This window comes from Metallumcola ferriviriculae, from assembly GCF_035573695.1.
Lineage (GTDB): Bacteria > Bacillota > JADQBR01 > JADQBR01 > JADQBR01 > Metallumcola > Metallumcola ferriviriculae.
Window position 1 is genome coordinate 3170001 of sequence record NZ_CP121694.1, and the last position, 57671, is coordinate 3227671.

General features: G+C 44.3%; 44 protein-coding genes, 1 tRNA gene, 2 rRNA genes, 1 CRISPR repeat array and 3 other annotated features (1 of these 51 only partly in view). Of the genes, 7 read left to right on the forward strand and 40 right to left on the reverse strand.

All coding sequences use genetic code 11. The annotated features are described in order from the left end of the window. The 5 genes from MFMK1_RS15670 to tyrS form a co-directional block, all read right to left on the reverse strand. Window positions 1-1040, reverse strand: a 23S ribosomal RNA gene (locus tag MFMK1_RS15670) (it extends 2466 nt beyond the left edge of the window). Window positions 1041-1263: 223 nt separating this feature from the next. Beyond that, window positions 1264-2979 (reverse strand): 16S ribosomal RNA (locus tag MFMK1_RS15675). The 16S and 23S rRNA genes sit together here, the layout of an rRNA operon. 185 nt (window positions 2980-3164) lie before the next feature. Then, entirely contained in the window at window positions 3165-3287 is a 123-nt protein-coding gene (locus MFMK1_RS15680; RefSeq protein WP_366922618.1) for a hypothetical protein, read from the reverse strand. A gap of 279 nt (window positions 3288-3566) precedes the next feature. Beyond that, on the reverse strand, window positions 3567-4256 hold the full coding sequence (gene yunB, locus MFMK1_RS15685) for a sporulation protein YunB (protein ID WP_366922619.1): 690 nt from the start codon (window positions 4254-4256) through the stop codon (window positions 3567-3569). Between the two features lie 164 nt (window positions 4257-4420). Beyond that, complete coding sequence (tyrS, locus tag MFMK1_RS15690) at window positions 4421-5641, reverse strand: tyrosine--tRNA ligase (RefSeq protein ID WP_366922620.1); 1221 nt, start codon at window positions 5639-5641, stop codon at window positions 4421-4423. A gap of 66 nt (window positions 5642-5707) precedes the next feature. Next, window positions 5708-5893, reverse strand: a binding site (T-box leader). A gap of 122 nt (window positions 5894-6015) precedes the next feature. Here tyrS and MFMK1_RS15695 point away from each other — a divergent pair. Continuing rightward, window positions 6016-8847 (forward strand): transglycosylase domain-containing protein, encoded by a 2832-nt coding sequence (locus tag MFMK1_RS15695; protein ID WP_366922621.1) that lies wholly within the window; start codon window positions 6016-6018, stop codon window positions 8845-8847. A gap of 138 nt (window positions 8848-8985) precedes the next feature. On the opposite strand, the gene MFMK1_RS15700 is transcribed toward MFMK1_RS15695, so the two are convergent. The 18 genes from MFMK1_RS15700 to ytxC all read right to left on the reverse strand — a co-directional run bounded on the left by MFMK1_RS15700 (window position 8986) and on the right by ytxC (window position 30078). Then, the gene (locus MFMK1_RS15700) at window positions 8986-9924 is read right to left on the reverse strand and encodes an AIR synthase related protein (RefSeq protein WP_366922622.1); all 939 of its coding nucleotides are present in this window, start codon (window positions 9922-9924) and stop codon (window positions 8986-8988) included. Between the two features lie 180 nt (window positions 9925-10104). Then, window positions 10105-12474 (reverse strand): endonuclease MutS2, encoded by a 2370-nt coding sequence (locus MFMK1_RS15705; RefSeq protein ID WP_366922623.1) that lies wholly within the window; start codon window positions 12472-12474, stop codon window positions 10105-10107. A gap of 35 nt (window positions 12475-12509) precedes the next feature. Then, window positions 12510-15014, reverse strand: a complete 2505-nt coding sequence (locus MFMK1_RS15710) for a U32 family peptidase (RefSeq protein ID WP_366922624.1) — start codon at window positions 15012-15014, stop codon at window positions 12510-12512. A 126-nt stretch (window positions 15015-15140) separates the two neighbouring features. Then, complete coding sequence (locus MFMK1_RS15715; RefSeq protein ID WP_366922625.1) at window positions 15141-16094, reverse strand: NGG1p interacting factor NIF3; 954 nt, start codon at window positions 16092-16094, stop codon at window positions 15141-15143. Window position 16095: 1 nt separating this feature from the next. Next, window positions 16096-16995 (reverse strand): alkaline phosphatase family protein, encoded by a 900-nt coding sequence (locus MFMK1_RS15720; protein WP_366922626.1) that lies wholly within the window; start codon window positions 16993-16995, stop codon window positions 16096-16098. A 10-nt stretch (window positions 16996-17005) separates the two neighbouring features. After that, a complete protein-coding gene (locus tag MFMK1_RS15725) occupies window positions 17006-17587 on the reverse strand; it encodes a DNA-3-methyladenine glycosylase (protein WP_366922627.1) in 582 nt (193 codons plus the stop codon). Window positions 17588-17644: 57 nt separating this feature from the next. Then, window positions 17645-19360, reverse strand: coding sequence for a DNA polymerase/3'-5' exonuclease PolX (gene polX, locus MFMK1_RS15730; RefSeq protein ID WP_366922628.1), 1716 nt, complete (start codon window positions 19358-19360; stop codon window positions 17645-17647). A 103-nt stretch (window positions 19361-19463) separates the two neighbouring features. After that, on the reverse strand, window positions 19464-19718 hold the full coding sequence (locus tag MFMK1_RS15735) for a cell division protein ZapA (protein WP_366922629.1): 255 nt from the start codon (window positions 19716-19718) through the stop codon (window positions 19464-19466). A 63-nt stretch (window positions 19719-19781) separates the two neighbouring features. After that, on the reverse strand, window positions 19782-22217 hold the full coding sequence (gene pheT, locus MFMK1_RS15740) for a phenylalanine--tRNA ligase subunit beta (RefSeq protein ID WP_366922630.1): 2436 nt from the start codon (window positions 22215-22217) through the stop codon (window positions 19782-19784). A 13-nt stretch (window positions 22218-22230) separates the two neighbouring features. Continuing rightward, on the reverse strand, window positions 22231-23253 hold the full coding sequence (gene pheS / locus MFMK1_RS15745) for a phenylalanine--tRNA ligase subunit alpha (RefSeq protein WP_366922631.1): 1023 nt from the start codon (window positions 23251-23253) through the stop codon (window positions 22231-22233). A gap of 226 nt (window positions 23254-23479) precedes the next feature. After that, window positions 23480-23731: a binding site (T-box leader), on the reverse strand. 29 nt (window positions 23732-23760) lie between these two features. Next, window positions 23761-23853 (reverse strand): YqzL family protein, encoded by a 93-nt coding sequence (locus MFMK1_RS15750; protein WP_366922632.1) that lies wholly within the window; start codon window positions 23851-23853, stop codon window positions 23761-23763. A 56-nt stretch (window positions 23854-23909) separates the two neighbouring features. Next, a complete protein-coding gene (locus MFMK1_RS15755; protein ID WP_366922633.1) occupies window positions 23910-24707 on the reverse strand; it encodes a TrmH family RNA methyltransferase in 798 nt (265 codons plus the stop codon). A gap of 189 nt (window positions 24708-24896) precedes the next feature. After that, window positions 24897-25256, reverse strand: a complete 360-nt coding sequence (gene rplT / locus MFMK1_RS15760; RefSeq protein WP_366922634.1) for a 50S ribosomal protein L20 — start codon at window positions 25254-25256, stop codon at window positions 24897-24899. A 14-nt stretch (window positions 25257-25270) separates the two neighbouring features. Next, window positions 25271-25465 carry a 50S ribosomal protein L35 gene (gene rpmI, locus MFMK1_RS15765; RefSeq protein ID WP_366922635.1) on the reverse strand — a complete coding sequence of 65 codons (195 nt, stop codon included), beginning with the start codon at window positions 25463-25465 and terminating at the stop codon, window positions 25271-25273. A 14-nt stretch (window positions 25466-25479) separates the two neighbouring features. Beyond that, a complete protein-coding gene (gene infC, locus MFMK1_RS15770; protein ID WP_366924966.1) occupies window positions 25480-26007 on the reverse strand; it encodes a translation initiation factor IF-3 in 528 nt (175 codons plus the stop codon). A gap of 261 nt (window positions 26008-26268) precedes the next feature. Then, window positions 26269-28182, reverse strand: coding sequence for a threonine--tRNA ligase (thrS, locus tag MFMK1_RS15775; RefSeq protein ID WP_366922636.1), 1914 nt, complete (start codon window positions 28180-28182; stop codon window positions 26269-26271). Window positions 28183-28225: 43 nt separating this feature from the next. Beyond that, window positions 28226-28438, reverse strand: a binding site (T-box leader). 50 nt (window positions 28439-28488) lie between these two features. Continuing rightward, window positions 28489-29091: a DUF445 domain-containing protein gene (locus tag MFMK1_RS15780; RefSeq protein ID WP_366922637.1), complete on the reverse strand. Its 603-nt coding sequence runs from the start codon at window positions 29089-29091 to the stop codon at window positions 28489-28491. A 90-nt stretch (window positions 29092-29181) separates the two neighbouring features. Beyond that, entirely contained in the window at window positions 29182-30078 is an 897-nt protein-coding gene (gene ytxC / locus MFMK1_RS15785) for a putative sporulation protein YtxC (RefSeq protein WP_366922638.1), read from the reverse strand. Between the two features lie 184 nt (window positions 30079-30262). On the opposite strand from ytxC, the gene MFMK1_RS15790 reads away from it, so the two are divergent. The 3 genes from MFMK1_RS15790 (at window position 30263) to MFMK1_RS15800 (ending at window position 32047) form a co-directional block, all read left to right on the forward strand. After that, on the forward strand, window positions 30263-30451 hold the full coding sequence (locus MFMK1_RS15790; protein WP_366922639.1) for a ferredoxin: 189 nt from the start codon (window positions 30263-30265) through the stop codon (window positions 30449-30451). A 335-nt stretch (window positions 30452-30786) separates the two neighbouring features. Then, window positions 30787-31830: an ammonia-forming cytochrome c nitrite reductase subunit c552 gene (locus tag MFMK1_RS15795; RefSeq protein ID WP_366922640.1), complete on the forward strand. Its 1044-nt coding sequence runs from the start codon at window positions 30787-30789 to the stop codon at window positions 31828-31830. 64 nt (window positions 31831-31894) lie between these two features. Next, window positions 31895-32047, forward strand: coding sequence for a hypothetical protein (locus tag MFMK1_RS15800; RefSeq protein WP_366922641.1), 153 nt, complete (start codon window positions 31895-31897; stop codon window positions 32045-32047). Window positions 32048-32562: 515 nt separating this feature from the next. On the opposite strand, the gene hepT is transcribed toward MFMK1_RS15800, so the two are convergent. The 17 genes from hepT to MFMK1_RS15885 all read right to left on the reverse strand — a co-directional run bounded on the left by hepT (window position 32563) and on the right by MFMK1_RS15885 (window position 54833). Further along, entirely contained in the window at window positions 32563-32973 is a 411-nt protein-coding gene (gene hepT, locus MFMK1_RS15805) for a type VII toxin-antitoxin system HepT family RNase toxin (RefSeq protein WP_366922642.1), read from the reverse strand. Further along, window positions 32930-33379 (reverse strand): type VII toxin-antitoxin system MntA family adenylyltransferase antitoxin, encoded by a 450-nt coding sequence (gene mntA, locus MFMK1_RS15810; RefSeq protein WP_366922643.1) that lies wholly within the window; start codon window positions 33377-33379, stop codon window positions 32930-32932. The genes hepT and mntA overlap by 44 nt, the downstream gene beginning before the upstream one ends. A 515-nt stretch (window positions 33380-33894) precedes the next feature. Next, window positions 33895-38721: a CRISPR direct-repeat array (repeat unit 32 nt; unit sequence ATTTCAATCCACGCACCCATATAGGGTGCGAC). 158 nt (window positions 38722-38879) lie between these two features. Continuing rightward, window positions 38880-39170, reverse strand: a complete 291-nt coding sequence (gene cas2, locus MFMK1_RS15815; protein WP_366924967.1) for a CRISPR-associated endonuclease Cas2 — start codon at window positions 39168-39170, stop codon at window positions 38880-38882. A 10-nt stretch (window positions 39171-39180) separates the two neighbouring features. Then, complete coding sequence (cas1c, locus tag MFMK1_RS15820) at window positions 39181-40212, reverse strand: type I-C CRISPR-associated endonuclease Cas1c (protein WP_366922644.1); 1032 nt, start codon at window positions 40210-40212, stop codon at window positions 39181-39183. Then, window positions 40209-40868 (reverse strand): CRISPR-associated protein Cas4, encoded by a 660-nt coding sequence (gene cas4, locus MFMK1_RS15825; RefSeq protein ID WP_366922645.1) that lies wholly within the window; start codon window positions 40866-40868, stop codon window positions 40209-40211. Before cas4 ends, cas1c begins: the two co-directional genes overlap by 4 nt. Further along, window positions 40855-41694 (reverse strand): type I-C CRISPR-associated protein Cas7/Csd2, encoded by an 840-nt coding sequence (cas7c, locus tag MFMK1_RS15830; protein WP_366922646.1) that lies wholly within the window; start codon window positions 41692-41694, stop codon window positions 40855-40857. The genes cas4 and cas7c overlap by 14 nt, the downstream gene beginning before the upstream one ends. A gap of 2 nt (window positions 41695-41696) precedes the next feature. Then, window positions 41697-43619, reverse strand: a complete 1923-nt coding sequence (gene cas8c / locus MFMK1_RS15835; RefSeq protein WP_366922647.1) for a type I-C CRISPR-associated protein Cas8c/Csd1 — start codon at window positions 43617-43619, stop codon at window positions 41697-41699. Further along, window positions 43620-44339: a type I-C CRISPR-associated protein Cas5c gene (gene cas5c, locus MFMK1_RS15840; protein ID WP_366922648.1), complete on the reverse strand. Its 720-nt coding sequence runs from the start codon at window positions 44337-44339 to the stop codon at window positions 43620-43622. It abuts the gene before it with no gap. Between the two features lie 15 nt (window positions 44340-44354). Beyond that, window positions 44355-46763, reverse strand: a complete 2409-nt coding sequence (gene cas3, locus MFMK1_RS15845) for a CRISPR-associated helicase Cas3' (protein WP_366922649.1) — start codon at window positions 46761-46763, stop codon at window positions 44355-44357. A 470-nt stretch (window positions 46764-47233) separates the two neighbouring features. After that, window positions 47234-47308, reverse strand: a tRNA-Val gene (locus tag MFMK1_RS15850). A 198-nt stretch (window positions 47309-47506) separates the two neighbouring features. Further along, window positions 47507-48241 carry a GltB/FmdC/FwdC-like GXGXG domain-containing protein gene (locus MFMK1_RS15855; RefSeq protein ID WP_366922650.1) on the reverse strand — a complete coding sequence of 245 codons (735 nt, stop codon included), beginning with the start codon at window positions 48239-48241 and terminating at the stop codon, window positions 47507-47509. Further along, a complete protein-coding gene (locus tag MFMK1_RS15860; protein ID WP_366922651.1) occupies window positions 48232-49497 on the reverse strand; it encodes an NAD(P)/FAD-dependent oxidoreductase in 1266 nt (421 codons plus the stop codon). The genes MFMK1_RS15855 and MFMK1_RS15860 overlap by 10 nt, the downstream gene beginning before the upstream one ends. 1 nt (window position 49498) lies before the next feature. Next, entirely contained in the window at window positions 49499-49951 is a 453-nt protein-coding gene (locus MFMK1_RS15865) for a 4Fe-4S dicluster domain-containing protein (RefSeq protein WP_366922652.1), read from the reverse strand. A gap of 12 nt (window positions 49952-49963) precedes the next feature. Further along, window positions 49964-51466 (reverse strand): glutamate synthase-related protein, encoded by a 1503-nt coding sequence (locus tag MFMK1_RS15870; RefSeq protein ID WP_366922653.1) that lies wholly within the window; start codon window positions 51464-51466, stop codon window positions 49964-49966. After that, window positions 51463-52557: a class II glutamine amidotransferase gene (locus MFMK1_RS15875; RefSeq protein WP_366922654.1), complete on the reverse strand. Its 1095-nt coding sequence runs from the start codon at window positions 52555-52557 to the stop codon at window positions 51463-51465. The genes MFMK1_RS15870 and MFMK1_RS15875 overlap by 4 nt, the downstream gene beginning before the upstream one ends. A 119-nt stretch (window positions 52558-52676) precedes the next feature. Beyond that, entirely contained in the window at window positions 52677-54008 is a 1332-nt protein-coding gene (gene glnA / locus MFMK1_RS15880; protein WP_366922655.1) for a type I glutamate--ammonia ligase, read from the reverse strand. 243 nt (window positions 54009-54251) lie between these two features. Beyond that, entirely contained in the window at window positions 54252-54833 is a 582-nt protein-coding gene (locus tag MFMK1_RS15885; RefSeq protein ID WP_366922656.1) for an ANTAR domain-containing response regulator, read from the reverse strand. A gap of 343 nt (window positions 54834-55176) precedes the next feature. Here MFMK1_RS15885 and MFMK1_RS15890 point away from each other — a divergent pair, with 343 nt between their 5' ends. The 3 genes from MFMK1_RS15890 to asnB all read left to right on the forward strand — a co-directional run bounded on the left by MFMK1_RS15890 (window position 55177) and on the right by asnB (window position 57639). After that, on the forward strand, window positions 55177-55404 hold the full coding sequence (locus tag MFMK1_RS15890) for a hypothetical protein (RefSeq protein WP_366922657.1): 228 nt from the start codon (window positions 55177-55179) through the stop codon (window positions 55402-55404). 8 nt (window positions 55405-55412) lie between these two features. Beyond that, entirely contained in the window at window positions 55413-55616 is a 204-nt protein-coding gene (locus MFMK1_RS15895; RefSeq protein WP_366922658.1) for a hypothetical protein, read from the forward strand. 178 nt (window positions 55617-55794) lie between these two features. Beyond that, on the forward strand, window positions 55795-57639 hold the full coding sequence (gene asnB / locus MFMK1_RS15900; protein WP_366922659.1) for an asparagine synthase (glutamine-hydrolyzing): 1845 nt from the start codon (window positions 55795-55797) through the stop codon (window positions 57637-57639). Window positions 57640-57671 lie beyond the last annotated feature (32 nt).

Below are 57671 nucleotides of genomic sequence, written 5' to 3' on the forward strand. Positions count from 1 at the left end.
TTCAGTGCTCTACCTCCACAAATCTAACCAGAGGCTAGCCCTAAAGCTATTTCGGGGAGAACCAGCTATCTCCGGGTTCGATTGGCATTTCACCCCTACCCACAGGTCATCCACCAACTTTTCAACGTTGGTTGGTTCGGGCCTCCACGAAACATTACTTCCGCTTCACCCTGCCCATGGGTAGATCACCCGGTTTCGGGTCTACGTCAATAGACTAATTCGCCCTATTCAGACTCGCTTTCGCTTCGGCTCCGTACCTTATGGTACTTAACCTCGCCTATTAACGTAACTCGCTGGCCCGTTCTACAAAAAGTACGCCATCACACTTTTAACGTGCTCTGACTGCTTGTAAGCATACGGTTTCAGGTTCTATTTCACTCCCCTCCCGGGGTGCTTTTCACCTTTCCCTCACGGTACTCTTCTCTATCGGTCGCTAAGGAGTATTTAGCCTTGGGGGGTGGTCCCCCCGGATTCCCACGAGGTTTCACGTGTCTCGTGGTACTTGGGATGCTCTCTCACATTCAAAAACTTTCGCCTACAGGACTATTACCTCCTATGGTGGGCCTTTCCAGACCTCTTCGGCTAGTTCTTTCCTGCTAAATGAGAGTCCCGCAACCCCCGTTGGGATGTGAGAAGTGGGATGTTGGAGGTGCGATTATTCTGCAGTCCTTTTTGACCCTTTTAGGGCCTTCTCTTTTGGGCCTTTTGACCCCAAAGATCTGCAAAAGCTCTCACTTCTCGCTTCTCACCTCTCACCTCCCAACGGGTTTAGGCTGTTTCCCGTTCGCTCGCCGCTACTAGGAAAATCGAGTTTTCTTTCTCTTCCTCGGGGTACTTAGATGTTTCAGTTCCCCCGGTTCGCCCCGCTATGCCTATATATTCAGCATAGGGTGACAGAGGTTTGCTCTGCCGGGTTTCCCCATTCGGACATCTCCGGATCTACACTCGCTTGCAGCTCCCCGGAGCTTTTCGCAGCTTACCACGTCCTTCTTCGCCTCTTAGCGCCTAGGCATCCACCGTATGCCCTTCGTAGCTTGACCTTCTTACTTTACTTCTTCGCCTTAGGTTTTTGGATCCTAAAACAACTCAATTCTTACTCAATGAATTGTTTCTTTTCCTTTACTGTGCAGTTTTCAAAGAACTTTTCTTCCCTTTGTTAAAAGAAACTTCTTGACTCTTAATTCAAGAAGTCCTTCAAAACTAAACAGCGGATTTTCTCTCTTAAAGCCTAAATCGACCTAGGAGTATTTCTTTTCTCCTTAGAAAGGAGGTGATCCAGCCGCACCTTCCGATACGGCTACCTTGTTACGACTTCACCCCAATCACTAGCCCCACCTTCGGCGGCTCCATCCTTCTCGAAGTTCGAGGTCCGACTTTCGAGGTGCGATTTCTCCTGTCTTCCTTTAGGGTCTCTTGGGTCTTCTCTTGCTTTTTTCTTTTCTTTATCCTTGACCCTCAAGACCAGCTTGAACTCGCACTTCTCACTTCGAACTTCCAACTTCGAGAAGGTTAGGTCACCGACTTCGGGTGTTGCCAGCTTTCGTGGTGTGACGGGCGGTGTGTACAAGGCCCGGGAACGTATTCACCGCAGTATGCTGACCTGCGATTACTAGCGATTCCGACTTCATGCAGGCGAGTTTCAGCCTGCAATCCGAACTAAGAACTGCTTTTTGGGATTGGCTCCACCTCGCGGCTTCGCTACCCTCTGTACAGTCCATTGTAGCACGTGTGTAGCCCAGGACATAAGGGGCATGATGATTTGACGTCATCCCCACCTTCCTCCGGTTTGTCACCGGCAGTCTACTTAGAGTGCCCAACTTAATGATGGCAACTAAGTACAGGGGTTGCGCTCGTTGCGGGACTTAACCCAACATCTCACGACACGAGCTGACGACAACCATGCACCACCTGTCTCTCCGTCCCCGAAGGGAACTCCCTATCTCTAGGGATAGCGGAGGATGTCAAGCCCTGGTAAGGTTCTTCGCGTTGCGTCGAATTAAACCACATGCTCCACCGCTTGTGCGGGCCCCCGTCAATTCCTTTGAGTTTCAGTCTTGCGACCGTACTCCCCAGGCGGGGTACTTAATGCGTTAGCTGCGGCACTGAAGGGGTCGATACCTCCAACACCTAGTACCCATCGTTTACGGCGTGGACTACCAGGGTATCTAATCCTGTTCGCTCCCCACGCTTTCGCGCCTCAGCGTCAGGGTCAGGCCAGCAAGTCGCCTTCGCCACTGGTGTTCCTCCTAATATCTACGCATTTCACCGCTACACTAGGAATTCCACTTGCCTCTCCTGCCCTCAAGCCAACCAGTTTCCAGTGCCAATCCTGGGTTGAGCCCAGGTATTTCACACTAGACTTGATCGGCCGCCTACACGCCCTTTACGCCCAGTAATTCCGGACAACGCTTGCCCCCTACGTGTTACCGCGGCTGCTGGCACGTAGTTAGCCGGGGCTTCCTCCTCGGGTACCGTCACCTTACACGCTATTGACGTGCAAGACTTCTTCCCCAATGACAGAGCTTTACGACCCGAAGGCCTTCGTCGCTCACGCGGCGTTGCTGCGTCAGGGTTTCCCCCATTGCGCAATATTCCCCACTGCTGCCTCCCGTAGGAGTCTGGGCCGTGTCTCAGTCCCAGTGTGGCCGTTCACCCTCTCAGGCCGGCTATCCATCGTCGCCTTGGTAGGCCGTTACCCTGCCAACTAGCTAATGGAACGCGGGCTCATCCTTTAGCGGGAGCACTAAGGCCTCCTTTACTCAAAATATCATGCGATATCTTGAATGTATCCGGTATTAGCAGCTGTTTCCACCTGTTATCCCGGTCTAAAGGGCAGATTGCCCACGCGTTACTCACCCGTCCGCCACTATCCGTCCCCGTAAGTCTACCGAAGTGTCTTTACGGTTAGAACCGTTCGACTTGCATGTGTTAAGCACGCCGCCAGCGTTCGTCCTGAGCCAGGATCAAACTCTCCTGTTAATTATCTTAAGCTCATTTGAGCTTAATTATCTTAACTTGAAGTTCTCTCCGGCTCCTCTTTGCTTTATTTTCTTACAAAAAGGGTCCGCTTAAATCTTTTGCCTCGGTACTTCAAACGCTTATCACGCTTGGTTGCCGCTGCTTTAAAATTTAGGCTTTAAAACTTTCTTTCCGCTGTTCAGTTTTCAAAGACCTCTCTCGCCGCCGCTTTCGGCGACAAATACTATCTTATCATATTTCTTCCCGCGTTTCAACTGATATTTTCTACCTCGTCTCTCCGCTTCTTCCGCCGCCTCTAAAAGCGACAAAATCTATCCTATCATCTCTCGCCTTACTTTACAACTGGTAGTTTTTGGTCAGTTGCTCTGTTGCGAGAAGGTCACTTGTAGAAGCGACGCTTTGAAATATAGCATATTTTATTAGTCGTTGTCAAGTAAAGCCCTGAATTTATTTCAATGATCGTCATAAATACTGTTTCCCTAATTATATATTGCAATTTTAGTAGAAAATATACAAATCCGGGTGAAAATTTCCCCGGATTTATTTAATCACATTTAGTTTATAGATAACTCCCTATTAAAACTTGATTATCTGTCAGAAATACCAAATAACGAACTGTCCTTGCCCAAATCTAACTTTAAGTAAGTCTCCGGCACATCACCAACGATTACAGTATCAGCAACGGGCACCTGTGCATTTACCGTTATTTCAGAGTTTAATAAGGGTATGATCACGCGTATATCACTGCTCACATTTAAATATATTTTATGCCGAGTCTGGTTAATACCGGCGTCTTCAAATTTATCCTGCACCTTGACCTCCACCGTACCAACAGGAAGCAGCCACAGATTTATACTCGGCCCGTAATTTGCTAACAGGTTACTGCCGGTTATCTGCCCTATCGGTATTTGGATTTTTTGGTTGCGTAACTTTTTTAACTCCTCTTGTATTTTTAAAGTAGCCTTGGTGTTGATCTTATTTAACTGCAGCAGGTTTTGCTGCATATATAATATGTTGCCTTTTTCGTCTTTTTCGATATGCACTAGTTTAGCATAGTCCATGTCTTCAACGACAGCAGACAATATTGCTTCATTTATAGCCTCAGTTGCCCGCCAATTAGCCTCTGCTTCGGCAAAGGCTGTTATGGTGGGAGCAAGTAAGAATTCCAATATAAAAAACGCAGCAAGCAAGGATGCTAAAAAAATCACTAACCAACGAGGCTTCCTTGGCCTATGGTTGCGTTTACGCTTGATGCTCACTTTTCTCCGCCCGAGCATGCACAATCACCTCTCAACTGTAATATATGTAGAAAGTGTTGAAAGGTGAATAGTTTCTGTTAGTCAATGCCTTTTTTACAAAAAGTCAACTCATGCGTCACATGGTACTACAGTCGTTGACTTTTTAAATGATTAGTTTTTCTGCCTAATCGTTCAAGCCAATATTAAGCCAGGCGTAATCGGGCGAAGCGGCGCTTACCCACACGCAGCACCATGCCATCTGCAACCTTCAACTGGTAATCCACGTCCTCAATCTTTTCGTCATCCACTTTCACTGCGCCCTGCTTAAGCATCCGGCGAGCTTCACTGGTGCTGGATGTAAGGTCACAATACACTATAAGCTTAGGCAGCAAAATCTCTCCGTCTTCCAAAACTTCTGAAGTTATCTGCACTTCAGGCATATCATCAGGGAGGTCCCCTTTTTGAAACACTTTTTCGAACTCTTCCTGAGCCTGATCTGCTGCCTCTTCACCGTAATACTGTTTGACTAGCTGCCAAGCTAACTGCATTTTATAATTTCTGGGATTGGCTCCCTGCTCCATATCATCTTTAATTCTTTCAATGTCTTCAAGCGACACTGAAGTAACCAATTCAAAGTATCTGACAATCAAATCATCCGTCAAAGACATAGTTTTACCGTAAATTTCTTTGGGAGCTTCATTAATACCTATGTAGTTACCCAAGCTCTTACTCATCTTTTGCACACCATCTAATCCTTCAAGGATAGGCATGGTAAGCGCCACTTGGGGCTCTTGTCCGTATTCTTTCTGTAATGTTCGGCCCATGAGCAGGTTGAATTTCTGGTCGGTCCCCCCTAGCTCTACATCTGCCTCTAAAGCAATAGAATCATACCCCTGCATTAATGGATAAAAAAACTCATGAATGCTGATGGGCCGGTTTGATTTATATCGTTTGGAAAAGTCATCTCGTTCCAGCATCCTGGCTACAGTTATCTTAGCCGATAGCTCGATGATATCCTGAAACTTCAGTGCTGCCAACCATTCGCTGTTAAAAACCACTCTGGTTTTTTCCGGGTCAAGCACCTTGAAAATCTGTTCCTTGTAAGTTTCCGCGTTAGCAAGCACTTCTTGCTCAGTAAGCTGTTTACGAGTATCAGATTTGCCGGTAGGGTCACCAATTCGGCCGGTAAAATCCCCAATAATAATAATCACCTGGTGCCCCAAGTCCTGAAATTGGCGCAGTTTCTGCAATACCACAGTGTGCCCCAAGTGGATATCCGGAGCAGTGGGATCCAAACCCAATTTAACCTTTAAAGGTTTGTTAGCGCTAATTGCCTTTTCCAATTTTTTCGTTAACTCTTCTTCCGGAATGATTTCCTCCACACCGCGTTTTAGCACCGCCAGCTGTGTCTGCGCATCCTTCATGAATTACCAGCTCCTTTACAAATAGTTTCCCATAAACTCATAAAAATACAAAAAACACTTGTCCACTTTAGGGACGAAGTGTTCCGCGGTACCACCCTAATTGCTGCCATAGGCAGCCACTTTCCACCCGTTAAGGGGGGCCACCCTGTAAGCTCCGAGTGTAATTTCACCTAAAACCTTGACCGGTTTGCAGCAACCACCGGCTCTCTGAATTCAAGATTTTTAGGGTATTGTACCCATCTCCTCACTTACTCACGATATTTTATCACGACTAAAGCTGGAAGTTCAAGCAGTTTTTGTCGTTTTACTAGGAAATCCTTTGTGTTATAATGTTTGGGAAGTGATGTGAGAAATTCCTTTCAAGGAGGCCGCTCATGGCTAAAAAGACAAAAAAGCAAAAACGTAAACTTAATATATTTAGAGTCTTCGTGCTGGTGTTTTTGTTGGTTACCTTTATTGTAGGTGGTGCCGGTGTTGGGTTCGTAATGGGAGTTATTCGTAATCTTCCCGATTACAAACCTCAAGAAGGACCCGATTGGAATTTAACCACCTTCGTATTCGATAGTCAGGCTGCTAAAGTTGCCGAACTTCACGGCAGTGAAAATCGTGTCCCCGTCAATTTCGAGCGAATTCCCCAAGATTTAAAGGATGCCTTTGTAGCGATTGAAGATAATGCCTTCTATGACCACTTTGGTGTCAACCCAATGGCCATAGCCAGAGCTTTATGGGTCAATATGCAGAAGGGTTATAAAGCCCAGGGCGGCAGCACCATTACCCAACAATTAGCTAAAAACGCCTTTCTCAAGAACCCGAAAAAAACATACAAAAGGAAAATACAAGAAGCTCTCTTAGCTATCCAACTAGAAAGAACTTATACTAAAGATGAAATTTTTAATTTTTATTTAAATACTATTTATTTTGGTCACGGTGCTAATGGCGTACAAGCTGCCGCCCAAACCTATTTCGGTAAAAACATTGAGGATCTAACTTTGGCTGAAAGTGCACTGTTGGCAGGTGTTGCTAACGTTCCCGGCCGGTATTCTCCCTTTATCAACATGGAGGAAGCAAAAAACCGCCGCGCCATCGTGCTCAACGAAATGGTTGAACTTGATATGATTAGTAACCAGGACTCAGAGCAAGCCAAAAAAGAACCAATTAAGCTGGCTGATTTACAACAAAAAAGAACTTATAAGTATCCTTATTTTATGGACCACGTCATTGCTGAAGCAGAACGTCTGCTTAAAGAGAATGGTGTGGAAGAAATGCAGCTTTATACCGGCGGTTTAAAAATATATACTACTTTAAATACTGATATCCAAGAAAAAATCGAGGAAGTATACAAAAACCGGGATAATTTCCCGCAAGTGAATACCGAAGAGCCGGTACAAAGTGCCATGGCACTTGTCGACCCCCATACCGGCGCTGTTCAAGGCCTAATAGGCGGGCGGGAACATGTAACTAAAAGAGGACTTAATAGAGCAACACAGCTTAAGCGTCAGCCTGGCTCTTCCATTAAACCCGTAGCAGTATATGCACCGGCTTTGGAAAGTGGTCTTTCCCCGGCGACCGTTGTTGACGATGTCCCGGTAAGCTATCCAATTCCCAATCAGGAAAACTACGAACCAGGAAATTATGACGGTCGTTACCGTGGTTTAATAACCATGCGTGAAGCGGTGCGGTGGTCCGTAAACATTCCTGCTGTCAAATTCCTAGATCAAATTGGTGTAACGACCGGCTACGACTTTGCCAAAGATCTTGGCCTACCGCTTTTAAAAACTGACCGAAATCTCAGCTTGGCACTGGGTGGTTTAACTAAAGGCGTATCGCCTTTAGATATGGCCTCTGCCTATGGCGCATTTGCCAACAAAGGAGTATATATAAAGCCTTACGCAATTACAATGATTACTGACAGCGATGGAAATGTCCTGGTGGAAAATAAGCCGCAGAAGCGCATTGCCATGTCTGAGTCAACTGCATACTTAATGAGCAATATCTTAACAACTGTAGTTAAAGATGCCCAAGGCCGGACAGGTACCGGATGGCGAGCTGCTATCCCCGGTTGGCCGGTAGCGGGTAAGACCGGTACCACTCAATTGACCGGCAGTGAATTTAGAAATGTCGCCGGCAACAAAGATGCCTGGTTCGCCGGCTTCACTCCAGAGCTGGCCGCAGTAGTATGGCTGGGTTATGATGTGACCGATAAGGACCATTATCTCAAGCAGGTTTACGGCGGAAAATATCCGGCATTGATTTGGAAAGCTGTAATGGAAGCTGCCTTGAAGGATGTCGAACCCAAACCATTTGAAAAACCGGGAAACATTATTCAGGTTGCGGTAGATAGTAAATCCGGCCTTTTACCCAGCGAATTAACCCCGGACAAATTTATCCGGACAGAACTGTTTGCCAGAGGAACAGAACCGCAGAAAGTATCTGATACTTGGGTGGAAGCGGAAGTCTGTGCCGAATCCGGCAAACTGCCCTCGCCGTTTTGTCCTGATGTTATAACAGGAGTATTCCTCAAACGGCCCATTCCATACACCGGTAATAAGAAAGTAGAGGATGCTGAGTTACAGGTGCCCACTGAAGTGTGCGATGTGCACACTAATTCCACAACGGTTTTACTGAGCACCTGTGATGACCCGCGCCACGAAGGTAAAATGGTATTGGCTAATATTCCTGCTCCGGGGCAGGAAGGGGGTTGCCCTGAAGAACTTATAGTCCAACGAGTATTTTCCCCGGGGACCGCTCCTAACAACTACTGTGATATACCGGAACATCAGTTATCCGGTTCAGCGGTCGGTCGACCTCGCCCGGTACCCGGAAACAACGATACCTATCCCGGTAGGGCGGATGATAATAGCCAAGGTAAGGAAAACGATCAACCGACACAAGTACCACCTGCAGAACCAACACTCTTTGGCAGTAGTGCCAAAAGTGAAGACGCCCCAAACGGAGTAAACGTCTCATTGGAATGGAAGGTGGAATCAGATGAAATTTCTGCCGGCCAAGACGTGGTATATTCCATTGAACGGTGGACCGACTCCAGCAGTAACAAATATAACATCGCTCTTACCACGGAAACTAATTGGATTGATGAAAAAGTGTCTTCGTCAGATGTATATTATTACCGCGTGACTACGATTGATGTAAATACTAGTCTTACTTCAAAATCAAACATCATTAAAATACATGTGCAAAATAACTAGTCTAAAAAACACCCAACATTGTTGGGTGTTTTTTAGACCAAGCAGCCACGTCATTGCCTAGTCAGAAAGTATAAGTTCTGGGAGACATAAGTTCAACTAGGCTTCCGCCTACGTCCCAAAGACTTGCACTTGGGGGATTTAATTATCGGCGTCATTAAGCGTTTCCTGGATAAGAATTCGCCGACCGTTAGCAGTATTCAGCCATACTGGTCCTTTAATCCCGGTATCGGTGATACTACCAATGGCATGAGCCCCAGCACTTGGGGGATATTCTGATAGCAGTTCAATGACATCCGTCGCGCAATCCCCACCAACTACCAGAAGTAATAAATTGTCACACGCTAAATTAAACGGGTCAGTTTGAAACCCCTTTAAACCGGCAAAGTTTTGGCGGCAAACTTCCGCCCGCGGCTCAACCAAGCTGATTTCGGCGGGCACCCGTGCTGCTATTTCGCTTACTGCACCAGCTATCCCCCTTCGTCTCGGCATGCAGATGAGGCGTACCCCGCCTAGTGTTAAAACTTCCTGAATCACATCAGTAAAAACTTCAGGCCCTGAACTATCAACCAATGTACTATCCTCCGCGAACCTGCTGCAGAGAATAAGAATATCACCCCGTTTAACACGATCACTTCCCAAAGTCAACTCCGCTGGCAAAAAACCAATGCCTGCGGTGGAAACAAAAATACCATCCATGTCGTTATTTTTTTCAGTGGTGGCAGTTATCAGCACATTTTCCCGGGCTGCCACTTTTTTAAAAGCTGCCAGCAACTTTTCCAAGAAACCTTGGGAAGTTCCCTTTGATGCTACCACGGACAAATTTAACGCCATAGGGAGAGCGCCGGTAACTGCAATGCTGTTTAAAATTCCACATGCAACCTGATGACCAAAATCCCCCGCAGAAAGATTATCTCCACCGCTCCGCGCCGTTTCTGTCTGAAAAACCAGTTTCCCCCCGGCAACACTAAATAAATCCGGTCTAGTTAGACCATGTATATCCTGCCTGTGAAAAGGGTCAAACAACATATTATTATGTACTGACTCCATCGTACCCGCTTCCTCTTCAAATCCACCCACTTTGGCTGCCTCCCACCAAGATAGTTAATCTTACGCAGTTGTCTTCATGCGCACTATTTAATATCTCCATGCGGCCGCTTATTAATAACAAATCAGATAGAAAACTTCTAAGGCCCGGAGATAAATCCCGGGCCTTAATGCGGCATCTGACACGCAGGGGTTGATTTTAAAGTTCTGCGATTAGCGGTTTAGTTTTACTTCGGTGGCGCCGCTGCCACCTTGACGCGCGTCCGCCAAAAAGAACTCCGCTACTTGAGGATGATTTTTAAGCAGCCCCTTTAATGCACTACGCAAGGCACCGGTACCTTTACCGTGGATCAAACGTACCTGATTGAGACCGGCTAAAACCGCATCATCCAGATATTTATCCACCCTTTCCTTTGCTTCGTCAGCCATCAGGCCTCTTAAGTCCAATTCAGGGGCAATGTGGAAACTTTTATCGGACACCAGCTTAACAACGCCGTCCCTATTTTGCTGACCTTGTTCAGAGGTCTCCAACAGCCGAATTTCTGACTTTTTTACTTTAATCTTCATGATACCTGCCTGAATCTGTACTTCATCCTGATTGTCAGGCCCTTCTATTATAAAGCCATTTTGTGCGAGTTTCGGAATATGCACTTCCATACCAGGTGAAATCTGTTTTGGTGCCTTACCAGGTGTCTTGAATCGGTATTTTTCCTTTTGTTCTTCCAGTTCTCGTTCCCGCTCGGCTAGGCCCTTACGCGCCTTTTGCGCCGCTTCAACATTAGCCTGCTCCATCTGCCTGCTGAATTGTTCCCTAATTTTTTTCAACATATCATCTGCTTCTTTATTTGCTTCCTTAATTATCTGTGCAGCCTCATCGTGGGCATCACGCATAATCCTGGTCTGTTGATTGTCCCATTCCAACTCTTTCTCCTTAAGTTGGGATCGGGCAGCAGCTAAATGTCTGCGAATACTTTCCGCTTCCTGTCTTTCCTTGGCGCTGGCCTTTTGGTTTTCTTCCAACCCTTGAATAAGGTCAGCCACTTTTACCTCTTCACCTGTGAGAAACTGTCTGGCTCGACCAACCAAGTCTTCCGGCAGCCCTAACCGGGATGCAATTTCAAATGCATTGCTACCGCCGGGCACACCAATCATCAAACGATATGTTGGCCTAAGGGTCTTTACGTCAAACTCTACTGAAGCATTCTCTACCCCGTCGGTGCTATAAGCATATGCCTTTAATTCGCTGTAATGGGTGGTAGCCACAGTCTTAACTCCCCGCTGATGGAGATACTCTAAAATTGACATGGCCAAAGCGGACCCTTCGGTAGGATCGGTACCGGCCCCCAATTCATCTAACAATACCAAGCTCCGTCCACCCGCCTGCCCTACTATATCAATGATATTTGTCATATGAGAAGAAAAGGTGCTGAGAGACTGTTCAATACTTTGCTCATCGCCAATGTCCGCAAAAATATTTTGGAAAATTGAAATTTCAGTACCATCCTGGGCAGGCAGGTGTAAACCGCACTGGGCCATTAAGACAAATAATCCCACCGTCTTAAGAGTGACGGTTTTCCCCCCGGTATTTGGTCCGGTTATAACCAAAGTGTCAAAATCAAAGCCAAGGTTTATTGTTACCGGTACAACTTTCCCTTCTATTAAGGGGTGTCGACCCAGAATTATATGCACCTTTCCTTGGTTGTTAAGACCCGGGGCACCTCCATCCATCAGTTCGCTGAGACGCCCTTTAGCAAATATCAAGTCCAAACACGCCGCAGCTTCCTGAGAAACGTTTAATTCGGCAGCAAAGGTAGCTACTCGTTCGGTAAGCCGACGTAGTATGTCCTCTACTTCCTTCTGCTCAGCTGCTTCTGTCTGACGCAGCTGATTATTAATCTCAACCACCGACATGGGCTCCACAAATAAGGTCGCCCCACTGGCAGACTGATCATGTACTAGGCCGGGGAACTGGGGTTTGTATTCTTGTTTTACGGGTACTACATAACGTCCATTTCTAATGGTCACTATGGGGTCCTGCAGTAGTTTTTGCGTACCCGGCGAACGAATTATTTCGTTAAGCTTATCTTTGACACGGGCCTGATATGTTCTCGCTTTCTGGCGTAGACTATACAATCTTTCTGAAGCCCTGTCCGCTACTTCACCTTCATCAGTAATACTTTTTGCAAGAATACTTGCCAGAGTGCTAATAGGCACAATCTGCTGGGCCAGGTCTTTTATTAAAGGTAAATCTTGTTCTAATGCCAAACAAAACTCCCGTAAGCGTTTGGTGCCGCGCAAAAAGTCGCCAACCGCGAGCAGGTCCTCCGCCGGTAACACAGCCCCTTTCTGACAGCGCTGCAGTGCAGTGCGGATATCTTTAATTCCTCCAAACGGTGCAGCACCTTTAAGCCGCAAGATATCTCGAGCCTCACTGGTCTCGGTAATTCGCTTTTTCACCAGAGTCAAATTCTCCGCAGGTTTTACCGCCGCAGCCAATTCTTTACCATAATTGGTGGCACAACATTGGGCCAGTTTTGCCATGATTTTATCCAATTCAAGTTTCTTTATAGTTCGGTCGTTCATAACATTCACTCCAAGTTTTCATATCGCCGGCACAATTATATCACACCGCGGTAGTAATGTCCCTTGGTAAACCCTTGGTCACTTGCCTTCTCCAAGGCATCTTTTAGTTGTTCCCCGTCCGCCTGGTCATCCAATACCTGCCGGTAGGCCTTAACTAACCTAACTACCTCACCTGCTTCTTTTTCCCGAGCAAGAATACGCAGCCATTGAACACCCAGCTGCTGAAAACGATGTAAGTCATCTAAGACACATAGCTCCTTCGGATTATGAATATGCATCCGGCAAAACTGGTCTGTTTCCACAGGGAATATCATTTGCATCCGGTCCTTTAATCCCACTCGCTGGTTCTTACAGGGCTGGCTGCATTTATTCGATCCAGCCTTACCACCCATGAGAGCACCTAATGCACAATGTTCGGAAATCATCAAGGGTATCCTCCCGTGTACCAAACACTCTGCCGGTAGGTCAACCCTCATATTTTCTAATTGCCGAAAAGTTAATTCGGGAGACAAAGTGACCTGCGATAAGCCCCATTCTTTTAACAAGTCAGTACTAAAACTGTTAAAGGCATTAAGGGTATAATCGCCAACCAACGGCAAACTTGTCACAGCTTTCGCCAAAGCTATACTCCCCTTGTTACCCACCAGCAGACCATCGGGGTGCCATTCTTCAACCCGCCGGAGGTAATTGCTGATAGTTTGTTCCTGGCCCTCGAACCACAGACGCGGCAGGGCAATCAAAATATTGCACCCGACTTCTTTGGCCATTTTCACTGCCTCTTCCTGCTGCTTTAAAGTAAAGGCAGGGCGTCCGTGAAAGTGTTCGCCCCCAATAATGATACGATCAGCGCCAGCACTTATTGCTGCCTTAGCAGCGTCCAATGACCCTACCTGTACTGCTAGTTTTGGCATATCAGCAACTTTTCGGGATTTGCTTTGTGCGGATTTTTGGAACTCGTGAACTCTTTTCTCAAATATATTGGCTCGAAGATGGGGATTTGCCATAATCTTTCTTGAGCGCCTTTTCAGTTCTTCCACGGCTCGTTGGCGCAGCTTATTGATTTCACTCAACGGATACATTACTTCCCCTCGGATTTCCGCCTCCAGCTCCGCCAATTTGTACGGCGTATTGCCTAAGCGAGAAAGCTGTTCCCGCAGTACCTTCTCAGTAAGAGGTCTTTTACGCGCTGCTTCGCCGATAAATTCACCGCTCACTTCGATGTCTATCCCCTTTTCATCCTTTATAGTCAATGTCATGGGGCTGCCGACGGCAGCCGTAACTCTAAAATAAAGTTTGTTTACTCTTTCTTCCCTGGGAGATGTATATGAACGTTTTGCTTTTTCCATCAATTGAGCATCATAAGTCTTAAAAACCCGATCACCTGCCCTGCCGGCATTTAACTCTAGCAGGACAGTTTCACCCGCAGCCGTGGAGGTAACCTGAGTCCCGTCCCGCAGCATAATATTCCTAATGGTTGTTCCTTCACGTCCCCTAGGTATCCAAACCTCCACACCATCACCTACCGATAAAGGAAGATCCGAGGTCAGCCGAACCCTTCCCTGACTAATCTCCTCAATCCTGCCCAAAAACAGACCACGGTTATTTGGACGATGGTAGCTCATAATGTCCCGGCCCGGGTTTGTATGATAGTAACCGGTAGTAAAGTCACGATTAAATACTTGGCCCATTTCGCGCTGTTCGCCGGGTGCAAGCTCGAAAGTCTCGGGACTTTCTAAGGAACGGTTAAGTGCCTGCCGGTAATTTCTCACTACCACTGCTACATATTCCGGCCGTTTCATCCTACCTTCTATTTTTAAAGCACTAATGCCGGCCTCCACCAATTGGGGCAGCAAGGCCAGGGTATTTAAATCCCTGGGGCTGAGCAGATGATCCCCTTCAGTTTCAACGTTTAGTGGCGTCCCATCCTGTTCCACCAAAGTATATTTAAGCCGACACGGCTGTGCACAGCGTCCCCTGTTGCCGCTGCGTCCGCCAATCATACTACTCATCAAACACTGTCCCGAGTAGCTGATACATAGCGCCCCATGGATAAAGGTTTCAACTTCCACACCGGTGCGCCGAACAATTTTAGCAGTGTCTTCCAATGAAACCTCCCTGGCCAATACCACCCGGTGGATACCAGCCTGTGACACCATCTCAACACCCCTAGAATTATGAACTGTCATTTGGGTGCTTGCATGAAGTTCAAGTTCCGGAAGCACCGTATTAATCGCAAGAAGCAGCCCCATATCTTGTATAATTACCGCATCCACACCGGCATTATAAAGCCAATAAAGATATTCTACGGCACCCTCCAATTCTTGGTCATCCAATAAAGTATTAACGGCAACATAAATTTTGACATCGCGAGAGTGTGCATACTCAATAGCGGCCTGCATTTCCTCACGGTCAAAATTAGCCGCATACTGCCGAGCACTAAAATCTTTGCCACCCAGGTATACTGCATCAGCGCCGTTTTCCACTGCCGCCTTTAATGCTTCAAATGAACCCGCGGGAGCGAGTAGTTCCGGTTGCATCATTCATCTTCCTTCCTTAGTATAGATATGGTAAAAAGAGACGTGCCGAAAAGACACGTCTTATTGATGTAACTATTTATCTTCATGGTCTTAACCTTTCACGGCAAGAGTTTTCCCACTCAAATGCAATTATCCCCTCGTCACCCGAGTAAGCCCGGAGCAGGTAATTATTTCAATTCCCTTAGCTGCCAACGAATCAAGAAATAAATTCATGCCCAAAGAATCACTGGCTATGTGTCCGGCAATAACTACATTGAGGTGATTTTTCTCCGCTTCCTTTCGATGTTTTTCTCCCATGTGCATCCCCACAATAGTGCCCACCCCTGCTTGGGCGAGTTTTTCGTAGGCATCTTCAGAGCCACCGGTACCTCCAGTCATATCTACAAATATTTTACCTGCACGCCTGTCACTGCTGCCTAAAATGATAGTAGGGCCAGCGTTAATTTCCATTGCCTTCTGATATTCCGGAACTCCTTTGAGACCAGTTACCACATCACCCACAGTTTCTGGTTTTTTATCATTGAACAAATCATCTAGAAATTTGCTTACTAAGTTATCCGCCGGCGTATGTACACACATTAAAGGAATGTCAAAAATCTTCGCCGCATCTACGGTACGATTGTGATTAACCGGCATCAACCCCCGTTTAACCTCTCCTATCCGTCTGCTTAGTATTCCCTCGGCAACATTAATGGGGACACCTAAAATATGTAATATATCTTCCTGTAAATGCATTACCTCATGCAGTGCTGCCAGTGCCTTTCCTTCAGGGTGGTGGGCCATAATAAGGTCTATCGGCGTCCCTTTTTCCCGCAGCCTGTCCGCCATAAGTACTTCAGCAGCCTCAATATCGATTCCGGCCAAAATGGTATTAACCTTCCGGCCACTGTCACCGTAGAGAATCCGGGTGTCATTAAATGGGTTACTGAGGTTTTCCTGGTCAAATGCCGCCTTGTCCTCTTCCTTTAAATCCCGATATTTTTTCTCCTGCCTCGCTAACATTTCTTTAATTCCTTTTTCACCGCGATAATCTGCGGCGATGCCCTCATTAATTGCTAATTGATAAATTTCTCCCAGCTGCATGTCAATCATCCTCCCTAATAATTTTTTCTATCTCGGACGCAATGCCTGATATATCTTTAATGCCTAGCAGCAGTTCATGATTCCGGCCAATACCAATCAGAGGAACCATATTCCTAGTGTGCCCTTTTATAGTAAAATCTTCGATATTCCCATGATCGCTAGTTAATATAACCAGGGTAGAATCTAGATCAATCCCATTCACCACAGCCGCGATAAATTCGTCGAGTGTCTGCCAAATTTCCTGTACCCGGTTCCAGTCATCCTTGTGGCCGGCAATATCAGTCTGGAAATATTCAAACACGGTAAAGTCAAATCCTTGACTGATACGTACCAAATTGCGCCCAGCAGCGGTAGGCGATACTAACGGCTCTACATACCCATAATTGCATAAAAGTTGGTTGGTAATATCCTGATAGACCGCATTACCACATTTAAGGTCATTCATTGTCCGCAGTTTTAGGCCTGCTGCTTGCGCGGCATGGGTGGAAACTGAAATGTGACCACTGCCATGCGTAAAAAAAGCTGGGCGGTAAGCGTTGGCAAAGGTTACCGCTTTACCGTACCCCTGTAATTTTAGATAAATATTATCGCGGCTGATAATCCTCTTTAACTTAGCATTTGGTAAACCGTTTAAATGATAACCCAACTCTGCCGGAGCATTAACCCCGGTCCAAATTGCGGCCTGTCCTGTGGCACTTTGAGGTATGCCCTCGACCCCCAACGCAGCATCTATCCCTTTTATCGTCAGCTGCCCGCCAGAGATGGGCATTACTTCCCGATAAAGCTTATGCCCACCCATTAGATGGTTTAAAAAAGGCGTATTTGCTTCACAATAGGGATTGGCCTCACTACTATTATCACCCAAACCTAGCCCATCAATAAACAATAAGATAACTTTCATCTATTTCTCCTCACCGAACCGATACATGTTGATTACCGGCTAAATAAAATCGCAGCGGCTTTTCCACAGCTTTGCTAATACCTATTCTGGTAGTAACGACGACATCCGCTCTCTTTATAGTAATTCCTTCACTTACAAAAAGCTGCTCAGACTGGAGATTGCAGCCATTAATGCCCAAGTTAAATGCCATGGCCTGGGCCAATTTGCCCGGACCGCTGCAAAGCTGCCTCAGCGCAGGTATACCTCGGCGCCTTTGCATAATATCTACACCCTGACGAGGCTCCAAAGCACGAATTAATACCGCGGTAGGAAACCTTTCGAGGTCAGTGGTTATGTTAAAGCAGTGATGAATTCCATAAATCAAATAAACATAGGCATGACCGGCCGGGCCGAACATGGCAGCGTTGCGCTTAGTCTTTCCCCGGGCAGAATGACTTGCATCATCCCCCGGCCCCAAATAAGCTTCAGCTTCCACTATTAAACCCGAGGTAGTCCCCTGCTCTGTTTCATGAAATAATTCTTTGCCCAATAATTCGCGTGCCACTATATCTGCTGGGCGTTGGTAAAACTCCTTGGGAAGCTTAGCAGACATCAAATAATCACTCCAAATATCCCACTTAGTAATTCAATGTACCACTGCTTAATTCCTTTATTTTCCTCCCTTTAACCAAGCGGACACCTTTTTTCTGTCCCAGGCATTTACCACATCCCCAGCTTCCAACCATCCTCTTCTGGCAGTTATGACACCGTAGGCCATTTCACCCAGCCGTACGATATCATGAGCATCGGTATTAATAACTATCGGTATACCCATATCTTTAGCCAAACGCACATGTTCATCGCGTAAGTCCAACCGGTCAGGAGAAGAATTTATCTCCACACCTTTTCCCTCATCCTTCGCAGCTTCCAAAACCGCATTGATATTTACCGCATATCCCGGTCTTCTGCCCAGCAACCTTCCCGTAGGATGTGCCAGCAGATTTACCCAGGGATTAGATAATGCCTTAATAATACGCTTAGTCATCTGATCTTCTTCCATCCGAAACCTACTGTGTACAGAAGCAATCACTATGTCCATTTCCCGCAGCATTTCGTCAGGATAATCCAGGCTTCCGTCTGTTAGAATGTCCGCCTCCACACCGGCAAAAATCCTAAACGGAGCCAATCTCTGATTTAGTTCGTCGATTTCTCGCCTCTGCTCTCTTAATCGTTCAATACTCAGCCCACCGGCGATTTTTAAGGAACGGGAATGATCTGTAATTGCCATATATTGGTATCCCCGTTGTTTAGCTGCCTGGGCCATTTCTTCGAGAGTATTGACCCCATCGCTCCAGCGGGTATGAAGGTGTAAATCACCCTTAATATCATTTAAAGTCACAAGTTCTGGTAAGCTGCCACTTGCAGCAGCTTCCACCTCGCCCCCATCCTCCCTTAGTTCAGGTGGTATATATTGCAGTCCCAGCCGCTGGTAAATTTCCTTTTCGCTGTCCACAGCAATAAGCTCAGCATCTTCCCATACACCATATTCATTTATTTTCAGGCACATTTCTTTAGCAATATGCCTTAATCTTACATTATGTTCCTTTGAACCGGTAAAATGGTGTTTGGCCGTAACAAATTGTTTATCGGTCACTAACCTGAAATCCACCTGAATGCCCAGCCAAGTACGCACGCTCACTTTAGTCTCACCCAGAGCCAGCACCTCCCTCACTTGAGGGTGCCTAGCGAGAATTTCTCCGACCTTTATGGGCTGGTCAGTGGCGATGATAATGTCCACATCTCCAACCATATCCTTTCCACGACGCACGCTGCCGGCAATTTCCAAGCGATTTATTTCTTTAATCTCTTTCATCCCTTTGACTATTTCTTCCGCCACAGATTTAGCCACACCCAGGGGAGTTTCGCCGCTTCCCCGTCGTAATAAGTCTATGCCCCTAAGGATGCTTAATTCAGTCTTACTGCCCATACCCGATAATTTCCTGATCTTTCTTTCTTGAACCAGCTTTTGCAAATCATCTAAACTATCGGGCGCTAACTCTTTATAAATCAGTTTGGCGGATTTCACGCCCACATTAGGTATGCGTACCATCTCTCTGAGAATTTCCGGTACATTGCGCCGTAATTCTAAGTAATATTCACATTGCCCTGTCTCTAAAAGTTCTTTAATTTTAGCCTCAATATTACTGCCGATTCCCGGTACTTCACGCAGGCGACCTTCCTGGTAAAGCATTGTTAGGTCCTCATTAAGACGTCGAACCACTCTGGCGGCCTTTTGATAAGCCCGTACTTTAAATACATTATCCTGGCCGATTTCCAGCAAACCGGCAATATCATTCAGCACCCAAGCTACTTCCAAATTGGTCATTTCACCCATCCTTTACCAAAACAGTCCTATGGTAGTATTCCCGCAAATAATACCGTCCTATTAAAAGAACAAAAAAGATAAAGCGCCGGTGGGCGCTTTATCTTTAGTTTCTGCCTTCCCTCACCATCTTTAAGAGTTCAGCATGTTTTTGTCTCAGTTTTTCAAGTTCATCCGCCAGGTTTAAGGCAGTTAACACCGCTATCTGCCCAGTTTGCAGTGTACTTTTCTCCCCGATTTGGGTCATCATTCTATCGATCCTTGCCGCCAGAGTTTCAATGTACTCCGCCGTCTCTTCACCCCGCACCACATACTCCTGACCGTGAATTTTTACCGCAACCCTACTTTTATTTTGAGACATTTGCCACTCTCCCGGCTAAGCTTCTATACCAAATATTTCTCTACTTACGACAAATTTCCTTCTTTAGCGCAGCTGAGCGTCAAATTTCTTCCGTAATGTTTCTTGAATGCGCTGATGGTGTTGGGATACCTCTTCGTCCGTAAGGGTCCGATCATCTGCCTGGTATTTCATAGAGTAAGCCAGGCTCTGGTAACCTTCGGCTATTTGTTTGCCGGTGTAGACATCAAAGAGATAAGCTTTTTTTAGCAAGTTACCTCCAGCTTCCATAATTGCCGCATCTACTTCCGCCACTTGATAATTCTCGGGAATTACCACAGCCATATCCCTCACCATAGCCGGGAATTTAGGCAGTGCTTGGTAGGTGGGAACCAAATTGACATAATCGATTAACCCGCTCAAATACAGTTCCACCACCGCAGCCCGCTGCTGCAGACCATAATTATCAAGTACATTAGGATGGACCTCGCCAAGATAGCCAATTATACTGCCGCCGGAATTACCACCGCCAACCATAATTTCGGCGCTGCGTCCCGGGTGGAGTGAAGGATAGCGGTCAGTATTTTGAAACCAATATTCTTTAACTCCCAATTGCTGAAGGATTTCTTCCACGATACCCTTGGCATAAAAGAAATCCATTTGTTCCGGTTTGCTCATCCAACCCCGGGCAGCCTCGCCGCTGACCACAACCCCTATATGCTGTCTCTCATCAGGCAAAGGTGTATCTGCCGCTTGAAAAACACTGCCTATTTCAAACAAGGCCAAGTCCGTCTGCCTGCGTTTAAAGTTCTTTGATGCTGTTTCCAATAATCCCGGCAGCAAGGTGGTACGCATCACACTTTGTTCCTCGCTGAGGGGATTTTGTACGACGACATTCTTCCGCCAATTGTGCTCAGCCGACACCATCAATCGATCCATGGATTTAGGACTGATGAAGCTATAAGTTATAATTTCGTTTAGCCCACAGCCGAGAACCGTCTCTGTGACTTTCTTACGCAGTTTTTGCTCCGGCGTGAAGTCCTCTACTTCGGCTCGTCCACCGGCAGAGTTAGTTTTAATATTGTCATAACCATAAAGTCGGGCTATCTCTTCCACCAAATCGATCTCAGCGGTCAAATCGCCCCGATAAGAAGGCACCCGTATCTCCAATAACGCCCCTTCTAATTGCTTAACTTCCAAAGAAAGTGAGGCCAACATTTCCTGCATACGGCCGCCGGATATATCGGTACCCAACAATTGATTGACACGATCGCAACTCATCTGGATAACCGTTGGGGACCATGGCCGCGGGTAGGCATCAACACTGCCCGGTACCACTTTCCCTCCTGATACTTGCATCAACAGCTGTGCCGCCCGATCCGCAGCCATAGCAGAAGCTTCCTTATCAATTCCTTTTTCAAATCTACTTGATGATTCCGAGCGGAGCCCCAGTTTACGCGAGGTACGTCTGATGGAAATCCCCTCAAAATATGCTGACTCCAATAATATTGTTTGAGTCTTCGCAGTAACCTCAGTTTCCAAACCGCCCATAACCCCAGCAACGGCCACTGGCCGCCGCGCATCGGCAATAACGAGCATGTCAGCGTCCAATTCGTATTGATCTTCGTCCAGTGTGGTAATCTTTTCGCCTTGAACCGCCTTACGCACCACAATTCTATGCTCTTCCAGCTTGTCATAATCAAAAGCATGCATGGGCTGGCCCAGTTCCATCATGATATAGTTAGTGACATCCACTACATTATTAATCGGCCTGACCCCAGCAGCGTTCAGTCGATGCTGCATCCACAAAGGTGAGGGACTGATGGTAACATCGGTAATCACCCTTGCAACATAGCGCTGGCACAAATCTTGAGCATCTATACGCACTTTGGCCCACTCATCGGCCGGTGCTAGTGAAGCTTCATCAACTTGAAAATTAGGAAGCTTTATGGCCCCACCGGTAATTGCGGCCACTTCCCGGGCCACATTAAGCATAGACATGCAGTCAGCCCGATTTGGAGTCAGATCCAACACCAAAATATAGTCGTCCAATCCCAATACACTCTTAATATCCTCACCCACCGGCACATCATCAGGCAGGATGATGATCCCTTCTCTCTGCTCCTCCGGGAAGTTTTTCGGGTCCAAGCCCAGTTCTTTAGCAGAACACATCATACCGGCGGAACTCTCCCCGCGAAGCTTTGCCTTTTTTATCTTCGTTCCGCCGGGCAGCACTGCCCCTACCAAAGCCACCGCTACCTTTGCGTCCTCCTGAACATTGGGCGCACCGGTGACAATCTGCACACTCTCTTTTCCCACATCAACCTGACACACCACAAGTTTATCGGCATTAGGGTGAGAAGTTATCTTTGTTATATGACCCACTACCACATTGTCAATGCCCTCGCCGGAATAATCAACTGCATCCACAGCAATTCCTGCTAATGTCAGCTGGTGCGCTAACTCTTTTGGAGATAAGTTTATATCAACGTATTCCTGTAACCAGTTATATGAAACTTGCATGCCAATATCCTCCTTAGAACTGCTGCAAAAAACGCAGATCGTTATCAAATAGTACCCGCAGGTCATCGATGTCATACTTCAGCATGGCGATACGTTCGACACCTATACCGAAGGCAAAGCCGGTCACTTCCTGGGGGTCATAGCCAGACATTTCCAATACTTTAGGATGTACAAGCCCTGAACCAAGGATTTCCAGCCAGCCGGTATTGCTGCAAGCACGGCAGCCCGACCCGCCGCATACACCGCAGGATATATCCATTTCGGCACTAGGCTCGGTAAAGGGAAAGTAGCTGGGGCGCAGTCTGATACGTCGGTCCTGGCCAAACATTCGTTTAACAAAAGTAAGCAAGGTCCCTTTTAAATCACCAAACGTGACATTCTTATCGATAAGCAGGCCTTCAACCTGGTGGAACATAGGTGAATGAGTAGCATCATCGTCCCGGCGATAGACTTTCCCCGGTGCAATAATTTTAATGGGCAGTTGCGGATGCTTCTTCTCCATGGTCCTTACCTGTACCGGTGAGGTATGAGTACGCAGCAGCACTTCTTCCGTTATGTAAAAAGAATCCTGCATATCCCTGGCCGGGTGGTCTTTGGGGATATTTAATGCTTCAAAATTGTAGTAGTCCAGTTCAATTTCCGACCCCTCAGCAATAGTAAAACCCATATTACGGAAAATATCCTCAATCTCGTCCAAAACTTGGTAGAGCGGGTGCCGTGTACCCGAGTTAAACTTACGCCCAGGCAGGGTGACATCTATTTCTTCGGCCTTAAGCTTTTCCTGCTGGGCGGCTTTCTCCAGGTCCTCGCCCTTGCTGCGCAGTGCCGCTTCTAACTGCTCTTTCACCTGATTAGCCAGCTGTCCAATAACCGGTCTCTCCTCAGGACTAAGCTTGCCCATACCGCGTAAAACCTGGGTAAGTTCACCTTTTTTGCCCAAATACTTTACCCGCAGCTGTTCTAGCTGCTCCAAGTCAGCTATCAATTTGAGCTCATTGACCGCTGCCAACCGCATCTGTTCTAACTGTTCTCGCATACTCTAACCTCCACATTCAAGATATCAAACAAAAGCATTTCATGCCTTTCGGCACTTAAAGGTAATGCTTTTGTTTTTACCCAGGGAACCCCTGGTTCCCTAGGTCGCTTCGCTGTGACCCTCCTGCATTTAACATAAGGGGGCATGCCCCCTTAATAACCCCCATGTATAGGAAATTATCCACAACCCATAATTTCCTATACATAAACAAAAAAAGCTTAAGTCCATCAGGGACGAAAGCTCCTTCTTCCGCGGTACCACCCTAGTTAACCACTAGTGGTTCAATCTCTTTTACGATACGCATGATATCGTCTTCCATATAACGGCGGAAGATCCGACCCGGCCTACTAAGATATATTTTCAACCGGCTACTCCTGGGCGAACTTCGCTTACCTACTCTCAAAGAGGCTTCCAGTCTTTGGCCTCTTATCCCTGGGGAGAAGCTTTGTAAGTTACTTTTCCCAATCATCGCCTTTATTACATATAAAATTAGTGGCAGTTAAAAAATTAATGCACTGCCAGTTTGCGATAAATCATGTAAGCTTTAATCGAGCCAGTCAGCTCAAAAACACGCCAAAAAAACTCTGCAGGTAGCATCATTTACCACCCTTTCTAACGGTTGGCCTTTCTACCTGAGTAGATTATACCATAGGGTTTCAACCATTGGCAAGTGTGACACGGCGCTGTCTGACCCCTTCATAAAGAATAATACTACCGGCCACCGCCGCGTTCAGCGATTCCATTTCACCGGCCATTGGTATCTTTACCACTTTATCTGCCAGTGCCACGGTTCTAGTGTCATTGCCGCGGCTTTCATTGCCAACTGTTAATGCAAAATCCCTGCTAATATCAATTTCGTAGCAGCTATCCCGGGCAGAAACATCGGCTATTATTAAATCCAGCCCCTGCTTCTTTACCCATTCCGCTGTTTCCAGTTCTGTAACACCCTGAATTAACGCAATTCGAAAAATTGCTCCCATAGTGGCGCGAACCACCTTGTCATTAAAAAGATCTACCGTACCCTTGGTGGCAATAACCCCGGCGCATCCGGCAGCAGCAGCAGTCCTAATCAGGGTGCCCATGTTGCCGGGGTCCTGCAACCCTGCCGCAATTAAAACATTTCCGCCCGAATAACGGAAATTAGTCAGGTTAACCTCAGGCTTTTGCACAACCGCCATTACACCTTGAGGCGATTCAGTGGCAGCTAAATCATTAAAAAGTACATCCGGTACCACCAATAAGGAGGTCTCTTCCTGCAGCTTTTCCTGCCACATCTCTCTTTCCGCAAATTTCTCAGAAAGAATTAGATGTTTAACTTTACCATAATTAATCGCCTCTTTGGTTAGGTTGACACCCTCCACTAGAAAAAGACCTTGTTTGTATCGTTCCTTCCGTAAACGCAGCGAACGGATGAGCTTTATTTTACTATTTTGTGTTGATTGTATATGCTGCATCGTAAGCACAGCCCCTTTATTCTTTCCGGCTTAATCTTGTAATAATACCCCTTTAGCTGATAATTCAACCAATAAGAATATCTTCTTCCGGATAATGCTAGCTTGCCCCGGGTTTGCTTTCCCTTAAAATTCCACGGCCATTAAAAAGGACCCCAAAACATATTTAGGGCCCTGACAATTAATGTTCTGTTATGCCTGAAGTCTTTCTTTTGCCACATTAGCCAATTGAGCAAACGCTTCTTGATCATGAATAGCAAGCTCCGCCAGCATTTTACGATTAATTTCTACACCTGCTTGCTTTAGACCGTTGATAAATCTGCTGTAGGACAAACCATTCATCCTGGCAGCTGCATTAATTCTGGCAATCCAAAGCTTACGGAAATCACCTTTACGTTTACGCCGGTCTGCATATGCATTTGCCAGCGCCCGCATTACCGCTTGGTTAGCCGGTCTAAAGATTTTTGATTTCATGCCAAAGTAACCCTTGGCCAATTTAAGAACTTTTTTATGACGTCTTCTGGCTGTTACGCCTCTTTTAACCCGAGCCATGACTAAACCTCCCCTTAATTAGGTAACAATTTTTTCATTCTTTTCTGATCGGCATCACTAAGCACACCGGATTTTCTCAAATTACGTTTTCTTTTAGGACTCTTCTTTTCCAAGATATGGTTTGTGAAAGCCTTGGAACGTTTAATTTTCCCGGTAGCAGTCTTTTTAAACCTTTTAGCTGCACCTCGGTGAGTTTTCATTTTCGGCATGATTATCCTCCTCCCTAGTCAGCTTGTTTCACTTCATTTTTTGGAGCTAATATCATAATCATGTTTCTACCCTCAACTTTGGGATATTTCTCTACATTGGCAATATCCTTTAGTTGTTGAGCCAGTTTTTCACAAATAACCTTACCCAAACGGGCGTGAGAAATCTCCCTGCCTCTAAACATGATAGTAACCTTTACCTTATCACCGTTGTCAAGAAAACGGATAGCATTCCGCGCTTTGACCTGGAAATCGTGTTCCTCAATGTTTAAACGGAATTTTACTTCCTTAACGTTGATAATACGTTGGTTCTTTCGCGCTTCTCTTTCTTTCTTGCTCATTTCGTACCTATATTTGCCGTAATCCATCACTCGGCATACCGGCGGCCTGGCCTGAGGAGCAACCTCCACCAGGTCCAACCCTTTGTCACTGGCCACCCGAAGAGCTTCCTTTGCGGGCATTACCCCCACTTGCTCCCCATCAGCCCCAATAAGACGCACTTCATGGGCCCGAATTCCCTCGTTTATCCTTAAATCCTTGCTAATGTTTTGTCACCTCCATAAATTCTTCCTCCAACACAAAGTCTTCCTCCAAAATTAAAAACGGCGGATGGATTATCCATCCGCCGTAAAAATGCTGAAACAAAATGAACCATTTCAACAATTAGGTCTTGACCTTATCAACTACCGTAAAAGGCGCTATAAGGTGAGAAGCGGATGGCCTCTACTTGTCATTGTCCACATACCTTGATTAGTATAGCATACCATCGGGAAACGGTCAACTCTTGCTAGAAAGCTCCCTTTTTACTAGCTGCGTTTTTCCGCTATTGCCAAAAGCAAATCTTCAATAAATTGATTCACCGGTACTGCTCCCATATCTCCTTTTTCCCTTTGTCGCACGGAAACAGTATGCTCTTGCTCTTCTCTTTCACCGACAATTAACATATACGGAACTTTTGCCATCTGACCCTGTCTAATCTTATAACCGACTTTTTCGTTTCGCTCATCCACTTCCACTCTAATGCCCCGCTCTGCCATCACCTGCTTCAGTCCAAAAGCGTATTCATTAAACCGCTCAGCAATGGGCAGGATCTTTACCTGAACTGGTGCCAACCACGAGGGGAATGCACCGGCATAATGTTCTATTAAAATACCAATGAACCGCTCAATACTGCCAAAAACTACCCGATGTATCATGACAGGACGATGTTTTTGACCGTCTTCCCCGATATAAGTGAGGTCAAATTTTTCCGGCATGAGGGAATCCAACTGGATTGTACCACACTGCCAGGTTCTACCCAAACAATCCTCCAGATGAAAATCAATTTTGGGGCCGTAAAACGCTCCGTCCCCTTCATTGATGACATACTCCATCCCTTTTTCCTTCAAAGCGGTTTCTAAAGATGCTGTGGTTTCCTCCCATATCTCGTCTGAACCCATGGCTTTTTCCGGTTTAGTAGAAAGCTCCACGTGGTACTTAAAACCAAAGACATTATAAAACTTGTCCACAAGATCAATAACATTCTTGATTTCATCGGTAATTTGTTCGGGAAGCATAAAGATATGTGCATCATCCTGGGTAAATGCCCGTACCCGCATCAAGCCATGCAGCACGCCGGATAATTCATGACGATGAACTAATCCCAATTCCGCGGTACGCAAAGGCAAGTCACGATAACTGTGCTGCTGCTGGCGATAGACCAGCATGCCTCCCGGACAATTCATCGGTTTTATTGCAAAGTCCTGCTCATCTATTTGAGTAAAATACATATTTTCTTGATAGTGTTCCCAGTGGCCAGAGTTCTCCCAAAGACTACGGTTAAGAATTATCGGCGTTTTTATCTCCAAATAACCCGCCTTAGTATGTTCCCTGCGCCAAAAATCTTCCAGCTGATTTCTAAGAACCATCCCTTTTGGCAAGAAAATAGGGAATCCTGGTCCTTCTTCAACAATAGTGAATAGCTCTAACTGAGTGCCTAATTTACGGTGGTCCCGTTTCTTGGCCTCTTCCCGCCTATGCAAGTATTCCTCGAGTTGAGATTTTTTTTGGAAACTGGTTCCATAGATACGCTGCAGCTGAGGATTATTCTCGTCCCCCCGCCAGTAGGCACCAGCTACGCTTAACAACTTGAAGGCCTTTAAATAGCCGGTATCCGGCACATGAGGTCCGGCACAAAGGTCCGTAAAATCTCCTTGGCTATAAAAACTAATGGCTTCCTCATCAGGTAAATCTTTGATTAATTCCACCTTAAATTTTTCTTCTTTTTCGTTGAAGTACCCAAGTGCCTCCTCACGGGGCATTTCCCTACGCACGAAGGCCTGCTTCTCCTTTACCAGCCTTTGCATCTCCTTTTCTATTTTTTCTAAATCGTCAGGGGTAAACTTATGTTCACTATCGAAATCATAGTAAAATCCTTCCGCGATTGCCGGCCCAATACCGAGTACAGTATGCGGGAACAAATTCTTCACCGCTTCAGCCATTAAGTGTGCAGAACTATGACGAAAAACTCGCTTACCTTCTTCATCATTAAACGTAAATATTTTGACTGAACTATCATCAGTTACATTATAATCAATATCCACTACACGTCCGTTCACCTCGGCAGCTAAAGCCTCTTTCGCCAATCGCCCGCTAATAGATTTAGCAACATCCCTGACGGGGACCCCGCTGGCAAACTCCTTGACTGAACCGTCGGGGAAAGTTATTTTTACATCGGACATTACTATTCCTCCCTCTATAAATTAAAATAAGCCCTCTCATCCGTACAGGGACGAAAGGACCGCGGTTCCACCCTAATTGAGAGCTGTGCTCTCCTCCTCGAACACCGTTAACGGCGGTAACCGGTCTGCCTTAGTAAGGTTGGGGCAGACACTCAGAGATGGTTTTCAGTAATACATCGGTTTAAAGGGCTTCCAGCCAGCGGCCCTCATTCTCTGTAAACATGAGTTACCTACTTTTTCTCTTCATCATTTTCGCTACTTTACATTTCCTCTAAATTATAAGACTAAAGCCTCTTGCTGTCAAACTCACTTAATAAATTGGAATATTCCCACCTGAGCCAGACCAATAAAGAACCCCAGTATGGCACCCAAAACTTCAATATGCTTTAGTTCGGTTGAAGCAATACCTAGCACCAAGTTCTCTAACTGTTTTAAATCGAATTGCTTCAGTTTCTCTTCTACCAAGTGCTCTACTTTAATCTCATTCATTAATTCCGCAGAAATATTGCCCGTTAATCCTTCCAAGACATGGGCTGCTTCTTTTCTAATGACGTCATCTAACATACCGTTAATAATTCCCTTTACTGACTGAGGTAAGATTCCAGGTAGTCTCCGCTGTACCCGTTGTTGTACCGCGACAGCGATCCAGTCTACCACTTGATCACGTCGTGATTCGTTATTAACCTCCTGGAGAATTTCTTCCATGGAAATTAGCTCATTTTCCACTACCTTACCTATATTAACCGCTATTTCATTCTGGCGTTTGGGTATCAAACCCTGGATAGACCAAGGAGTTAGCGGAATTTTGACCGGTTTAAATGGTCTAAAGATCAATTTGATTGCTAGAACATTAGTTACCCATCCAATTAAAGCCCCAATTAAAGGGATGATTATCAGCTGCAGCCACATCCTGAGCCCCCATTTCGACAATATTCCTTTACAAAATATATTGTACCACTTAGATACAAGAAAAGCGATTTACATTAAAAAAACCAACGCTTAACGATTGCGTTGGCCTTTATCCCGACACACTTGGCATCCGGGGCATTCTTCTGCCCGTTTGCCGAAAACTTTTTTTATTGTTCTGATGGCATCGTAAGTATTGGGGCCGATGCTATTATGCAGAATTACCTTCCGAGGAGCAATTGTAATCAGCGCACTTATTAGCAAATCCTCATAATTTATTTCATTGTCAGTCATCTCTAATATAAACCCTTCTAGGTAATCATTATCAATAGGATCATTCTTGCCGTCAAAAAGTTCAAAAACACCATCATTTTTTAACAAGACATTTACCGTATCTATCCTGGGGTCCTGTATATCCACAAAATACTGCAGCAGCTGGATGAACTCATCATATTCCTTTTCCATTAGATAGTCGTCCACGGCTTTATCAATTACATCTGTCAGAACGCGTTGATAATCCTTTAAGCGAAAGTTAATAAAGCCCTCCATATTGATTTCTTTATTTTGATCTAAATATTTTTCAATCTGCGCTGACACATCTTCAATACGCAGACGCACCTCCGTTTCTTGGGCAGTATTACCCAACATTTGTAAGGCTCTCAATAATACTTCTTTTCGCTCGTCTCGGTTAAAATAATAATAGTGATTTTTGATGATATTATATACCAGCTTGTGCTCTAAATTATCAATAACTAACTTTGTTAAGATTTGCGCTAGTTTTTCGTTGCACCGCTGAAATAAAACCCCTGAGTTTCGGGGTTCACTGGTGTTTTCTTCTACAATTAGATTTAGAAAAGTAAAACCACCCATTGTCTCCTCTACCCAGTCTATGTTCATCCCATCCTGAAGAAAAATGCTGGTATGAGATTGAATTTTCTCTTTGATTGTCTTAGGATACTTTGCCGACCCCAAATGATATTGAACACTCACATTCTGTCACCTCTCTTTGATCATAGTATATGTGCAGCCTATTTGATGTATACAACAGCAGTAATTAAAGCTAGTGGGTTACTATCAATTATTAACCTCCACTACCAATTTTAGACTGCAGTAAGTATATTTCAGTTCTCATTTAAACATAATGATATTAAGAAAAATTGGAGGTGTATATTTCATGAAAGTCAAAGTAGATCCCGATGAGTGTATTGAATGTGGTGCCTGCATTGATACCTGTCCAGAGGTTTTTGATTGGGATGAGGATGGTAAGGCTAAGTCTATCGTTGACGAAGTGCCTTCTGACCAACAAGATGATGCTCACGAGGCTGTGGAAGGCTGTCCCACTGAGGCTATCAGTGAAGACTAAAATTTGAATTTTTTTAATTAATATATAGCATACTAACTTCAGGAGGGATGCTTAAAATGTTTCACAAGGTCCATACGAGACACAGGATGCGCAAAATGCATTGGTTGGCAATGTTGGCTTATCCCTTGGCATTCTTAAAAGGTATGCTGGTCGGTCAATTTCTTGGGAGAAAATTGTCGAGGGATTAGCCCCCCTCCTTTTTCCAGAAGAAGAGCCTGCGATGTCTTATGCAGGCTTTTTTTATAATTTGATAAATAAAATTTGGCTCATGTTACCATACTAAAAACAGTTTGCAGTTTCAAATGCGATTTGACTAATTTTAAGGAGGGAAAAAAATGAAAAGAAGAGGTATACTGTTGCTAATGGTCCTAGCTTTAGTTGTTTTGAGCGGGGTCGGATGCGCAAACAACACCCCAGCTCCAGATACGAACAACAATAACAACAACCAAGGCGATGTACAGGGTAACCAACAACAAACCCCAAAAGACATGAACGTCGCACAAATCATTTATGACCAGTGGAAGGGCTCTGCCCACGCCACAGCTGTGGAGGAGAATGATCCGGAAAACTCACCGGCGCTGCGAGAAGGCGGTGGCTGCTTTAAGTGCCATAATGGTTATGGTTTCGAACTCAATCCGGACACTCTGGAGGGAATTGGCATCTTAAAAGGCCAAAGCTGCGATACCTGCCATACCAAATACGGTCATGATTTGGCGACCAGCGGCTCCGTAGAAATTCCGCTGGGTACCATCAAAGGCGGCAAAGGCGCACTCTGTATCGCGTGCCACAATGGCCGTGGTAAAGAGCCGGACCAAGTTAAGGCCCCTCACCATTCTGTCCAAACTGACATGCTTTTGGCAAAATCCGGTGCAGAAGTTGAAGGATTTGATTACAGCACCCATTCCCATGCCGGGGCAGATAATAAGTGCCTGGCATGCCATATGGCGGCAGATGATAACACAATTAAAGATCATACATTCAAAATGAATAAGGAGAATATCGCCAACTCCTGTGGGCGCTGTCACGATTTCGATTCATTTAATCCCACTGCCAGGGACGACTTTGATGGGGATGGTAATAAGGAAGGTTATCAGGATGAGGTTAAGGGTCTTGCCGATATGCTGGAAAAAACCATTAACGAAAAACTGGGTGACAAGAAATTTGAATCCAGCCACGGTAAAATCGTATTTACTGATGCCCAAGGTAATGCACTTGATGCTCCTCCCAGCGAAGAAGTCTACAACGCTGCCTGGAACCTTTTATTCGTAAGATATGACGGTTCTAACGGCGTTCATAATCCTAATTACTCCGTTCAACTGCTGCAGCAATCCTATAAGCTGTTGACCGGAGAAGACGTACCCAACGCGAAAATGAAATAAGAGGATTTCATCTCTAAGCCCTAGAATTTCAGGGACTTCTAAAAAAAGTATTGGAGGAACAGATATGGACGAAAAAAGTAAGACTGAATATGTCTACCCCAAGCTTGGCGCTGCCAATGGTACCAAAGTAAAAAAGAAAAAAGATTATGTGGATAAGGACTTAGCAGTTGAAAGCGGCTTTATGGCCCATAACGAAACTGATGCCAAACCGGAATAGCAAGGTTAACCAAATAGACAGAAAGTCAGGAGTAATGTCCGACTTTCTGTCTATATTTTTGCTCACCCGGCTACACCCATGACCTTCCATGTCATTGCTGTAGTCCAACCGGCAGCTACCGCTTCGACCTTCTCATTGGTTATAGGCAGCTTTTATCCTATCTTTCATAGGACAAAAGCTTATAACTTCTGCGGTGCCACCTAAATTGATATAATTGCATCCCACTCATTATACCTACCATTATAGACGTTCTATCTTTAGGCATATATATAAAACCACTATCACTTGTAACGAGCTCGATACACTTCAATGGCGGGGAGAAAACCGTCAGAGAGTTTCAGTCCCCTTTAATCTGGAGTCATCAATGTAATCCCGGCACGTAGAGTAATATGGGCATATCTCGCTGCATTCTTCTGGCAATCCGGGGTCTACCTCATTTTCTAATCATGTGCATTTTTTCGTCCCTTTCTTCAATAAACCATTGACGCATTTCGTCGTCAACAAAATCGTTCTTATTATAAATAACCTATAACCTCTTTGGCAAACTGATCGAAATCTCTTAGCCCGTTGGTGATAATTTTATGAACCCTAATAGAATCAATTTCTAGGTAATCATGAACCAAAATATTCCTGAATTTTATCATCCCTTTTACTTTTTGAGCAAGTTCATTAGAAATAACCTGGTTTTCTCCCAAAATGACAAATACATTTTCCTCATCATCAGGAACTTTTAATCTTTGACGAGAAATAATATAGCTTCCAATATCAATACAACATTGAATGCTTAGTTGCAAATTTCTTTCCACAATATCCTGGACATTTTCATCTTCTTGATAATCTTGCAAAGTCATCTGGGAATAATTCTGTACCTTCCCGACACATTTATTTAGCCTGCGGAGCCTTTCTTCTATTACTCGAATATCCAACACCCAGTCCCCTTTCTTTAATTTCATTAATTAAATAACGGGAGTGAAAATCATAAAACCGTTTGAAATCATAATAACGACTTAAAAAGTGCATTTGGTAGGTAGCCCTTTTGTCAGCGTCTTTTTCATAAATGATTTTACCTTCCTTGAAAATCTGAAATTGAAGTATAAAGGGGGCCTGGTTAATAATAACGAAATCAACCTGTTTACCTAAAATCTTCTCTAGCTCCATTGCCTTCTCTATACGATAATCAGTAGGGCTGTCCGGAAATTTTCCCAACAGAACTCCGATATCAATATCGCTATCATCGCGAGCCACCCCTACGGCATGTGAGCCGAAGAGGTAGGCGGCGATAATATCGTCACCATTATGGGCAAAGTATTTTACTAACTTGTCCAAGGTCATAGGTTTCACCTTCAAATATTTATTGATGTAATTACAAAAACTATTTTCGCTATCACGGGGATCCCACCGGTGGCTTCCTAATTATCACACTGGTAAAATGGTATGAGGAAATACTTATCCCAATAAAATAATCAAACCACCCGCAACCTGATATAAACCAATTTTCCCCTGAAGTTTTCCGGCATTTGGCCTTACGTATATGGCAGCAGCTGAGGCGATCATGAACAGATAGTTATATTAACAACACTAAAAATTTATGCTCAATTTCTTCCGGACAAGTAAAGGCTATGTGACTGTCCGGCTCGAAACCCATCTATATATATCATATCGTTTTTTTCATTATACCAGCTAGGCATATCATAATACCAAGAAATTGATATTCAAATAACTATTTCCATTTGTTTCCTCCTTGTTGCTTCGACCTTTGTTTCCTTTTTCCTTTTTTTGTTAGTTTGTTAGTTAATCAAGCTTTGCTGCGACTCCACTATGATTGGTAATCTCATGACTACTGCGCAATTTCAATCCACGCACACATATAGGGTGCGACTTGAAAACCGCTGCGGCTGTTTGGTGTTCCTGGCCAAATTTCAATCCACGCACCCATATAGGGTGCGACGCGGTTATTCCGCTGAGTACGTCAGCGACCTGAGGATTTCAATCCACGCACCCATATAGGGTGCGACGATTTTGGTCTGTTATGCGTTTCCCTGCTGCATAATTTCAATCCACGCACCCATATAGGGTGCGACAACCAAACCCAAAGGGAGGAATAACAATGTTAAAGATTTCAATCCACGCACCCATATAGGGTGCGACTTACTATCAGCTTTAGCACTGCCGGTGCTCCGATATTTCAATCCACGCACCCATATAGGGTGCGACACCCCGATTACGATGTTCAAATGGGAGAGTAGGTATTTCAATCCACGCACCCATATAGGGTGCGACCCCGCAGCGCCTGTGCCTCATTGGTTCCGCTTTTGATTTCAATCCACGCACCCATATAGGGTGCGACACGTCGTACCTCTAGCGCGGCGTCGTACTTTTCTATATTTCAATCCACGCACCCATATAGGGTGCGACTATTCGGCATCCCTCGTCCCGAGGATAACGAAAAGATTTCAATCCACGCACCCATATAGGGTGCGACGCAGATACACTTCGCCTTTGACGATGTTAAGACAATTTCAATCCACGCACCCATATAGGGTGCGACATCAAAACTACGAAAGATGCCACAAAACAGGCCAATTTCAATCCACGCACCCATATAGGGTGCGACTCGAGCACCTTAATAAACGCAATATTTTTTGATGATTTCAATCCACGCACCCATATAGGGTGCGACGCCATACCGGAGTTGAGGATATAAGACTCAATATAATTTCAATCCACGCACCCATATAGGGTGCGACGTCTTACCCGACTCCCGCTTGCCATAAGCAAAGAATTTCAATCCACGCACCCATATAGGGTGCGACGCTCTGAAGGAAGCAGTTACTGCTGCAGTAGCTGATATTTCAATCCACGCACCCATATAGGGTGCGACGGCATGCACATGACTATTGGGACGATTACGTGCCGATTTCAATCCACGCACCCATATAGGGTGCGACAGGTTTTGCCGTCAATTTTAATTTTAGGTGCTTGTATTTCAATCCACGCACCCATATAGGGTGCGACATTTATTAAGGAGGCCTTTTAAATGTCTAAAGTAATTTCAATCCACGCACCCATATAGGGTGCGACGTATGCTCCAATGCCAGGACTGCAAAAAGTCATGATTTCAATCCACGCACCCATATAGGGTGCGACTATGAAGTGGCGATACTACTGATGGACCTGGGGAGATTTCAATCCACGCACCCATATAGGGTGCGACCAGACACTTTGAGCCGGTACAATAGTTAAATAGTCATTTCAATCCACGCACCCATATAGGGTGCGACGTTACAATAACAGTATTATCTCAAATACTCCTGATTTCAATCCACGCACCCATATAGGGTGCGACGCCAGTCCCTGCATTTTACCGGGTCTTCCACTGGGATTTCAATCCACGCACCCATATAGGGTGCGACCACCACTTCCACTAGGATCTCGGCAATCCCCGCCAATTTCAATCCACGCACCCATATAGGGTGCGACGGTACCAAGCAGCCGGTTCTAAAGTTCGATGCTGATTTCAATCCACGCACCCATATAGGGTGCGACGCGATTACCTAACCCAAAAGGTAACTCATAAAAAATTTCAATCCACGCACCCATATAGGGTGCGACACCCCCATTAGTTTAATTTATACTGCTATGCTAAATTTCAATCCACGCACCCATATAGGGTGCGACATCTTTCCGGGAGCGTGGATTATTGCCACGGTAGTATTTCAATCCACGCACCCATATAGGGTGCGACAGGGCGACGTATTTGCTTTGTATCCGAAACGTGAATTTCAATCCACGCACCCATATAGGGTGCGACGCGCTCCGACTGGCCGTGCTGCAAAAAGGATGAGTATTTCAATCCACGCACCCATATAGGGTGCGACGTGGCCGGTGACGGTTGACCCGACTACCGTTACAATTTCAATCCACGCACCCATATAGGGTGCGACCCACCGGCGCGACTAATAGCATTAGTCTTATCAAATTTCAATCCACGCACCCATATAGGGTGCGACTTCTGATGCAAGATTAGAGCGGATTGTTTCGACGATTTCAATCCACGCACCCATATAGGGTGCGACAATAAATTCATCGCGCACCTGGTAAGTGTCAGGGATTTCAATCCACGCACCCATATAGGGTGCGACAGCAGGCGGGTGAGATTTTGGTTGATATTGACAAATTTCAATCCACGCACCCATATAGGGTGCGACAAGCTATCTGGCCCACGGTCAATGTAATCACCAAATTTCAATCCACGCACCCATATAGGGTGCGACATAAGCGGTGCGTATTTTCTTAATGAGCTTTGGCCATTTCAATCCACGCACCCATATAGGGTGCGACATCGTTTAATTTCTGGAATTTTATCTGCTAGTTTATATTTCAATCCACGCACCCATATAGGGTGCGACTGGAGCACTTCATTTTTGGTTTCAGCCGCTCGATATTTCAATCCACGCACCCATATAGGGTGCGACATAGTACCGGGCCCATCGCGTAGTTTACACCATCATTTCAATCCACGCACCCATATAGGGTGCGACGTCGCTGGGTTTCTTTTACTGTGGCGCCGGTTGTATTTCAATCCACGCACCCATATAGGGTGCGACGTGAAGTGTGAGTGTTGTGCGGAGTTGGCGGAGTTATTTCAATCCACGCACCCATATAGGGTGCGACACGACATGGCATCGTTTTATAACCTTAAGCCGGAAATTTCAATCCACGCACCCATATAGGGTGCGACGAGATACAAAGGTAGCGGTAAACTCAGCTTCTGTAATTTCAATCCACGCACCCATATAGGGTGCGACCCGAGACCTTTGACCTTACCGGAGTAGGCGACGGTGATTTCAATCCACGCACCCATATAGGGTGCGACAACCACCAATAGTACCACCAATATAACTGCCAAAATTTCAATCCACGCACCCATATAGGGTGCGACGGTGGCAGCAGGGGAGCCACGGTTTGTGGACGGGATTTCAATCCACGCACCCATATAGGGTGCGACAAGAAATGGAGAACTTTTTGCTATATCACATGGAAATTTCAATCCACGCACCCATATAGGGTGCGACGGAAAACGCAAAAGCGAGTAAGTTTTTCACAAAAATTTCAATCCACGCACCCATATAGGGTGCGACGGCTCACGCTCAAGATGATGAGTTTGAGGTAATCGATTTCAATCCACGCACCCATATAGGGTGCGACTACCATGCGACTACGCTATAGACGCAGACGGAGCAATTTCAATCCACGCACCCATATAGGGTGCGACTATACAAGCGAATGTTAAACCAATACCACGACGATTTCAATCCACGCACCCATATAGGGTGCGACGAAGCGCAGGAGATGGGGGGTAGTTTCTTTGACTATTTCAATCCACGCACCCATATAGGGTGCGACGAAAAAACTTATGACATTTATACAGGTGATGTAGATATTTCAATCCACGCACCCATATAGGGTGCGACGTGTGTGACTCTAGCGGGGTAGTGGTGAGGTGGAATTTCAATCCACGCACCCATATAGGGTGCGACGGTAGTAAGTAAAAGTAGATAATAAAGCAGTTCGATTTCAATCCACGCACCCATATAGGGTGCGACGTCTGGTACATTGAGGCATGGCAACGCGGTAAACCATTTCAATCCACGCACCCATATAGGGTGCGACTGTTAAGCTATGCTAAGGTAAAGCAATCTATCACCATTTCAATCCACGCACCCATATAGGGTGCGACACCTGACCAGGGCAGATGCGGAAGCAGTCAGAAAAATTTCAATCCACGCACCCATATAGGGTGCGACCAGATTAAAGCTAATTAGTGACAGATGCGCACAAATTTCAATCCACGCACCCATATAGGGTGCGACGGCTAGGGGTTCGATTCCTCTCGGGTGCTCCAATATTTCAATCCACGCACCCATATAGGGTGCGACGTTCCTAGCATCTGGCAGCTGTGTATTTGATAAAGAATTTCAATCCACGCACCCATATAGGGTGCGACAACTGCTGCCTTACATGATAGCAAGGTTGTAACATTATTTCAATCCACGCACCCATATAGGGTGCGACGAGTGGTGCCAGGAATTGGATCCGACGCCTGATATTTCAATCCACGCACCCATATAGGGTGCGACTCCTGCCGATATTCCCTGGTCCTCCACCACTCGTAATTTCAATCCACGCACCCATATAGGGTGCGACTTGGCAGCATCCGGCGTGTGCATGAGGTGCTGGTGATTTCAATCCACGCACCCATATAGGGTGCGACGTCACATCGACGCTTATCTGTTCTTTTGACCAGGCAATTTCAATCCACGCACCCATATAGGGTGCGACATCCGGGTAAACATAGACTTGTCTATGCCGTTCCGATTTCAATCCACGCACCCATATAGGGTGCGACTCTAGCCGCATTTGACTAGCTCTCTCCTTCCGGTTTATTTCAATCCACGCACCCATATAGGGTGCGACAATGGTCCCTCTCACCCTTTTTTTGTCGGTCCAATTTCAATCCACGCACCCATATAGGGTGCGACAAGTAATAAAAGCTATAGCCGACAATCCGGAAACATTTCAATCCACGCACCCATATAGGGTGCGACGACTTGTGCCTGGTCATACTATCCTCTCCTGGCTATTTCAATCCACGCACCCATATAGGGTGCGACAGCGATTTTTATGAAAAAACACTGCGTTATCCATGTTTTTTCACAATAGATCGCCATTTCCCAATTTACCCACCGGTTAATTGGTATACTATGGAGCAAAAAGCCTAATTTTTCGGTGCGAATGCCCCTGGATAATTATGTTCGCTTTACATTCGCACTTAAATGATCAAAGGACCTTCTACATCAATTGATCCTTTAGTACCAATGTGCTCAACTTTTGTTTTATAATTGTCTCCTAACCGATAGATACGCAAACTATCTTTTTTTTCATCAATAGTTTCTACCAATTTATACTTTAATTGTCTTAATTGTGCTGAGTCGACAACACATTCAAAAACTGAGTTCTGGACTCGAATACCATAGTCTTGGCAAATCTTAGACACTTTTCTCAACCGTTTTGACCCGTTTGAACTTATTGTGCTAACATCATAGGTAATAACAACTAAAATAATAATCACCTTACTTCCATAAAAATGGAGGATATTCATCTAAATCGCCTCTTAAGTATCTTGCAAGCAGCATCGATTGGGCATATGGTACAAGCCCCCACGATATTTTTTCGCCAATATATGGGTGTTTGATCTTCTCCTGCTTTCGATCTTGCCAATGCTTTAAAAACTTTTTTCTTGCTTCGTCAGTCATTAGAACCGCTCCACTTTCTTTCGTAAAGAAGTCATCTTTGTTTACTACTTTTTTGTTTACTAAAGAAATTACAAATCGATCCGCATAAACCCCTCTTAGCTCTTCCATAACATCAAGAGCTAGTGAAGCTCTACCGGGCCTGTCTCGATGTAAGAACCCCACATACGCATCCAACCCCACGCTTTCTAGAGAAGCTGCTACATCATTAGAAAGCAAAGTATAAACAAATGATAACATTGCGTTTACTCTGTCTAAAGGAGGTCGGCGGCTTCTTCTATGAAAATAGAAATCTTCTTTCTGCTGTAGTATGATCTGATCAAATACTTCATTATAACTTATGGCGGCTTGTCCTTCATAACCCCTTAACAAATCTAATTTAGCAGTATGCCTGACTTGAATTAAAAGTTCAGATAGGTGACAGGATGTGTCTTTGAATTTTTGTACATCAATTCTTAAAGGGTAATCTCTCGTAGCTCTTTCCAGCATCCATTTATTATTATATATCTTACCAACAATGAAGTTTCGTGCTATTTCCGCACTCTTATTTTCATCTTCAGATATGCGATACTGATTTTTTCTCAATGTCACATTTCCTCTACTTTTACCAATTACTCTTGCTAAAAATCGCCCATTTCTCGTTAAGAAAACTAATGATATACTTCTCTCTGCACAAGCTCCCATTAATGAAGGGCTTGCCCCACTATAACCAAACGTATACACCGCCTCTAGATTATGAAGAGGGATGCGTCCAATACGTTCTTTTTCTTTCATTACAACGATATTTTCACCATTTAGAGTTAAATATACATCAGGACTAGTAACGAACAAAGTGTTAAGCAACTTCTTCATTCGCTAATTTTCCTTTCTATATAGGTACTCACTGCTTGTTTCCCCATTAACTCTGGCAAACAAAGATTTTGCAATGAGCAGCTTTTACAAAAAGCACCTGTTTTTACTCTAGGTGTATGCCGTTTATAAAAATAGTGATGCATCTCTTTAAATACTTCTCTCACCTTCTGCCTATCTGAATAATTAACCGGCACCTCAATTCTACGCTTAATCTGATCGTAAAAAATATGGCCAAGACGAACTTCACAAAGAAGCATTTCTTCAAGGCATATTGCTTGAGCTACTAATTGTAAGATATCTGATTCATCTGATTTAGGCTTTCCTCTTTTATATTCTATTGGAACTGGTATATATTTTTTTGATGAACCTTTAATTGATACACCATTATGGTCTTCCTTAAATTCCACAACATCACAAACGCCTGTCGCGCCCAACTCTTTTGATTTAATCGGCAAAGCACGTACAATAAACTTATCTGTCCGTGTTTCTTTAATAAATGGTTGGTCTGCTTTTTGATGGATATGTTGCCCTTCGATCGTTCTGACATTTTCTTCCCATTGTTGTTCAATATGAATTAAAGCCCACTGTCGTTTGCAAAATAGGAAATGTTGAATTCCTGACAACAGCAAAAAGTTTTCTTCACTATTGGCCGTCATAGACTTTCACATCAAGCCCTTCCAAATCTGTCAAATTTATCTCAATATCTTCGAATGATCTTGGCTCATCTGTTTTTAATTCCATAGATAGGGAACGATGGACTTTACCTGATGAATATTGACCTAATTTAGAGTTATGTTCCCACCAGTACACGTGATGAATCTCCATGCTTCCATCTGGGCGTGCTGATGATGCATCGTTTTCAAAAAGCGTCAAAAGAGCTTGTCGAATTTTTTCAGCATCTTCTTCTGTAAATTTTGTCTTTTCAGCGAGCTGAGTATTAATACTTCCATAAAATGCGTAAATGCCAAAATCAACACGATGTTTCATCCCCATCGTATCAGAGCCTTTTTTATCAGAAGTTGTTGAATTAACGCTTTTTGTAATTTGGATGCTTGATATATTAACCGGATGCAAACTAACTGCTGGATGGACAGACACGGGACCTCGTACTCCAACAGAAGTTGATTCTCCACCTTTAAAAGCAAATACTTGCCCAAAGCTTCTCACATCTGTCCAGGTTCTACACGAAACATCATGATACAGATCTTTATCCTTAGTTTTTTTTAATTCTTCAATAGCATCAGCACGCTCTTTTAAACTCTTGAAACCATCATCTTTTCGCTCGTCCGACTGCACAAAAATTGGTTCCCCTAGGTCCTGAAGACGATTTCGAATCTTTCTTTTTAAACAAACGTCTGATACTTCGCCGTATCCTTCGTAGTTTTGCCGAGGACGGTTTCCATTCAATGGGTCACCATTTGGGTTTGCGTTTTTCACAGAAAATACCACAGCAAAATCAATCTTATGGTCTAAAATAGACATATTTATTCCTCCTCTTTTGTTTGCGTAATTTTATCCTGATTTTCTTTTTTGCTTCTATATAATTCATGTCGCTGACTATAGAATCCTAATAAGTAGATTCCGCTTAATGATTTATTACTAAAATCGTCGATATTTATATTAGAAGCAATTTCATCTATTAAACGATTGTAATAAATTACCTGATTACCAAGTTTAGCTTGATAGGGTTGCAAATTTGCCTGAATAACCTGCCATGTTCTAGCAGGATGTCTGGCAAAAGCGTTCATATACCGTAACGCATTTGATGCCCGTCCTTCATTTGTTGATAATGCCCTTCTTTCGAGAACATCAGCAACTGCTAATAAGCGGCCAAATAAATAATCTCTGTTCTTATTTGTCACGTCTAAAGACACGTCATACCCCTCCTTTTCATAATGCTTATTTAATAAAGCACACGTAATGCTTAGTGTTTTTTCCCACTCCCATCTTTCCATCGAAACCGGATTAGAAGCTCGGTGGAATGCACTTCTAATAATATCTAGTGGGATTTTCTGGCCATCCACCACACAAGGAAGCATCCTTTCCATCGTCCCTTTAATTACTTTGTCACTAGCTTTAAATCCATAAGCAGCATACGCGATATCTTTAGTCGCCGGTGCTCCATAAAACAAAATTTGCTTTTTGTTTTCATCTTTTCTGTAACGATGTAACCACGAGCAAGTTTGATGCCAGTTCTGAATACGATTTAAATATTCCTCTTTATCTATGTGTCGATAATACATGATTGATAATCGCCCAGGAGTTGCTGCATCAAGAATCATGATTGTCACTTCGGATTTATAGGGCAGATCATTCTTATACCCATCAATTGCTCTATTAATCTCTTCTGCAAACATTTCGTGAGTATTGCTCTCGTTTGTTTTTTTAGCAAGACTTATCCCTAGTTCATTGAAAAAAGAAACTGCATCGTCTTGTGGTGAAGGAATACTCGTTTTTTGACTTCCCCATACGAGAAAAACTCTCCCATCAACGGTTTTTCCTTGCTTTAATATCAACCATTTCAAAGCGTTATGGGCTTTTTGTGAAACATCGTAGCTAACACATGTTACATCATTACCTTTAGCAAAACGACCTCGATAAGTAAACCCTGTGGTATCATTAGAAGATATAAGCTTAGCCTTATCACCAGCTCGCCTCAAGCCACTTGAATGCATAACTGTTCTTGGCTTTCTTTCTCCCGTTACATAGCATAGATCGTTTTCTTGTAATTTATCTTTATAGAATCCGATAAAAGAATCATATACCTTACCATCCTGCCAAATCTTTATATTATTGATTTCTCCAGGTTTATGTGTGTTGAAGCGAATAAAAACTTTGTCCTGTGTATCATTGATTACTTTAAAAAGTTCTGGTTTATCGCCATACTCTTCGGTAGCTTCTTTCGACCATTTAGAAATCAATTTATTGTTTTTATCTAATGTGAGAATAGAAACCGCAACAAGATCTTCAACAATAGTCCCCTTCTGAACGTATTGATAGATTGCTTTTACCCTATCATTGGAAAAAGCAGATTCACTCCATTCATGCAATTTCTCTAAATAGTCATCATAAGGCGAATCCTCTTTTTTTATCTTTCCTCCATACTTTTCAAAATCTCCTGCCACATAAACTAATTTATCATGCAAGGGATGTGGTCGAACTGCTGAGCCAGCTCTCCCAAAAGATCCTTCCGTACAAGGGATAACTGTAGTAGCATCATCTTTATCTATCACTTTGGCTTGATAAAAATTTCCCTGTTCATCGACAGTAATTTCAATTTGAGCATTTTGTGTTGTATGGGCAATTGGCAACAATGTATACTCCCGGTTACTTCTAGTTCTTACCACCTTGCCTACTTGATCGATGTTTTCTTCATATGTCTGAAATAAATCATACATCCAGCCCATCTAGGTCCTCCTTCCTTTCGCCATTTCTTTTTCCAAATCTTCCACAGATTGCACGTTTTCTTTTAGGAAGGATTTTGGTGTTAGCTCAGAAATAGGTCGAATTAATTCACACTCATCCGGTCGGATAAAGTGAATATACCCATCTTCCAACACTGGATTCCATAATCTTGTCTCTAGCATATTGACCCCAGTTTCATCGGGGTAATTTAACCCATGTACCATTGTCCCTAAGTGAATTGAGCCATACTGATCGTAATAACCCTCCCCTTTGCCAAATTCACATGGTTCGACATAGGCCGGGCACTCTCGAGTTCCTAAAAAAACATCTCTTCTTCCACCTGCATTCACGCATCGTATTGCAATGTTATGATGTTTATGCTCGTTTCGGTCATAAGCTAGATCAGGACGATGAGGATTGAATATAAAATGGGCACGTACCTGATACCGCACATTTTTCAAATAAGTATAGTTAGCTAATGTATTTCCACCTTTGTACTCAATTGGACGGATTCCCTTTGCCTCCATTTTAATTGGATTCATTATTCTAACCCCATCAATGATCCAAAGAATCGTCGGTTTCCAGTAAAGCGATTCAGTAATACCCTTAAGTGCTTGGTATGTGGGAACTTGATAAGATAGTTTCTCTCCTCCCATCTTTGTTACAGGATCAGTAAATAACGCATAAGCACCATATACCTCAAATTCAACTTGATTTCGCACAGTCTCACCTCTTTTCTATAAAATGTGTGGGGCCATTTTCCCTTCTTCCCCAACTGAAATGCCATAATTTAAATCATACGCATTTTCCCTTAAGGCCAGTATTCTTCCATCCAATAAGGGGATTAAGTCTCCTGAATTACTAAGCTCTTGAAGCTCGTATTTAAATACGTTAACAACGTATTGTTGTGACTTTTTCAATATGGATGACATCTTCTTTAAATCAACATCCCCATTTAGTTCTGCTATGATATCTGCTCCACCTTTATAGGGAACTATAATTGACGTTGCTTGCTGGTCAATGACTTGAAAATGATCGCCAACTGTTTTCATACTTGTATAGAGTTGCAAAGGAAAATGTTCGCCCGTCTTGTTTTTATAATGCTGTTTGTATGTTTCACTTCCTGCAAGTAAATTGTATAGATTTTCTTTCAACGATGGCACATGAAAACCTAGCTCATTTTCCAATTCCGTATAATAATTTTTGAAGTACAGATTCATTACTTCAGCCGATAATAGGTCCTTGGAAATATTCCCGTTTTGCTTATCTATCAACATCCGCTCTGTAATTTCTGCCCCAGCTTTGATAGTCTTTAAATAATTAAGGTTTTCTTCTTTATGATTAACTACATAGACGTTCCGTTGTTCATGTTCACCATGGCGATTACACCTGCCTGCCGCCTGGGCAATTGAATCCAATCCAGCTAAAGACCTAATCACACAATCAAAGCTAATATTAACTCCTGCTTCGATTAATTGCGTACTGATACAAATTACTTTCGCACCACTTTGCAAGGTGCTCTTGACTTTTGCCAATATCGCTGTCCGATGTGCTGCACACATCGACGTACTCAAATGGTATACTACTGTATCCTCGTTCTTACTTAGTTGGTTGAACAACTTTTTTACCACTGTCTTTGTATTTAGGATAACTAATACACTAGATGATTCATTAAGGACATCTAAAACAAAATATGATAACTCCTCTGTATTCCAGCCGCCATGTCTTGTCCGGTCCACAATTTCTACTCGCTTAAAATGATCTGTTACCTTATCAAGATTCGGAACAATTTCTCCGTCGATACCATCAATACTATCCTCAACAAATTCAAGGGCAGGCTGAGTCGCCGTACATAATAGAATACTTGAATTGCAAACATTCCTTAGATAGTTCAATGCTTCATTAAACATGGATATACATTTAACAGGAACTGCTTGCACTTCATCAAAAATAATGACCGTATTTGCCAGATTATGAAATCGACGAATATCTCTTGTACCTTTTGAATAGAAAGTATTTAGAAATTGGACCATTGTTGTGAAGATAATAGGTACTTCCCAGTTGTCCTTTGTTAACTGATGTGTCTTTCTCTTCTGATATGGTATTTTGGCATCTTTATCTTCATCTTCTTTAATTACATTTGAATGGTGCTCAAGAATATGCTCATCTTCTTTTAAAATTTCTCTAACCTCAGCTGCATTCTGTTCAATAATTGAAGTATAGGGAACCACATAAATGATTCTGTCCTTACTAAATTTGGCTGCATGCTTTAGTGCATATCGTAAACTTGATAGCGTTTTTCCGCCACCAGTAGGAATCGATAATGTGTAAATACCAGATGGACGGTCAGCGAATTTATCACACTCCTCAGACATTTGCTCTCGAAGACGGTCAATTGCATTAATGTTAACATCATTATTTAATGAGTTTAAATGTTCTGTTAGTCTTTGATAGAATAAATTAAATAAATCATTGTTATTTCGCGATTCAGGAACATTAATATCCTCTTCAAAACACCTTGAATCTGTCCTATCCGCATCGATTAAACAGCTGAAAATATATTTAGTTAAAAATGTCATCGTGAGGTATGGATTTTTTGATTGAGATCGCTTATTGTTTCGCGTTAGAACGTCTGTTAATTCGTTCTTACTATTCTGAAGGTCGTCTGTAAGGGATTTTAAAGGAGCTATCAATTGAAAGAAATTGTCTTTAACTCTGTCAATGTCATTAATTTCTTTCTCTTTTACTCGTCGCATATAGGTAGAGGTTGTATCTGGAGATAGAAAATCTTGTAGGCCCATATGGTGAGATAATATAACGTTACCTAATATTTCAGCAATAATCTGCATGGGCACATTTTGACCATGGTGATGGAAATACTCGAATAATATTTTTCCACCTGCGGTCGAGTGGTCTACACTTCCTTTTTTAGGTGGATGATTTGGGTTGTTAACTGCTTCTAAAATATAGTCCCGAAATTGAGTGCTCAATTTACCTGAGTCATGTAACAAACCTGCAATATATGCTAACCGTTCTACTCCTATTTTTTTACCATACCGAGCAGATAATTTACTTACACTCATTAAATGCTCTTCAACCGACTGAATATGACCATCTTCATTACGTATATGGGCAATATACTCCATATATTTGCCTCCAATTCTTAAAAAACTAATAATTAGCCCGCCGATAGCTTCATAATCACATATCTAGGACGGTTCTTATATTTAATACTCACGCCAAAAGGTTTTGTCTGCATTTGACTACGTGTCCTGCTATTACTTATACCTAGATCAAAAAAATAAACGTAGGGAAATAGGGAATTTATAAACTGCGACTGCAGTCGGTTGGGGCAAAAAAGTTTAAACAAAGGTCGGTTGAAGTGACAATCAAATATACTTACCATTAATAGTAAGTATATTTGGTTAATTTCCCATATAATTTACATTTCCTGCAAAATTATTAAAAACCTTTATTTCTGCCCTCTGTGTTATGATAGTTAGCCTAGGGGCTAATAGCGCACCCAGGGAATATACTTAAAACCTCCTCATGCGCAGAAGTCGTCCCAAAGAAAAATAAAAAAAAGCAAGGTAATTAACCTCGCTTGATTTCAAAATGGTGGGCGATACTGGATTTGAACCAGTGACTTCTACGATGTCAACGTAGCACTCTGCCGCTGAGTTAATCGCCCTTGTTGCCCAGCTTTATCATAAAACTGGGCTTATTAAGTTATAAAAAGCTTATATTTTTTCACGATTGAATTTCGACCACTTTGCTCGTTCTAACCGAGTGAGCTATGGGTCCGTAAAACGGCGGTAATTCCCGCCGCCGTAGGATATATTATGACTGAAAAAGTGGGAAATGTCAAGCAGCGCAGTGCTGCATATTTCTAGTAATGGGTGTACAGGTTACCATAAGGACGTGCATTGTATGGTACCAGTTTGATAAATTCTCCCTTTAGAATATCCTCGGCGGAGCAATCAAAATGGGCAGCAAATTGCTTTACATAAGTATTGATTGTATCTTTGTCCTGCTCAGTCAATGGCTCTACCCGGACTTCTTTACCAAGTTTATATTCTGCTACTTCACCCCTGACGTACATCACGCCACCATGCATGCCGGTACCGCAGTAGTCACCTACCGGTTCCTTCTGCCCGTTTAGGTTAAGCACCATCAAGATACCACCGGCCATATATTCACCGAAAAAACTCCCCGCCGAACCGCCTACCACCATTGCCGGCACCATTTCTTTATACTCCTTCATGTGAATGCCACCACGATAGCCCACATCGTCTCTGATAAAGACGCTGCCACCTCGCATGGCATATCCCGTGGCATCGCCGCTGCGACCGTGAATTACCAGAGTTCCGCCGCTCATGGTATTGGCAGTACCTTCCTGGGTGTTCCCCTGAACCAAAACTGTTGCTCCATTCATATATGCGGCCAAGTCATTACCGGGCGTACCTTCCAGAAGTAATTTAATGTTTCCCGGTAATGCATCGCCAATATAGCGCTGACCGTTAACATTTCTTATCTTAATATTGGTTTCCCCGCCGGCTATCATTTCATGAATTTTTTCATTTAATTCCTTATAATATACACCACTGGCATCAATTACCGCCATGTTACCGCACCTCCCTCAAGTCGGGAATGACGGGTATCTGCAGGTAATACTATCAACCCCGGTTCAACGCTTAGTAGGCTTTCCAACATTCCGCTGACATCAACCCGGTCTATCATCAAACCGGTAAGAATACCGCTTCTGTCCACGGCGTTAATGCGGATAAAGCCGACTAATTTATGGTCTTTAACCAGCAGCTTAACATAACTGTCATCAGCAGCATTGACATATTCTTCGGCGTCTTTGTCCTTTACCAGGCCCGCAGTAGTCATGGCCAAACCAAAAAAGCCGATGGCATTTTTGGCAAATCCGCCGGGGTAAACTACCTCATTGCCGGTCATATTTATCCCCGCTGTGTTACCCTGTTGATAAGCGTTGGGCAAAATGGGGATCACCCGGTTTTCGCCGGCAAGCAGATCATAATTCTCCGCCACATCTCCGGCCGCGTAAATGCCTTTGATAGATGTCTCCATATGATTGTCGGTGACAATGCCCCGGTTAATCTCGATATCGCTGTCTTTGGCCAGGCCATGATTGGGAACTACGCCCACTGCCATAATAACCATATCTGCAGTAATCTCAGTACCATCGGCCAAAGCAACTATCTTTTTCCCATCATTTTCCGTTATGGCGTCCGCTGTGACGCCAAAGTGAAACTTTAGGCCTTTACCCACTAGATGCCTTTGAACCAGCTGAGCAGCTTTTTCATCCAGAATGCTGCTCAGAACATGCGGTGCCAAATCCACTACCGTTACATCTACCCCTAACTTAATCAGCCCTTCAGCTGCCTTCAGCCCGATTAGTCCTGCGCCGATAATGACTGCCGTTTTGCCGGCGCCGGCATGCTGCTGCAGCTCTTTGGCATCGTCCAGCTTAATAAATGTAAATATTCCTTCATTTATAGCGGATAACCCTTTGACGGGAGGGATAAAGGGCTTACCACCCGTGGCTAATAGCAGCTTATCGTAAGCTATCTTCTGCCCGTCAGCCAAGACCACCTCACCGGCGACAGTATCCAAAGATACCGCTTTTTTCCCCAATAGCACTTCGACATTATTTTTCCGATAAAAATCCTTCGGCCGGTAAATCATTCCCTCTTCTTCCTTCGTACCAGCCAAAAAATATGAGATTAACGGTCGGGAATAAGTGTGATATGGTTCATCGGAGATTACCGTAATCGGGTTTTCCCGGTCTAGCAGTCTGATACCCTCTATGGCACCAACTGCTGCGGCAGAATTGCCAATAATACAATAGCGCACCTTATTCCCCACCTTTCTCTTTTAGTACCAGGGCAGCGTTAGGACAATTTGCCACGCAGGCAGGTTCGCCCTGCTCTAGACACAAATCACATTTTGCTACCACTTTACCGACACCTTCATCCCGGAAAATTGCACCATAGGGACAAACCACGATACATGTCCAACACCCGACACAGCGTTCCGGGTCATTTAAGATAGCCCCTGTTTTCTCATCCCTGTACATAGCACCGGTTATACATGCTGTCAAACAGTGCGGTTCTTCACAATGCCGACACTGCAGGGCGAAGGACAAGGGGATATCCTCCTCTACCTTTACCCGGGGAACGGGAAGTACTTCCGCTTTCTTAAAAGCTTTTACCAAATCATCGGGATATTTGCTATGTGCCGCCGAACAGTGGATTTCGCAGAGACGACAACCGATACAGTGTTCCTCCCGAGCATAAATCTTTTTCATCTGCTCAACCTCCTATTCACCGGCAGCCTTAATGCCTAAGATATTTAAATCACGATCGGATAACCCCACTCCCCGCAGCATCAGTCGATTACCGCGAAGACTTTCTATGGCGTTAATACCCATACCGCCCAACATTTCCTTAATCTCATGTTTCCATGCCCGCAGCAGGTTGGCTGCTCTCTCGGCACCAATTTCCGGGTTAAGTCTTTTTACCAGCTGGGGATTCTGCGTCGCAATACCCCAGTTACATTTCCCGGTATAACACTTTTGGCACATATGGCAGCCCAGAGAAATTAATGCCGCGGAACCGATGTAGACCGCATCTGCACCCAAGGCAATTGCCTTCATCACATCAGCACTGTTGCGAACACTACCGGCTACCAATAAGGATACCTGATGGCGAATACTCTCTGCCCGCAAGCGGCTGTCCACCGCCGCTAAGGCCAGCTCGATGGGTATACCTACGTTATTCCTGGTTCTAAGCGGGGTTGCTCCGGTACCGCCCCGGAAGCCGTCAATGGTGATAAAATCTGCACCGGCTCGGGCAATTCCCGAGGCAATGGCCGCCACATTATGCACAGCAGCAATCTTAACACCTACCGGCTTTTCATAGCGCACTGCCTCTTTCAACGAATAAATCAACTGCCTCAGGTCTTCAATGGAATAAATATCATGATGCGGTGCCGGCGACAGGGCGTCACTTCCTTCAGGTATCATCCTGGTCTCGGAAACCTCTCGACCAACCTTTTCTCCAGGCAGGTGACCACCGATGCCCGGCTTGGCTCCCTGACCGATTTTAATTTCCACCGCCGTTCCGGCATTGAGATATTCGGGATGAACGCCGAAACGCCCGGACGCAACCTGGACAATGGCATTATCCCCGTATTGATACAAATCCTTATGCAGCCCACCTTCACCGGTATTAAATACCGTGCCCATTTCTTTAGCGGCAGCCGCCAGCGATTTAATGGCATTTAGGCTGATGGAGCCAAAAGACATGGCCGAAAACATCACCGGTAATTCAATATCTATTTGAGGGCTAAGTTTTGTTTCCAACTGCCCATCCTTAAAGTCAAGTTTATCTGCCTTCCGCCCGACAAAAGTCTTAACCTCCATTGGTTCCCGCAAAGGGTCAATGGATGGGTTAGTAACCTGACTAGCGTTTAACAGCATATGGTCCCAGTAAATGGGGTATGGCTTGTCATTACCCATACCGGTTAATAAAATACCGCCGCTGTCAGCCTGCTTATAAATAGATTTAATAGCATCCGGAGTCCAATTGGCATTGGCCCTGAAATCCATCGGAAACTGCTTGATGGAAATAGCATTTGTGGGACAAAGGGTCACACAGCGGTGACAAGCCACGCACTGCTGGTCCACCGCCTGCACTTTATCCAACTCTTCATCATAGACGTGAGCTTCGTTAGCACATTGCCGGACACATACTTTACATTTAATACATCTGTCTTGGTTTCGTTCAATTAAAAATTCTGGGGTACTCATTGATTGCCTCATAAGCTTTCCACCCCTTCCAATAAGCCAATTATCGGTTCGCCGCCTTGAGGTGACCATACTTTTTCGGGGTTAGCACAAACAGCGCGAATGGCGGCCTCTTCGCTGGCGACATAAAGTTCTTCTTTATCTTCTGCTGCCACCAGCGACCGCAGTTTTAACCTGTCATTTAACGCCATAAAACCATTCTTAGAACCGAGTATTATGGAAAACGGCCCATTGATTAAAAGACTGCTGTAGGTTGTCCTAAGCGCTTTGACAACACGCTTCTCTTGCTCGTCCATCCGGTCGATACTCTCCCAAAATGGCGCAGCCACTGTTTTTACAGCTAGGTCTAACGGTAGTCCGTGTTTCCTTAATAACAAATCAAAGGTGTAGGTAATTGCTTCGGTATCGGTCTGCAAAGTACATTGGTAGTCAAACATCTCCAGATATCTCCTATTAGCATCATAGGATGAAATTTCACCATTATGCACCACCGACCAATCAAGCAAAGTAAACGGGTGAGCCCCGCCCCACCAGCCCGGTGTATTAGTAGGAAAACGGCCGTGGGCCGTCCAAATATAGCCGCTATACTCATCTAAACGGTAATATTCACCCACATCCTCAGGAAATCCCACAGCCTTAAATGCCCCCATATTCTTACCGCTGGAGGCCACAAACGCCCCCTTATAACAGCTGTTAATCTTCATGACGCATTGGGCCACATATTCGTCCGCTGAAAGCTCAGCATCACGTAATTTGTCCTCTAATGGCGTCATGAAATAGCGCCATAATATCGGTCCCCTGCCAATGCCGCAGACTTTCCGGGTAGGTATCCGACCGGATAAATCCACTGCAAAATGACTGTTGAAAAAGCGTTCCACTTCTTCTTTGGCCTGCAGCGAATCAAAGAACATATGAAAAGCATAATGATTCTTATATTCTGGGTAGATGCCGTATGCTGCAAAACCACCGCCTAAGCCGTTGGAACGGTCATGCATCACCGCAATTGAGTCAATGATCTTGGTACCGGAGAAACTCCTGCGCTTCCGGTTGATAATCCCACTGATAGCGCATCCTGACGGAATACGCACGTCTCCTTCCATAAACACCATACCACCTCCAAAAATTCTCATCAGGAGCCGGGGGCATATACGGAGCCCTAATGCATCTAGCTCATATATTGCCCCCGCCTTTTAAAAACTTATTTGTGTTGCAAGGAAATTGGAAATTAAAACATGGTCAAATAATTTTCTAATTCCCAATTAGTTACCTGAATTCTATACTTATCCCATTCCAATTGTTTTGCATCTACAAAGCGCCGATAGATGTGTTCTCCCAATGCGCTCTGAATTATTGTATTACCTTTCAATTCGACTAAAGCTTCTTCTAAACTGCCCGGTAAACTATCAATCCCTACTTCTGCCCGCTGGGCGGCGTTCATTTCGTAGATATTCTGGTTTACTGGTTTTGGCGCTTCTATCTTATTCTTGATTCCGTCCAAACCGGCCTTAAGCATTACTGCAATAGCCAAGTAAGGGTTAGTTGACGGGTCAGGGTTTCTCATTTCTACCCTAGTCCCCACTCCACGTCTAGCAGGAATACGAATCAGCGGGCTGCGGTTACGGGCAGACCATGCCACGTATACAGGGGCCTCGTAACCGGGCACCAAACGCTTATAGGAGTTTATTGTGGGATTGGTAATAGCAGCCATTGCCCGGGCATGTTTTACCAAACCGCCAATGTAGTAATGAGCGTCTTCACTTAACTCCAATTCTCCATTGGGGTCGTAAAAAGCATTTTTACCGTCTTTAAATAGCGACTGGTTGCAGTGCATACCGGAACCATTAATTCCCATGATGGGTTTTGCCATAAAGGTAGCATGCAGTCCGTGACGCTGAGCCAAGGTTCTTACCACGTATTTAAAAGTCAGTATATTATCCGCAGTGGTCAAAGCATCGTCATATTTGAAGTCAATTTCATGCTGACCGGGGGCCACTTCATGATGTGATGCCTCTATTTCAAACCCAAGCTGCTGCAGGGTAAGCACCATATCTCTGCGGGCGTTTTCACCCTGATCCACTGGAGTTAAGTCAAAATAACCGGCTTTGTCATGAGTCTCCAAGGTGGGTTTTCCATTTTGGTCGGTATGGAAGAGAAAAAATTCAGCCTCGGGACCGACGTTCATGGTATACCCCATTTCCTTTGCTTCAGCAATTACCTTTTTTAAGGTGTTACGCGGGCAGCCGCTAAATGGAGTGCCGTCAGGATTGTAAATATCGCAGATTAATCTTGCCACAGCGCCTTCTTGGGGTCGCCAGGGAAATACAGCGAAAGTATCGGGGTCGGGCTTCAAATACATATCTGATTCTTCAATACGCACAAAACCTTCAATAGAAGAACCATCAAACATTAGCTCCCCGTCCAGGGCTTTTTCCAACTGGTCACGAGTAATAGCGACATTTTTCATCACACCAAAAATATCTGTAAATTGCAGCCGAATAAATTGAACATCCAAATCCTTTGCTTTTTTCAAAATCTCTTGTTTAACTTCCGGTTTCATAGTTAAAACCTCCCAAAATTAATTTAAATTAAAAATGCGTCCCAAACATAAGGTGCATAAAAACACCTAGTTCGGAACGCCTTTGCTCCAGTCATACCAGCAGACATCATTGCCTGCTAAAATATTTGATTTTATTAATTGTAACATTACATCCAATTTTGCTCAAGCAGCAATTTCCATGTATACAATATTTCCATCAGAAACTTCTGGGAAAAAAGTAAAATGCGGGGTGCATTCCCGGATTTAGCTGCCTAAATCATGAGCTAAAATAATTGCTTCCGCCACCTGGCGCATAGAGACACATTTATTCATGCTTTGCTTACGAATCAACTTATAAGCTGCTCCTTCGCTAATATTTTTTGTCTCCATTAAAATTCCCTTCGCTCTTTCCACCAGCTTTCTGGTTTCCAAAGTTTCTTTTAGCTCAGCCACTTCCTTTTCCAACTGCTGAATGCGTTGAAAGTTACTTCGGGCAATGCCGATACTGCTTATTAGGTTAGTGTCAGTAACCGGTTTTATCAACCAGGATATCAGCCATGGCTCGTGCCCCTTTGTCGTATGCTCCCGCTGCCAGTTATTTAATAAAACTACTGCAGGAGCTATATTATCTTCATAAGCGATGCGGGCAAGTTCCATACCGTTAAGCCCTGGCAGGTCAGCATCGACAATGATAAGAGCCGGCAGGGTAGACCTGATCCCCCTAATAGCAGTGTTTCCGTCGGCTGCCTCACCCACAATTTGATACCCTTCACGGATTACCGCCTGCCGTACCTTTTCCAAAACTCTTTTATCTTGTGTCGCCACGAAAATTTTAGACTGAAACATAAAGTTCCCTCCAAAGTCGTCCTGTCTATAGTCTATACAAATCTTGTCGTAAACTACAATGAATAGTTAAAATGAATACTTGCAAGTCTTTTAAGACGCAGCAGAAGGCTTAGTTCAATTTATGCCTCCTCAAAGATATGCTTTCTGAATGGTACAAAGAAATCCCCACCAGAAACCTGATGAGGACGCCATTGCCCTAAAACCGATGTAATTCAAACTAATTATGAATAAAAATGACCCCGGTGTCAAGGAATACCCTAGAAAATATTGTATACTTCATTTCGGCATCTGGCCATCCCTTGTATATAGATGCCATAATTGTAACAAACTACCTATTGAGGGGGTGGCGACGCTGTTAAGTGAACAGCTTCAGTTAAATGTAAGCGATGCCCAAGCAGTAGAACATTTTTTGGATAAAACCCAACTGGTGGCGAAAAAACTTCTTTTGTATGCCGATTCGGCCCAAAATTCTTCGGTGAAGAGTATGTTCAAGAAGGAAGCTTCGCTGCTGGTCAAGGTAGCTGAGGAATTAGAAGGAATGAAAATAAGTTTGCTTAATGCTGAGGAGTGAGAAATAATATGCCTGATATTAATAAATATATCAGTGACTTCGAAATGCTAAGGGATTATGAGAAAGACGCCCACCTTGCCTCAATTGCCTATCAGGCCTTATCAGTGCTGGTAAGTGATAATAGTTTAAAAAAGAAATTCTTAAAGTACAGCGCCCTAGCCTCAGAATCTGCCGAAAAGTTTGGTAAAAAAGCACTAGAAATAAGACCATAAAACATATTTTTAGACAATAAACTACCCTTAAAACTGTACCATCAAATTGGTGCGGTTTTTTCAATTGTTCAATTCTATTTTGACTTACTTTGCACAACTGAACTGCTATAGCATAGATTGTTATTGAGAATGAAAATCATTATCTAATAAGAGGAAATATCATTAAGGAGGATTTTTTATGTGTGGCATTGCCGGATGGGTAGATTGGCAAAAAAATTTGTTACGAGAAAAGAATGTACTACAAAAAATGGGTGATACGTTAAACTTGCGGGGGCCTGACGACGCTGGCGTCTGGCTTTCTCTCCATTGCGGGCTGGTTCATCGAAGATTGGTGGTGATTGACCCAGAAGGTGGCAAACAGCCGATGACGCGTTATCTTGGTCCCAGGGCTTATACCCTGGTGTATAATGGCGAACTTTATAATACTGAAGACCTTCGTCGACAACTTCTCCAGCGCGGATACCGATTTTCCGGTCATTCGGATACTGAGGTATTGCTGTTATCCTTTTTAGAATGGGGACCGGAATGCGTAGAGCATTTCAATGGGATATTTGCCTTCGCGCTTTGGGACGATACGGAAGAAAGCTTGTTTTTGGCCCGGGACCGACTAGGTGTAAAACCCCTTTTTTTTAAAACTCATAACGGTGGTTTACTGTTTGGGTCGGAATTAAAATCCATCCTGGCTCACCCGGAAGTAAAGCCCCAGGTGGATAGCGACGGCCTGGCGGAAGTGATTGCCCTTGGTCCCGCGCGCACACCGGGTCATGGAGTGTTTAAGGGTATAGACGAATTAAAACCGGGCACTTGGCTATTTTTTAGCCGCCAGGGAATAAAACAGCAGCAGTACTGGCAGCTTCAAAGTAAGGAACATCATGACAGTCTGCCACAAACAATCGAGACTGTGCGACATTTGCTTACCGATGCCGTAGAGCGCCAGCTGGTATCCGATGTGCCGGTATGCACCTTATTATCCGGCGGTTTAGATTCCAGCGGACTATCAGCAATTGCCGCTAAATACTATCAAAAACATAACAGAAAAACCCTTAACACTTACTCAGTTGATTACGTTAATAATGATAAACATTTCCATGCCAATGAATTCCAACCAAATTCAGATTCACCGTGGATTCCCCTGGTGGCAAATTATCTGGGTACCAAACATCATGATATTCAATTAGATACCCCCGAATTGGCATCATCCCTGTCCGATGCATTAATGGCGAGAGACCTACCGGGTATGACGGATATTGATTCTTCCCTCTACCTCTTCTGTAAAGAAATAAAGCAAGATGCCACAGTAGCACTTTCAGGAGAATGTGCTGACGAAATTTTCGGTGGTTATCCTTGGTTTTACCGTCAAGAGGCTCTGAACGCCGAGACTTTTCCTTGGATGCGCATGCAGCATAGAAGACTTAGCTTCTTTTCACCCTCTCTGATAAAGAAAATAAAGGCCTCGGATTATCTGTACCAGCGCTACCAGGCAGCCCTACAAGAAACCCCTACACGGGCTGAGGAAACACTACATGAAACCAAAATGCGTCAGATGCTTTACCTCACTCTTACCCGTTGGATGCCGACTTTGTTAGACCGTAAGGACCGTATGAGCATGGCTGTAGGGCTTGAAGTAAGGGTTCCTTATTGTGACCATCGTCTGGTGGAATATGCCTGGAATATTCCCTGGGAAATGAAGAACCACGGCGGCCATGAAAAAGGCATTCTTCGCAGCGCCTTAGAGGGCCTGCTCCCCCTGGACGTTATTTATCGAAAAAAAAGTCCTTACCCCAAAACCTATAACCCCAGCTATTTAAAAGCGGTAAGCCTCAAAGTAGACAATATTCTTCAGGACCCCTCTTCACCTATTCTACCGCTAATTAATGAAAAAGCTGTACGGAGCTTAATTGACGAAGATGCCCGACAAATAAATCTGCCCTGGTTCGGCCAGCTGATGAGCGGACCCCAAATGCTGGCTTTTCTGATACAGCTAGATTTGTGGCTGCGCCATTATGACGTGGAGTTGATATAATAAAAAAACCAATAACTTGACAAAATGGTGCC

Coding starts and splice junctions, on each gene's coding strand:
- MFMK1_RS15715 (WP_366922625.1), bottom strand. CDS start 16,094: ATGCAGCTGGGAGAAATTTATCAATTAGCAATTAATGAGGGCATCGCC.
- tyrS (WP_366922620.1), bottom strand. CDS start 5,641: ATGAAGGATGCGCAGACACAGCTGGCGGTGCTAAAACGCGGTGTGGAG.
- MFMK1_RS15885 (WP_366922656.1), bottom strand. CDS start 54,833: ATGTTTCAGTCTAAAATTTTCGTGGCGACACAAGATAAAAGAGTTTTG.
- mntA (WP_366922643.1), bottom strand. CDS start 33,379: ATGACCTTGGACAAGTTAGTAAAATACTTTGCCCATAATGGTGACGAT.
- polX (WP_366922628.1), bottom strand. CDS start 19,360: ATGACCAATTTGGAAGTAGCTTGGGTGCTGAATGATATTGCCGGTTTG.
- MFMK1_RS15735 (WP_366922629.1), bottom strand. CDS start 19,718: ATGTCTCAAAATAAAAGTAGGGTTGCGGTAAAAATTCACGGTCAGGAG.
- cas8c (WP_366922647.1), bottom strand. CDS start 43,619: ATGGGCTGGATGTATGATTTATTTCAGACATATGAAGAAAACATCGAT.
- MFMK1_RS15895 (WP_366922658.1), top strand. CDS start 55,413: ATGCCTGATATTAATAAATATATCAGTGACTTCGAAATGCTAAGGGAT.
- asnB (WP_366922659.1), top strand. CDS start 55,795: ATGTGTGGCATTGCCGGATGGGTAGATTGGCAAAAAAATTTGTTACGA.
- thrS (WP_366922636.1), bottom strand. CDS start 28,182: ATGTCCGATGTAAAAATAACTTTCCCCGACGGTTCAGTCAAGGAGTTT.
- MFMK1_RS15755 (WP_366922633.1), bottom strand. CDS start 24,707: ATGCAGCATATACAATCAACACAAAATAGTAAAATAAAGCTCATCCGT.
- cas7c (WP_366922646.1), bottom strand. CDS start 41,694: ATGTCTATTTTAGACCATAAGATTGATTTTGCTGTGGTATTTTCTGTG.
- pheT (WP_366922630.1), bottom strand. CDS start 22,217: ATGCAAGTTTCATATAACTGGTTACAGGAATACGTTGATATAAACTTA.
- MFMK1_RS15725 (WP_366922627.1), bottom strand. CDS start 17,587: ATGTCTGCTAAGCTTCCCAAGGAGTTTTACCAACGCCCAGCAGATATA.
- MFMK1_RS15790 (WP_366922639.1), top strand. CDS start 30,263: ATGAAAGTCAAAGTAGATCCCGATGAGTGTATTGAATGTGGTGCCTGC.
- rplT (WP_366922634.1), bottom strand. CDS start 25,256: ATGGCTCGGGTTAAAAGAGGCGTAACAGCCAGAAGACGTCATAAAAAA.
- MFMK1_RS15800 (WP_366922641.1), top strand. CDS start 31,895: ATGGACGAAAAAAGTAAGACTGAATATGTCTACCCCAAGCTTGGCGCT.
- MFMK1_RS15705 (WP_366922623.1), bottom strand. CDS start 12,474: ATGAACGACCGAACTATAAAGAAACTTGAATTGGATAAAATCATGGCA.
- pheS (WP_366922631.1), bottom strand. CDS start 23,253: ATGCGAGAACAGTTAGAACAGATGCGGTTGGCAGCGGTCAATGAGCTC.
- MFMK1_RS15795 (WP_366922640.1), top strand. CDS start 30,787: ATGAAAAGAAGAGGTATACTGTTGCTAATGGTCCTAGCTTTAGTTGTT.
- cas1c (WP_366922644.1), bottom strand. CDS start 40,212: ATGAAGAAGTTGCTTAACACTTTGTTCGTTACTAGTCCTGATGTATAT.
- MFMK1_RS15865 (WP_366922652.1), bottom strand. CDS start 49,951: ATGAAAAAGATTTATGCTCGGGAGGAACACTGTATCGGTTGTCGTCTC.
- MFMK1_RS15720 (WP_366922626.1), bottom strand. CDS start 16,995: ATGAAAGTTATCTTATTGTTTATTGATGGGCTAGGTTTGGGTGATAAT.
- MFMK1_RS15870 (WP_366922653.1), bottom strand. CDS start 51,466: ATGAGGCAATCAATGAGTACCCCAGAATTTTTAATTGAACGAAACCAA.
- cas4 (WP_366922645.1), bottom strand. CDS start 40,868: ATGACGGCCAATAGTGAAGAAAACTTTTTGCTGTTGTCAGGAATTCAA.
- yunB (WP_366922619.1), bottom strand. CDS start 4,256: ATGCTCGGGCGGAGAAAAGTGAGCATCAAGCGTAAACGCAACCATAGG.
- MFMK1_RS15710 (WP_366922624.1), bottom strand. CDS start 15,014: ATGATGCAACCGGAACTACTCGCTCCCGCGGGTTCATTTGAAGCATTA.
- MFMK1_RS15780 (WP_366922637.1), bottom strand. CDS start 29,091: ATGTGGCTGCAGCTGATAATCATCCCTTTAATTGGGGCTTTAATTGGA.
- glnA (WP_366922655.1), bottom strand. CDS start 54,008: ATGAAACCGGAAGTTAAACAAGAGATTTTGAAAAAAGCAAAGGATTTG.
- MFMK1_RS15855 (WP_366922650.1), bottom strand. CDS start 48,241: ATGGCGGTAATTGATGCCAGTGGTGTATATTATAAGGAATTAAATGAA.
- cas3 (WP_366922649.1), bottom strand. CDS start 46,763: ATGGAGTATATTGCCCATATACGTAATGAAGATGGTCATATTCAGTCG.
- MFMK1_RS15750 (WP_366922632.1), bottom strand. CDS start 23,853: ATGATGCTACCTGCAGAGTTTTTTTGGCGTGTTTTTGAGCTGACTGGC.
- MFMK1_RS15695 (WP_366922621.1), top strand. CDS start 6,016: ATGGCTAAAAAGACAAAAAAGCAAAAACGTAAACTTAATATATTTAGA.
- rpmI (WP_366922635.1), bottom strand. CDS start 25,465: ATGCCGAAAATGAAAACTCACCGAGGTGCAGCTAAAAGGTTTAAAAAG.